At 40.4% G+C, this 49500-nt stretch carries 49 protein-coding genes; 4 read left to right on the top strand and 45 right to left on the bottom strand.

Going from position 1 to position 49500, the window contains the following annotated elements:
• Positions 1 to 40 precede the first annotated feature (40 nt).
• The 22 genes from A7K50_RS04290 to A7K50_RS04180 all read right to left on the bottom strand — a co-directional run bounded on the left by A7K50_RS04290 (position 41) and on the right by A7K50_RS04180 (position 21661).
• A complete protein-coding gene (locus tag A7K50_RS04290; protein WP_119774759.1) occupies positions 41 to 1408 on the bottom strand; it encodes a reductive dehalogenase in 1368 nt (455 codons plus the stop codon).
• Between the two features lie 14 nt (positions 1409 to 1422).
• Positions 1423 to 1731: a dehalogenase gene (locus tag A7K50_RS04285; protein ID WP_119774767.1), complete on the bottom strand. Its 309-nt coding sequence runs from the start codon at positions 1729 to 1731 to the stop codon at positions 1423 to 1425.
• Positions 1732 to 1995: 264 nt separating this feature from the next.
• Positions 1996 to 3417 carry a reductive dehalogenase gene (locus A7K50_RS04280; RefSeq protein ID WP_119774758.1) on the bottom strand — a complete coding sequence of 474 codons (1422 nt, stop codon included), beginning with the start codon at positions 3415 to 3417 and terminating at the stop codon, positions 1996 to 1998.
• Positions 3418 to 3430: 13 nt separating this feature from the next.
• Positions 3431 to 3739 carry a dehalogenase gene (locus tag A7K50_RS04275; protein ID WP_119774757.1) on the bottom strand — a complete coding sequence of 103 codons (309 nt, stop codon included), beginning with the start codon at positions 3737 to 3739 and terminating at the stop codon, positions 3431 to 3433.
• A 190-nt stretch (positions 3740 to 3929) separates the two neighbouring features.
• Positions 3930 to 4631 (bottom strand): Crp/Fnr family transcriptional regulator, encoded by a 702-nt coding sequence (locus A7K50_RS04270; protein ID WP_119774756.1) that lies wholly within the window; start codon positions 4629 to 4631, stop codon positions 3930 to 3932.
• A gap of 157 nt (positions 4632 to 4788) precedes the next feature.
• The gene (locus A7K50_RS04265) at positions 4789 to 5478 is read right to left on the bottom strand and encodes a Crp/Fnr family transcriptional regulator (RefSeq protein ID WP_199698223.1); all 690 of its coding nucleotides are present in this window, start codon (positions 5476 to 5478) and stop codon (positions 4789 to 4791) included.
• A 469-nt stretch (positions 5479 to 5947) separates the two neighbouring features.
• The gene (locus A7K50_RS04260) at positions 5948 to 7330 is read right to left on the bottom strand and encodes a reductive dehalogenase (protein WP_119774754.1); all 1383 of its coding nucleotides are present in this window, start codon (positions 7328 to 7330) and stop codon (positions 5948 to 5950) included.
• Positions 7331 to 7343: 13 nt separating this feature from the next.
• Positions 7344 to 7652, bottom strand: coding sequence for a dehalogenase (locus tag A7K50_RS04255; RefSeq protein WP_119774753.1), 309 nt, complete (start codon positions 7650 to 7652; stop codon positions 7344 to 7346).
• Positions 7653 to 7888: 236 nt separating this feature from the next.
• Positions 7889 to 8581 carry a Crp/Fnr family transcriptional regulator gene (locus A7K50_RS04250; protein ID WP_119774752.1) on the bottom strand — a complete coding sequence of 231 codons (693 nt, stop codon included), beginning with the start codon at positions 8579 to 8581 and terminating at the stop codon, positions 7889 to 7891.
• Positions 8582 to 8926: 345 nt separating this feature from the next.
• Positions 8927 to 10126 carry a 4Fe-4S binding protein gene (locus tag A7K50_RS04245; RefSeq protein ID WP_119774751.1) on the bottom strand — a complete coding sequence of 400 codons (1200 nt, stop codon included), beginning with the start codon at positions 10124 to 10126 and terminating at the stop codon, positions 8927 to 8929.
• A gap of 44 nt (positions 10127 to 10170) precedes the next feature.
• Positions 10171 to 10494: a hypothetical protein gene (locus tag A7K50_RS04240; protein WP_119774750.1), complete on the bottom strand. Its 324-nt coding sequence runs from the start codon at positions 10492 to 10494 to the stop codon at positions 10171 to 10173.
• A gap of 16 nt (positions 10495 to 10510) precedes the next feature.
• Entirely contained in the window at positions 10511 to 12013 is a 1503-nt protein-coding gene (locus A7K50_RS04235; RefSeq protein ID WP_158582039.1) for a reductive dehalogenase domain-containing protein, read from the bottom strand.
• 203 nt (positions 12014 to 12216) lie between these two features.
• The gene (locus tag A7K50_RS04230; RefSeq protein WP_119774766.1) at positions 12217 to 13557 is read right to left on the bottom strand and encodes a reductive dehalogenase; all 1341 of its coding nucleotides are present in this window, start codon (positions 13555 to 13557) and stop codon (positions 12217 to 12219) included.
• 35 nt (positions 13558 to 13592) lie between these two features.
• A complete protein-coding gene (locus A7K50_RS04225; protein ID WP_119774748.1) occupies positions 13593 to 13904 on the bottom strand; it encodes a dehalogenase in 312 nt (103 codons plus the stop codon).
• A gap of 207 nt (positions 13905 to 14111) precedes the next feature.
• The gene (locus A7K50_RS04220) at positions 14112 to 14798 is read right to left on the bottom strand and encodes a Crp/Fnr family transcriptional regulator (protein WP_119774747.1); all 687 of its coding nucleotides are present in this window, start codon (positions 14796 to 14798) and stop codon (positions 14112 to 14114) included.
• Positions 14799 to 15137: 339 nt separating this feature from the next.
• Positions 15138 to 15443, bottom strand: a complete 306-nt coding sequence (locus A7K50_RS04210; RefSeq protein ID WP_119774745.1) for a dehalogenase — start codon at positions 15441 to 15443, stop codon at positions 15138 to 15140.
• A 192-nt stretch (positions 15444 to 15635) separates the two neighbouring features.
• Positions 15636 to 16316, bottom strand: a complete 681-nt coding sequence (locus A7K50_RS04200) for a DUF1638 domain-containing protein (RefSeq protein ID WP_119774743.1) — start codon at positions 16314 to 16316, stop codon at positions 15636 to 15638.
• Positions 16317 to 16617: 301 nt separating this feature from the next.
• A complete protein-coding gene (gene groL / locus A7K50_RS04195; RefSeq protein ID WP_119774742.1) occupies positions 16618 to 18207 on the bottom strand; it encodes a chaperonin GroEL in 1590 nt (529 codons plus the stop codon).
• 29 nt (positions 18208 to 18236) lie between these two features.
• On the bottom strand, positions 18237 to 18386 hold the full coding sequence (locus A7K50_RS14010) for a hypothetical protein (protein ID WP_158582038.1): 150 nt from the start codon (positions 18384 to 18386) through the stop codon (positions 18237 to 18239).
• Positions 18379 to 19578, bottom strand: coding sequence for a 4Fe-4S binding protein (locus A7K50_RS04190; RefSeq protein WP_199698222.1), 1200 nt, complete (start codon positions 19576 to 19578; stop codon positions 18379 to 18381). The genes A7K50_RS14010 and A7K50_RS04190 overlap by 8 nt, the downstream gene beginning before the upstream one ends.
• 59 nt (positions 19579 to 19637) lie before the next feature.
• Positions 19638 to 21251 (bottom strand): molecular chaperone GroEL, encoded by a 1614-nt coding sequence (locus tag A7K50_RS04185; RefSeq protein ID WP_199698221.1) that lies wholly within the window; start codon positions 21249 to 21251, stop codon positions 19638 to 19640.
• Entirely contained in the window at positions 21248 to 21661 is a 414-nt protein-coding gene (locus A7K50_RS04180; protein ID WP_119774741.1) for a YlqD family protein, read from the bottom strand. The genes A7K50_RS04185 and A7K50_RS04180 overlap by 4 nt, the downstream gene beginning before the upstream one ends.
• A gap of 358 nt (positions 21662 to 22019) precedes the next feature.
• Here A7K50_RS04180 and A7K50_RS04175 point away from each other — a divergent pair, with 358 nt between their 5' ends.
• The gene (locus tag A7K50_RS04175; RefSeq protein WP_165904964.1) at positions 22020 to 22997 is read left to right on the top strand and encodes a trigger factor; all 978 of its coding nucleotides are present in this window, start codon (positions 22020 to 22022) and stop codon (positions 22995 to 22997) included.
• Positions 22998 to 23149: 152 nt separating this feature from the next.
• Here the strand turns inward: A7K50_RS04175 and A7K50_RS04170 are convergent, their stop codons facing one another.
• On the bottom strand, positions 23150 to 23863 hold the full coding sequence (locus A7K50_RS04170; RefSeq protein WP_243103636.1) for a Crp/Fnr family transcriptional regulator: 714 nt from the start codon (positions 23861 to 23863) through the stop codon (positions 23150 to 23152).
• 197 nt (positions 23864 to 24060) lie between these two features.
• On the opposite strand from A7K50_RS04170, the gene A7K50_RS04165 reads away from it, so the two are divergent.
• Positions 24061 to 25005, top strand: a complete 945-nt coding sequence (locus A7K50_RS04165) for a trigger factor (RefSeq protein WP_158582037.1) — start codon at positions 24061 to 24063, stop codon at positions 25003 to 25005.
• A gap of 4 nt (positions 25006 to 25009) precedes the next feature.
• Here A7K50_RS04165 and A7K50_RS04160 read toward each other — a convergent pair whose 3' ends face one another.
• From A7K50_RS04160 to A7K50_RS04115, 11 genes are all read right to left on the bottom strand, one after another.
• Entirely contained in the window at positions 25010 to 25708 is a 699-nt protein-coding gene (locus A7K50_RS04160; RefSeq protein ID WP_119774739.1) for a Crp/Fnr family transcriptional regulator, read from the bottom strand.
• Between the two features lie 354 nt (positions 25709 to 26062).
• A complete protein-coding gene (locus tag A7K50_RS04155) occupies positions 26063 to 27427 on the bottom strand; it encodes a reductive dehalogenase (protein WP_119774738.1) in 1365 nt (454 codons plus the stop codon).
• A 14-nt stretch (positions 27428 to 27441) separates the two neighbouring features.
• Entirely contained in the window at positions 27442 to 27753 is a 312-nt protein-coding gene (locus A7K50_RS04150) for a dehalogenase (protein WP_119774737.1), read from the bottom strand.
• Positions 27754 to 28100: 347 nt separating this feature from the next.
• Positions 28101 to 29465: a reductive dehalogenase gene (locus A7K50_RS04145; protein WP_119774736.1), complete on the bottom strand. Its 1365-nt coding sequence runs from the start codon at positions 29463 to 29465 to the stop codon at positions 28101 to 28103.
• 12 nt (positions 29466 to 29477) lie between these two features.
• Positions 29478 to 29789, bottom strand: a complete 312-nt coding sequence (locus A7K50_RS04140; protein WP_119774735.1) for a dehalogenase — start codon at positions 29787 to 29789, stop codon at positions 29478 to 29480.
• Between the two features lie 321 nt (positions 29790 to 30110).
• Complete coding sequence (locus A7K50_RS04130) at positions 30111 to 30800, bottom strand: Crp/Fnr family transcriptional regulator (protein ID WP_119774734.1); 690 nt, start codon at positions 30798 to 30800, stop codon at positions 30111 to 30113.
• Between the two features lie 216 nt (positions 30801 to 31016).
• Positions 31017 to 31664, bottom strand: coding sequence for a cobalamin-dependent protein (locus tag A7K50_RS04125; RefSeq protein ID WP_119774733.1), 648 nt, complete (start codon positions 31662 to 31664; stop codon positions 31017 to 31019).
• Between the two features lie 80 nt (positions 31665 to 31744).
• Entirely contained in the window at positions 31745 to 31915 is a 171-nt protein-coding gene (locus A7K50_RS14005) for a hypothetical protein (protein ID WP_158582036.1), read from the bottom strand.
• A 36-nt stretch (positions 31916 to 31951) separates the two neighbouring features.
• Positions 31952 to 32077, bottom strand: coding sequence for a hypothetical protein (locus A7K50_RS14445; RefSeq protein ID WP_282432344.1), 126 nt, complete (start codon positions 32075 to 32077; stop codon positions 31952 to 31954).
• Between the two features lie 13 nt (positions 32078 to 32090).
• Complete coding sequence (locus A7K50_RS04120; RefSeq protein ID WP_119774732.1) at positions 32091 to 33248, bottom strand: uroporphyrinogen decarboxylase family protein; 1158 nt, start codon at positions 33246 to 33248, stop codon at positions 32091 to 32093.
• Between the two features lie 230 nt (positions 33249 to 33478).
• Positions 33479 to 34807, bottom strand: coding sequence for an MFS transporter (locus A7K50_RS04115; RefSeq protein WP_119774731.1), 1329 nt, complete (start codon positions 34805 to 34807; stop codon positions 33479 to 33481).
• A gap of 787 nt (positions 34808 to 35594) precedes the next feature.
• On the opposite strand from A7K50_RS04115, the gene A7K50_RS04110 reads away from it, so the two are divergent.
• On the top strand, positions 35595 to 36803 hold the full coding sequence (locus tag A7K50_RS04110; protein ID WP_158582035.1) for a helix-turn-helix domain-containing protein: 1209 nt from the start codon (positions 35595 to 35597) through the stop codon (positions 36801 to 36803).
• On the opposite strand, the gene A7K50_RS04105 is transcribed toward A7K50_RS04110, so the two are convergent.
• The 8 genes from A7K50_RS04105 to A7K50_RS04070 form a co-directional block, all read right to left on the bottom strand.
• Positions 36765 to 36986 carry a hypothetical protein gene (locus tag A7K50_RS04105; RefSeq protein WP_119774729.1) on the bottom strand — a complete coding sequence of 74 codons (222 nt, stop codon included), beginning with the start codon at positions 36984 to 36986 and terminating at the stop codon, positions 36765 to 36767. The two genes, A7K50_RS04110 and A7K50_RS04105, sit on opposite strands and share 39 nt — an antisense overlap.
• Complete coding sequence (locus tag A7K50_RS04100) at positions 36946 to 38085, bottom strand: 4Fe-4S dicluster domain-containing protein (RefSeq protein ID WP_119774728.1); 1140 nt, start codon at positions 38083 to 38085, stop codon at positions 36946 to 36948. The genes A7K50_RS04105 and A7K50_RS04100 overlap by 41 nt, the downstream gene beginning before the upstream one ends.
• Positions 38086 to 38135: 50 nt before the next feature.
• Positions 38136 to 39278, bottom strand: a complete 1143-nt coding sequence (locus tag A7K50_RS04095; protein WP_119774727.1) for a reductive dehalogenase domain-containing protein — start codon at positions 39276 to 39278, stop codon at positions 38136 to 38138.
• A 298-nt stretch (positions 39279 to 39576) separates the two neighbouring features.
• Positions 39577 to 40761 carry a cation:proton antiporter gene (locus tag A7K50_RS04090; RefSeq protein ID WP_119774726.1) on the bottom strand — a complete coding sequence of 395 codons (1185 nt, stop codon included), beginning with the start codon at positions 40759 to 40761 and terminating at the stop codon, positions 39577 to 39579.
• A 144-nt stretch (positions 40762 to 40905) separates the two neighbouring features.
• On the bottom strand, positions 40906 to 41583 hold the full coding sequence (locus tag A7K50_RS14290; RefSeq protein ID WP_243103635.1) for a methyl-accepting chemotaxis protein: 678 nt from the start codon (positions 41581 to 41583) through the stop codon (positions 40906 to 40908).
• 689 nt (positions 41584 to 42272) lie between these two features.
• Positions 42273 to 43655 carry a reductive dehalogenase gene (locus A7K50_RS04080; RefSeq protein WP_119774725.1) on the bottom strand — a complete coding sequence of 461 codons (1383 nt, stop codon included), beginning with the start codon at positions 43653 to 43655 and terminating at the stop codon, positions 42273 to 42275.
• 13 nt (positions 43656 to 43668) lie between these two features.
• Positions 43669 to 43974, bottom strand: a complete 306-nt coding sequence (locus tag A7K50_RS04075; protein WP_119774724.1) for a dehalogenase — start codon at positions 43972 to 43974, stop codon at positions 43669 to 43671.
• 227 nt (positions 43975 to 44201) lie between these two features.
• A complete protein-coding gene (locus A7K50_RS04070) occupies positions 44202 to 44888 on the bottom strand; it encodes a Crp/Fnr family transcriptional regulator (protein WP_119774723.1) in 687 nt (228 codons plus the stop codon).
• A 385-nt stretch (positions 44889 to 45273) separates the two neighbouring features.
• Between A7K50_RS04070 and A7K50_RS04065 the strand changes: the two genes are divergently transcribed.
• On the top strand, positions 45274 to 46143 hold the full coding sequence (locus A7K50_RS04065; RefSeq protein WP_119774722.1) for a methyl-accepting chemotaxis protein: 870 nt from the start codon (positions 45274 to 45276) through the stop codon (positions 46141 to 46143).
• A gap of 566 nt (positions 46144 to 46709) precedes the next feature.
• Here the strand turns inward: A7K50_RS04065 and A7K50_RS04055 are convergent.
• The 3 genes from A7K50_RS04055 to A7K50_RS04045 all read right to left on the bottom strand — a co-directional run bounded on the left by A7K50_RS04055 (position 46710) and on the right by A7K50_RS04045 (position 49355).
• Positions 46710 to 48164, bottom strand: coding sequence for a reductive dehalogenase (locus tag A7K50_RS04055; RefSeq protein ID WP_119774721.1), 1455 nt, complete (start codon positions 48162 to 48164; stop codon positions 46710 to 46712).
• Positions 48164 to 48472 (bottom strand): dehalogenase, encoded by a 309-nt coding sequence (locus A7K50_RS04050; protein WP_119774720.1) that lies wholly within the window; start codon positions 48470 to 48472, stop codon positions 48164 to 48166. Before A7K50_RS04050 ends, A7K50_RS04055 begins: the two co-directional genes overlap by 1 nt.
• Positions 48473 to 48575: 103 nt before the next feature.
• Positions 48576 to 49355: a Crp/Fnr family transcriptional regulator gene (locus tag A7K50_RS04045; protein ID WP_020492125.1), complete on the bottom strand. Its 780-nt coding sequence runs from the start codon at positions 49353 to 49355 to the stop codon at positions 48576 to 48578.
• Positions 49356 to 49500: the final 145 nt, after the last annotated feature.

The raw sequence follows: 49500 nt of genomic DNA, 5'->3' as shown, positions 1-49500 counted from the left end.
ACGTGCCTCTTAGTAATACTTAGAAATTAAGTTAATTCAATTAACTGGGAATATTGATTTTATAAAGTTCAGGCCATTCCAGCCACCATTTATACTGGGTAATCTCTTCAGTACCGTAACCGAACATATCATCAATGCTTTTTAACAGTGACGAAGCGGCCTCACCCTTGCTGCCAATCCACAAGCCTGCTTCATGGAACCAAGAGTCTTCTTTAGAATTCCACGGACAGACTTTTACACATCTGCCGCAGTTGACACCTTCGTCATTGCCGGCCCGGAATTGAGCGCATTTCTTCATATCGCTGTTCCAACGCATGTAACCGTTTTGTTCCACAGGATCTTTATCGTAACTGATAGCTTGGCTTGGACAGGTTTCTGCACATTTTTTGCAAACCCGGCAGAAATCCAATAGTCCGAAATCAATAGGTTTATCGGGCAAGAGCGGAAGATCTGTGGTGACTGCACCGCATTTGTTACGGAATCCCATTCTGGGATGAGCAACGCAGTCTCCCGTACGGCTGAGCTCACCCATTCCGGAAGCGATAAGAGCCGGCGGAACGGCGAGATCATAGTTGCCAAAGTGATGCGCCCTGGCATTGTAACCTAAAGTCCGAATATATCGGGCCATAATAACCGCAATATTCGCTACGGCGTGATAACACCGGAATGACTGGGATACGGAAATCCCATCATAACCGGTCGATGCCAGATAGGTTTCCAAATGTTGTTCCACTGCAAACGTAATAACATAAGGCAAATCCGGCTCTGTGTTCGGGATCTGATGGATCGGCGTATCCGGCGGAACGATGCCTGCAGGAAAGAGTCCCTGCGGCGGAACCTGCTTAAAGCCGTAATAAGCATACGACGGCATATTGCCGATACCAACTTCATCTGCCCTGAGATAATACGCAACGTCTTTGATATGTTGGGACATTTGCTCCGGATCGGGAATCGGAAGTTTCTCGGCATTCGGGACCCCAATACAAATCTCATCCAGGCTGATTGGCCCTATGGCCCAGCCTATGCCATCTGTTAAGGGATATCTCTTGGTTTGGGTTAAAAATCCCCATCTTGCCTTCTCACCTAATAATCCTCTGAGAGCCAAAGTGAAACCCGAGTCATATTCACTTGACCTTTGAATAGTTCCCACAATCTTACTTGTTCCCAACCACTGGTCGTTATGCTCGACAAAACTTACTGAAGCACCGCCATAATTATTTACAGGACGAAGTTTTGACCATTTTCCCTTTGCTGGCGTATAGTTTAGGGTACTTACAGTCGCATTTGCTATCTTCGATGGAGCTGCAATCGCTCCCATTACGCCCATGGCTGCGGCAGCCACACCGGTTTTCAAAAAGCCGCGGCGGTTTACCTGCCCAGGCAGCTTTTTGCTTTCGGAATCCGACATCAATTTTCCTCCCCTCAAGCCTTTATAGACTCGTTGACCTTCTTTTTCATACCAATAAATCCTAGAACACGGGCTAATACGATGGCCAGTACTACCGAGATCCCACCAAATAGAAAGATAGCTGTGCTTGTGGCCTTGACGTGTCCTACGCTGGCGTTAATGTAAACAAATGATACCCCTATGCATGTTATAAAAAACCAAATAATAAAGGTCACCCAAACAGCCACGGTTTGCCATGTTTTATTTTGCTTAGCTCTGGGCTTAACAAAAAGAATCCCCGCTAAAAAAAGAATACCAGCCAGGAAAATTAACAAAGTGCTCATTTTTTCACCTCCTTTAATCTTGCGAATTGTATCTCTTACACGCTTCATTGTACTCATTATTAAATGTTGGGCATTATCGGCTGTTAATATTTTCTTCGTTGCTACTAAATATTTTTTATCATTGTTAACAAAATGGTCATATCTTATTTTGACAGATTGTATGCCGAAACAGATTGAGTATTTTACTAGGCCTTGAAATATAAGAAGCTGCTGCCAACAAACCATAAAATTGTTGGCAACAGCTTCTTGTTTAGAAAATAGTATCTATTGTTTATCTGCCGGTATTCTGATCTTATACATTTCCGGCCATTCCAGCCACCACTTATATCGGGTGATTTCTTCCGTTCCATAACCAAACATGTCATCAATATTTTTAAGCAATGATGAAGCTGTCTCTCCCTTGCTGCCGATCCATATTCCGAGATCATGGAACCAGGATTTTTCCTTAGAATTCCACGGACAGGTTTTTACACATCTGCCGCAGTTAACGCCTTCCTCATTACCGGTTCTAAATGCTGCACATTTATATGCATCGGTATTCCAGCGCATATAGCCGTTAAATTCAACAGGATCCACATCATAGGTTATCGCTTGGTTTGGGCAGGTTTCGGCACATTTTTTACATACCCTGCAGAAATCCAACATGCCAAAGTCAATGGGTTTATCTGGTAACAAAGGTAGATCTGTCGTAACTGCCGCTACTTTATTTCTGAAACCCATTCTTGGATGCGCTACACAGTCCCCTGTACGGGTAAGCTCTCCCATACCCGCCGCAATTAATAAAGGCCCCATAACTGCTTCATAATTTCCAAAATGATGAGCCCTGGCATGATAGCCTAAGTTACGAATGTATTGTGCCATGACGACAGAAATATTGGCTGTAGCGTGATAACTGCGGAATGACTGCTCAAGGGAAATTCCGTCATACCCCGTTGAAGCCGCATAAGTCTCCCAATGCTGTTCTACAGCAACACAAATAACGTAAGGCATTGACTCCGTAACAGGTACATCTACATAAGGGGTTTCAAGGGTAACAATGCCGGCAGCATAGGCTCCTTCAGGCGGATCCATAACAGCTTTGTAGTAGCCATAGGATGGCATTTTCCCGATCCCTACTTCATCTGCTCTCAAATAATATGCAAGATCTTTGATATGCATAGACATTTGTTCCGGATCAGGAATCGGAAGTTTTTCCGGTTTCGGAGTACCACCTACAATATTTGGTTTGCTTATTTCCTGCGTTGGAAGCATCAAGGCATCCCCGAGAGGATATCTTATCGCCTGCGAAACAAATCCATATTGGGACTTCGTTCCCAGCAATCCTCGAATTGCATATGGAAATCCACCGTCAGATTCATTCGTTCTTTCTACTTTTCCAATAATCTGAGATGTTCCAAGCCATTGATCATTATGTTCTACAAAACGAACTGAGGCACCGCCGTAATCCATTTTCGGCTTTAATTTTGACCATTGGCCCTTTATTGGTGTATAATCCATTTGTTTATATAATGAGTTTCTATACCCGAGATCAATTACAGCGTTTGCCACTCCGGGCGAGCTTGTAATTGCTCCCACCACGCCAAGGGCCGTTGCAGCGGCCCCTGCACTTGCCTTTAAAAAACCCCGTCGGCTTAAGCGTGTTTGCTGATTGGGTTTTTTATTATTTTTTTCCGGAATCTCTGACATCAGTTCTCCTCCTTTAAGCTTGTGTCGTATGGTCTACTTTTTTCTTCATCGTGATGAATCCCAAGATACGCGCTAAGATGATAGCCAGCACCACGGAAATTCCTCCAAATAAGAAGATTGCGGTGCTTGTCGCTTTAACGTGCCCTACGCTGGCATTAATGTAAACAAACGAAATTCCAATCCATGTGATGAAATACCAAACGACAAATAGGGCCCATACCAGCACTGTCTGCCAAATTTTATTTTTAGCAGCGCGCGGCTTGATAAAAAGGATACCGGCTAAAAAAAGGACACCCGCTAAGAAAATCAAAAAAGTACTCATTGTTTTACACCTCCTTTTACCTTCTCGTTAATAATATCTTAATTAATTAACATTGTATTAGATTTAACAAAACCAGACTTAGTCTAGTATAAGAATTTTTCTTTACAGTTTATTTTTTTATAATGGTATAAATAAAAAGAATGCCGACAATGACTTTGTCGACAGTCTAAAAAGCGTCTTTCGGCTGTGTTTAGGTTTTCATCCACTCTTCAATCAAATTTTGTAACCGTGGCAAATCATAAATGATGATCTTGCCTGAATTCTTCTTCAGAATATTCTCTTTTTTCAGATAGCGAAATAATTTACAGATAGTCACAAAATGAACACCGGTTATTTCAGATATTGCCTTCTGCGATACTCTTTCATCAATCTCATAAACATGGTCAACCTGGTCAACTTCTTTTCCCTTCTGACGGCAGAGTTCATAAAGCAACCTTAAGACCCGGACTGATGGTTTATAAATTGCCATTTCTTTAGATTCACGCATAAAATAAGTGCATTTGGATGCATAACATGTAATAAATTCAATAAGAACTTCTTCATCCTGTTGAAATATACTAAGAAGTTGTTCTTTATCGAAGAAGCAAACCGTACTCCTTTCCTCTGAAACAACATGAACAAAACATTCCTCAATGGCAAATAATCGGTCCGCAAAAGTAAAAGGGTCAGCGTAAAACATAAACTTTTGCCTTCCATCATCATTCATAAAGCTAATACCCAATTTTCCCGAAAGCACAAAGACAACTTTATTAATGATCTCTCCAGGCAAAACAATCGTATCTCCTTTGCGATAATTACGTATGACCCCCAAATGCGTATAATTACATAGTTTCAAAATCGGATAAAAATTACCTGGCAGAATACTATAGTGATTGCTTATTACCCTTTCCATTTTTGTCCCCTCCCCGCAAAAGAGTTCCCAAAGCAAATTCTAATAATTTCTTTAATAACCTTTTTTAGCATAGGCTAAGATCTAGCTAAAGTCATAAAAAAATTAATCTATACTAAGTTCTACGTTTTAATATTGAAAAAAACACCGCTGCCGGTGTTTAGTTTTTACTGTTCTCATTGATTATTTCTTTAAGCCTCTCCAAATCATTAATAATAATTTTACTTGTTGTCTTTTGCAAAATATTTTCTTTTTTCAGCCAACTAAATACTCTGCAAATCGTAACAAAATGAACACCCGTTATTTCTGAAATAGCCCTTTGAGATAATTTGACATCTATTTCATAGACGTTATCATCAACTTCTTTACCTTCAGTAAGGCATAATTCATGAAGCAATCGCAAAACGCGAACGGATGGATTGTAAAGGGCCATCTCCTTTGATCCATTCATAAAATGAAAACATTTTGATGAATAGTTCACAATAAATTCATTAAGCATTTCATCATCCTGTTTAAGGATCATAAAAAGCTGCTCTTTGGTAAAAAAACAAATTTTACTTTTTTCTTCTGAAATAACATGAACAAAGCAATTTTCTGACGGAAATAGCCGATCAACGATAGAATATTTCCCGGCTTTGTACATTAATTTTTGCCTTCCGTCATCATTAAGAAAATTTACAGTAAGTTTGTCGGAAATCACATATATTATTCTATTTATCGTTTCTCCAGGCAATACAACGGTTTCTCCTTTTTGATAATTACGGACTACCCCCATATGGACAAAATTCTGCAATCTTTCTATAGGATGAAAAGAATCTGGGATAAGTTGCTCTTTCAGAGTTTCCTTCATAATTATTCACCCCTTTAAAATATAAATATGGCAAAAAATTTATGTCGTCTATAGGATAATTGTTTACATACGCTAAATTAATAATAGCATATACTAAAAAACAAAACTATATTATTAACGTAGGTTAATAATATTCATAAGAAAATTTTGTACACTATATTATTTGCTTTTCTGCTTATATAATTCAAGCAAATTGGAAGAGGTTATTGACAAAATAATTCTTACGAATATTAACAAACACTAAAATATTCAAATTTAATTTAGGACTATAATCTAAGTGGTTTTATCTCTCTTATAAAATAGGCAATTGAAAAATACGTGGTATTTTATCCCAATAATAAGAATTCTGGTAAGAAACGCGATGCAATTCCAGAGGATTTTCTGAAGGTCCACTGCATAAAAAAGATGCCCTAAAAGTTTTTAGTACTTTCAGGACACCCTCTTAAAATAAATCACAAATTAAGCAATATCACTTAACTGGTATCTGAAATTTATAATTTTCCGGCCACTCCAGCCACCATTGATATTGGGTAAGATCTTCGGTTCCGTAGCCAAACATATCGTCAATTGTTTTAAGAAATGTTGAAGCTGTCTCGCCTTTACTGCCAATCCACAGTCCGGCCTCATGGAACCAGGAGTCTTCCTTGGAATTCCAGGGACATACTTTGATACATCTTCCGCAGTTAACACCCTCATCGTTAGCACAGCGGAATACCGCACACTTCTTAGAATCGCTATTCCAACGGAGGTAACCATTATGCGGTATAGGATCATCATCAAAGGTAATCGCTTGGGCAGGACAGTTATCCGCACACTTTTTACATACTCTGCAGAAATCCAGCATGCCAAAATCAATTGGTTTATCTGCTACCAAAGGCAAATCTGTCGTAACTGCCGAAGATTTATGGCGGAAACCAATACGGGGATGGGCCGCAGAGTCACCTGTTCGGGTAAGTTCGCCCATTCCGGCAGCGATTAGACAAGGCGTTATAACAACCTCGTAATTTACATAATGCTGTGCCCTGGCATTATAACCCAGGCTACGAATATAATTTGCCATGATGACCGCCGCATTGGCAGCAGCATGGTAGGACCGCATGGATTGGACAACTGCAATACCGTCATACCCTGTAGATGCCATACTCGTTTCCAAATGCTGCTCTACTGCCAAACAAATAACGTAAGGTAATTTATCTTTGATAGGAACATCAGTCATTGGCGCCTGAGATGGGACAGCGCCGGTAACATAAGCACCTAAAGGTGGGGCTTGGGTACCTTTATAATAAGCGTAATGAGGCATAACGCCGATACCCACCTCGTCGCATCGAAGATAATACCCGAAATCTTTAATATGTTGGGACATCTGTTCCGGGTCCGGAATCTCGAATTTGTTTGGATTTGGCTTGCCACTGACCATTGCCGCTGAAGCAAGTGGTGACATCGGTACTTGAAAAGAAGCCGCCATAGGATATCTTTTGCCTTGTGAAATTAATCCGTACTTTGCTTTATCGCCTAATAATCCTCTGAAAGCTAAAGCAAATCCAGCGTCTTTCTCGTTTGTTTGAATTACTGGCCCAACAAGTTTGGATGTACCTAACCATTGATCGTTAATTTCAGCATAACGTACAGAAGCACCGCCATAGTTGTTAACAGGACGCAATTTCGACCATTGTCCTTTGGCGGGTTGATAGCTTAAACTTGCTGATGCTGCGTTGGCCATCTTGGATGGCGCTGCAATCGCACCCATCACGCCCAGCGCAGCTGCGGCTACCCCGGTTTTCAGAAAACCGCGGCGGCTCACTGAAGCCTCCTGACGGAGTCCTTTTTCTTTATTACCTGAATTTATGGACATTCATTTTCCTCCTTTAAGCCTGTAATGAATTATTGACCTTTTTCTTTGCACCGATAAATCCTAATACACGGGCTAAGACGACAGCCAGAATCAGCGAAATCCCCCCAAACAGGAATATCGCTGTACTTGTAGCTTTGACATGTCCGACACTGGCATTGATGTAAACAAAGGAAATCCCCATACAAGCAACAGCAAAGAAAATAATATATAAGATCCAAATAATTACCGTTTTCCAGGTTTTATCCTGCTTCGCGCGAGGTTTGATAAAAAGGCCACCGGCTAAGAAAAGAATTCCCGCCAAAAAAATTAAGAATGTACTCATTTCTTTCACCTCCCTCTTGACTTATTCGATTGATGATATAACTTTATCAAGTTCATTTTAATTCTTTTTCAATTTTGGATATTAGCAGTTTTTAAGATTTTTAAAATAATTAGATTCCAAAATTATTTATAAACCTGGCATTTGTGATGTTGATTTTTCTTTTTAGAAAAAAGCAAACCCCATGAATTATTTTGATCATGGGGTTTGTTAGCACCTTTATGCAGTCTTTTGGGGCATTACATATAATATTTCAGATTCATGTCAATGGCATCTTTAAGCCTTTGCAAGTCATAGATAATGATTTTATCCGAAGTCTTCCGCATAATTTTCTCTTTCTTCAGCCATCCAAGAATTTTACAGACTGTCACCGAATGAACACCTGTTATTTCTGAAATCATCTTCTGTGTTAACTTAATATCTATTTTATAGACATCATTAACTAACTTTCCTTTGCTTAAGCAAAGTTCATTGATTAGTCTCAAAACCCTGGCAGATGGACTATAAAAGTCCATCTCCTTGGCAACATACATAAAGAAACTACATTTGCACGTAAGATTTGTAATAAATTCGTCATGTGTTTCATCATCTTTTCTAAATATTTCATATAGTTGTTCTTTTGAGAAAAAACAAACCGTACTGTTTTCTTCTGCGACAATGTTCCCAAGAATTACTTGATACGAAAACAAATTATCAACGACACCATGACGGCAAGCATAAAACATTATTTTTTGTTTTTTATCTTCAAAAAAGTTTAAACTTACCTTTCCTGAAACCACATAAATGACTCTGTCAATTTTTTCTCCAGCCGGGATAATAAACTCTCCTTTTTGATATTTACGTAGTACGCCCATATGGACATATTTTTGAAGACCTTTGACAGGATAAAAATTATCTGGGATTATGCAGTAATCTTTGATAATCTCATTCATACGATAACTTCCCCCTCCAAAATAAATGATACGGAGATAATCATTACGTACGCATTAACAAAGTTAGCGCTGGATAACTTTTCTTAGATAATCGTACCATGCCATCTTCAAAAAATCTACATTAAGTTGAATAGTCTTGGTAAGCAGGACAGTTAACAAACCTGGATTAACTACCTGCTATACTTAGATTAAAAAAATGATGGTTTCAAATAATATGCCGAAAAATAAGAAGATATAAAAAATACCCCCTTCAAGCAGGGGATCATGGAATCTAACCCACCGCCTCAAGAGGTGTATCCTTAAGCCTTAATATCCAAGTAGTGAGACTATAGGAATTAAGCAGCTTCACTTTATCAGAGCAGACTTCTCCTGCTTGTCAAATATATCCTTTTCTTTAAAATTAGAGCATCTCTTTCGAATAGCTTTGACCAGGTCCTCGAGTATATCCAAAAAAGCACCGGCCGGACAGAATCCCACGCACCACAATTTTCGGAACAAAAAAGCAGATATAAGCGCAGCAAACAAAATATACCACAAATAATTTTGCGCTTTTAAATCCAGTCCAAAGGCGACCCCAAACGGCTCATAAGTTATTGCGTTGACCTTGGCGGTTATCACCGCTCCCATCAGGACCGCAAATAATAACAGATTGCGTAACCTGGCGAGCCATATTCGCGCTTTTCGGAGCGGTATGTTTTTACCGCTTATTTTGTGAGCCGCTTCTTGTAGCCCGCAAAATGGACAAACATAGAGGCAATATAAATTTTTGCCGGAAAAAAGAATGGGTGCGATAACGCCTGCCAGAACGATATAAAATAGCAAATTCGTTTTGGGTGAAGGCAAATATCCTAAAAACAACGAAGAGAACTGGGCAACAGACAGCGATCTGTTCAGCCAAAATCCGAGAATAATAGTACTGGCTCCTAAGAATATCAAACGATACTTCTGAAGTTTTTTGACTTTGTAAATAACAAAACTCATAGCAAACAGCAAGATAGCCATCATTTCTTTCATACCAAATTGCCACTGAGCTACAGGCTGTTCCGGATTCTGATGAAACGCTACGCGGGCTATACTGTGCGCACTCTCTCTTACGCTGTCGCTCACAGCACGGCTGGCCAAAGTCGCGCCGGTAATGGCATCTAAGTCCTGATTTAACATCAGGATGCTGTTGGCGGGTAAATCCTTATATTGTTTATAGTACCCGCCAGCAGCCAGACGCATCAAGAAGGAGGGGGTCTCATTGTTCCTTAAAATCACCGGTTCCCTCAATTTACCCGAAGGATCAACGATGGTGCCAACCAACATCGGACCGCCATAGCCATTATGGGAACTGAGACCGACATAAGCGATGAGCTTACCGGTTACATCGAATGCCTGGGCCGAACTGTCGGTCATCGGCTCAAACCTTGCTGCTTCCGGAGTTAATTGTTTGTACAAGCCGGCTATCACTTTCTCATCCATTTTTTGTTGGCTGATTCCATAGATATAGCCCCCAATCAAAAAGATAATAGCCACACCTGTAATGATCCACTTTCTTTGCATTCCCCAAAATACCTCCGTGGGGGTCCGTAAAATTATCAGACTTTCTAATTAACGTCCTGTTCGACTGGTTCATTAATTCTTTGTTTTCTTTTTATACCCACAAAAAAGAGCCGGAAAAATACGACACCGCTGATCGCTAACAAAACCAGGAATGTAATGCCGCCACGTAAGGCCACCTGGGGCGACCCCTCACCGATCGCTGTTCCGATAAAGGCAAAAACAATCAGTACGGTAAGCAGCCATAGAATTGACAGCGTCCATTTCCACCACGCCAATTTTTCGCCCTTTTCTTTTTGATAATTAAACAAGGCGTAGATTGCTATCAGAAGGCTAATTATAACCAAACTGTTAATAATAAGTCCAAACATTTCCTTACCTCCTTTTCTAACTTTCTTTTAAGAAATCTTTAGATTCAAAGAACCACGGTTTCTCACCGACGAGGCCATATTGACGTGAGCCTTCCTTATAATGATAATGTTCTGGCGTATTCTCCCCATAGAAAGCCCTCTCCATCCAGGTAAGGCCCTTGGCTGTTAAACCGGTGCGGTCGCGTATCGCAATATCTCTGGCAGTAGTATGCAGCCAGTTGGATTTTTTAGCAAATGGACATACTGCAAGACAGACACGGCAGCCATTGATGGGAACTTCCAGCCAGAAATTATGGCATTGCGCTGCATTGATCTGCCATCCGTCATAACCACGGCCACCAATCTCCTTGGGTCCGTCGAGGGAAATAGAACCGCTTGGGCACTGCTCAGCACAGATCTTACAGTTCATACAGAAATTCCGCACACCGATGTCGATCGGTTTGTCAGGCTCTAAAGGCAGGTTAGTTACAACCATATTTGGACGGAAGTCCGGCCCGAATTCCGGTGTTATGACAAGTCCATTTCGTCCCTGCTCTCCTACTCCGGCAGCCACCAAATGCGGCGGCATAATGAACTCATACCGAGCGTGAGGGGAGTTTTCCCTGGCGGGATAACCGAGCCTTTTCACAAACTCCGACATTCTTGCAGCATAAATGCTTGAATTACCATAACCCTCTAAAGAATGGGAATAGATAGGAGATCCTTTAATCGTCTCCCACGAAAGAGGTTGGCCCATAATAATCCCGTATTGCCAATGCTCCGGGATATCGATGGGCTCTCCGCGTTTATAACCACGGATACTGTCCGGGGCCCGTTCATAGCTCCATTCAGGATTGATTTTGACAATGCGCACGATCGGTGAGCCAAATAAGGTTCCAATTTTTTTAATGAGTCTGCTCATTTCTTTAGGATCTTTGACCTCGTACCTTTTTTTGGCTACGCCTTGAAAATCGCTATCCTTGGAAGAAACCCTGGAAACATGATAACCCATATGAACGCTCTGTGAGAAAAAGTAAGCGCTGGCTATGGACATATCGAAGGCTGTCTCAGCGTTGATCCGGGCGGATCTAGGCAGGACTTCCAGAATATGCCTTAGATCTTCCGCAAAATAGTTCCAACCGTCCCGATCAAGGACACCCTGATAGAATGCAGCCAAATCCTTATCTTTTAGAATACTTAAGGGCGTATTCGCTAGATTGTTTACATCTACCACCGACTTGAGATAAGCATCGAATTTCATTCCCTCCGGTACGTCAAAAGCCTTGCTTAGGGTTGACCTGCGGAGCATCGTATCTGCGTACATCTCTACGCGTTTTGGCGTTCCTACCTTATTGAAAGGGAGTTGATCCGTTTCAAACGGGGTGCGGTCAAAAAGTTCGCCTGGTTCAACGCTCTCCTTCTCCCAACCAGTGTTGGTAGAAGGATCAGCACCGTTCAGATAGCCGGTAATCCCAGCAGAAGCCGCGCCTGTCGCCACCGCTGCTATCCCCGCGAGCTTAAAGAAATCTCTTCTTTCCATATCTTCTTTCTCCTCGTATAATAAATTCATTAATTAATTGTGCATATATATTGATTGTCAAGGAAGGGTGGAGATTTTCGCCGTCCGAAGAATACTACCCGACCTTGACAACAATTTTTATAGGGACAGCTCAATTTTTAGAATCGTCCAATTATACTTATTCCAATCAGAATTTCGAGAAATATGATCCAACTTGAAAAATATTAGCTTGTCAATGTAGTCTTAACTACCTGCAATTTATCCGGAATTTTGTACATTTCCGGCCATTCCAGCCACCATTTGTATTTCTCGATCTGCTCTGTCCCATATCCGAACATATCATCAATGGATTTTAGCAATTTGGCTGATGATTCATTGATGCTTCCGACCCAGGTTCCCGCCTGATGGAACCACGAGTCCTCTTTGGAATTCCATGGGCAGACTTTCATGCACCGTCCGCAGACATTACCTTCTTCGTTTGTTGTCCGGAATATAGCACACTTTTTATAACTGCTGTTCCAGCGCAAGTATCCGTTATATTCCACAGGATCGTCATCATAGGTGATTGCTTGATTGGGACATTCTACTGCACATTTTTTACATACTCTGCAGAATTCCCGCAAGCCAAAGTCGATTGGCTTATCCGGAGCAAGCGGCAAATCCGTAGTAACGCAAGCAGCTTTATACCGGAATCCCAGCTTGGGATGGATACAGGTGTCGCCTGTGCGGGAATTTTCTCCCATCCCTCCTGCGATAAGAGCAGGGGTAAATACCATAATGTTATTGAAAGCATGAGAGGCCCGTGCTTGATAACCAAGATTTCGGATGTAATTCGCTATGATGATGGCCATACCTGCTGTAGAGTGATAAGAATTAAAGGACATCGAACCGCTGATCCCGTCATAACCTGTAGAACCCAACAACGATTCTAAGTTTTGGTCAATCATAACAGTGATGACATAAGGCAACCGTTCAGTCACAGGTACAATGCATTCCTCTACAGGTTTTTTCGCCAAATCAAATAAGTTTAATGTATGGTGGGAATAGTAGGCATATTCCGGCATTTTGCCAATAGATACATCCGCTGCATGCAGAAAGTAACCAAGATCTTTAATATGCATGGACATTTGCTCGGGATCAGGTATCTCCAATTTCTCCGGAGCAGGCGTTCCTTCCACAGCTGCTGGCGAAGAAATAAAACCAGCGGCAACGGCTATTGCTTTAAACAAAGGATATCTCGCAGTAAGGGTCATGTATCCTCGAAATGCCTTATCTCCGAGTTCACCTCTTAAAGCCAGGGCAAAACCATGATCAGACTCATTGAAGTTCTTGATCTTTCCAACGATCTTAGAAGTGCCTAACCATTGATCATTATTTTCCACATAGTGTAATACAGCACTGCCCATATCGTGCACAGGATGCATTTTGGACCATTGTCCTTTTGATGCAGGAGCATATTGCACACTGCTTGCCGCACTTGCCACCTTTCCGGGGACTTTTAATACACCAACGGCTCCCAAGGCTGTCGCTGTCGCACCGGCTTTTAGAAAATTCCTTCGATTCATCTTTGGTTCATTACTCACTTCTTTTCCACCTCTTTTCAAGCTTGTTTAGCACTAATTTTTTTTGTTTTTCCTACAGTGATGAAACCTAACAAGCGTGCCAAAACAACTGCTAGTACGACGGATATTCCTCCAAACAGGAATATGGCAGTACTTGTTGCTTTAACATGTCCTACGGATGCGTTGATGTAAACAAAGGAAACTCCCATACAAGCAATAGCAAAGAAAATAACATATAAGGTCCAAATAATTACCGTCTTCCAAGCCTTATCCTGCTTCGCGCGAGGTTTGATAAAAAGGACACCGGCTAAAAAAAGAATTCCCGCCAAGAAAATTAAGAACGTACTCATTTTTTCACCTCCTCCTGATTTATTCGAATGATGATATAACTTTTATCAAGTTCATTTTAATCCTTTTTCAGTTTTTGACTTTAGCTATACCTAAAATAATAATAGATTATTAATTTTAAGATTTTAAATTATTAAATTTTAAAGTTTTAAATCTATTTTAAATAATAAGCATTAAATGCAAATGCCGCCTTTCGGCGGCATTTGCATTTAATGCTTATTATTTATATTTATCATATCTTTAAGCCTTGGCAAGTCATAAATAATGATTTTATTTGGAGTCTTATGCACAATTTTTTCTTTTTTCAGCCATCCAAAAATTCTACTGACACTAACAAAATGAACACCTGTTATTTCGGAAATCGTCTTTTGTGTTAATTTAATATCTATCTCATAAACATTATCAACAACCTTACCTTTCGTTAAGCAAAGTTCACAAAGCATTCTTAAAACCCTGGCGGTCGGAGTATAAAGGTCCATCTCTTTGGAGACATACATAAAAAAGCCGCATTTACAAGCAAAATTCAAAAGAAAATCTTGATGAGCTTCATCATCCTGTCTAAAAATTTCAAAAAGCTGTTCTTTCGAGAAAAAACAAACCGTACTGTTTTCTTCTGAAACAACATGCATGAGACTAATTTTAAATCCAAACGCCCCATCAATGGGACAATAACGGCATGCATAATACATTAATTTTTGCTTGTTATCTTCGAGAAAGTAAACGCTAACTTTTCCTGAGACCACATAGATGACCCTGTCAAGTACTTCTCCAGGAAAACTAATGGTATCTCCTTTCCGATATTTGCGTACGACTCCCATATGAACATATTTTTGAAGACTTTTAACAGGGTAAAAATTATCTGGGACAATACAATAATCTCTGTTAATATCTGTCATAGATCATTTCCCTCCCAAATAAAATTATGCGCACGACGTAGATAATCGTTACGTATGCATTAATAATATTAGCGTAGGATAACTTTTCTGACATAATCGTACCATGCAATCTTCAAAAAATCTACATTTAATACATAAAAAAGGTGTCCCAAAAGTTATCTTAATGCTTTTGGGATGCCCTTATAAAAACAACTTATTATCGATTGCTTTAAGAAATTTTAAAGGCTGTCCCGCCTTTGCTGCCGCGGCGGCCACCCCGGTTTTCAGAAAGTCGCAGCAACTTGCTGAAAATTCTTGCTTTGGCCCTTTTTATTATCTACGGACATTAATTTTCCTCCTCTAGACCTGTAATGACTCGACCTTTTTCTTTGCACCGATAAATCCTAACACACGGGCTAAGACGACAGCTAGAATCAGCGAAATCCCTCCAAACAGGAATACAGCTGTACTTGTTGCTTTGACATGTCCGACACTGGCATTGATGTAAACAAAGGAAACTCCCATACAAGCGATCACAAAAAAAATAACATATAAGGTCCAAATAATTACTGTTTTCCAAGTCTTATCCTGCTTCACACGAGGTTTGATAAAAAGGACACCGGCTGAAAAAAGAATTCCCGCCAAAAAAATTAAGAATGTACTCATTTTTTCACCTCCCCTTGACTTGTTTGAATTGATAAATTACTTTTATCAAGTTCATTTTAATCCTATTATAGTTTTGTACTTTAGCTATACCTAAGATCAGAAATAATTTGAATTCGATAACCGAACAAGGGAGCGCCGCAAAACCTAAGTTTTGTTGCACTCCCTTGTTGTCTATTGGAATATCTTCAATTATCAAAAATTCGAAAACTTCTTTTCTTCGGTAAGCGTATGCTCAAGTGTTACCGTGTCACCTGGCTTCACCGTAATAAACTCTTCGTCCCACGGTCCAAGAAACAGTTTCTTCAAAAAACGCGATGAGCCCGTAATTGTTTCATGTTGCAATTCTAAGGATTTAGCAAAATTCTCTGTCCGGGCCATGATTTCCTCGGGCTGGCAAGTCTGCGTATCAATGATCATCAATCTTCTATAATGGTGCAGCATGGTCTTAATGATCCTATCGGCTTTGGCTGATCCGTATTTTTCGACATAATGCTGATATTCCGACAATAGGCTCTTTTCATTATCGAGCCATCCCTTGGTCAAAAAATAAGTTCCCATTTCCCTGGAAAGACTCATTCTAAGCTCGTGAGAGCCCAATAATAAAGAAATGCAATCATCCACTTTCGGGATTATCAGAGCAGCCGTGGGTGATGTAAGCCCAACCAGGCTATTACCGCAGTAACCAAAAGCAAAGAGAATGGTATCGACGTTCTCCAGTTGATTAATGGATTCTTGAAGCCTTTTCCGAAGTAAGTCCGGATAGTTGTGAAGGCCCGATTCAATATATAGCACCGGATAGCCTACCCCGGTCTCTTGCAAAGCTAAACGTATTTCATCTTTTATCGTTTGACAGGCAATGATAATCTTGGACATTTTAATCAATTCCTTTCTCAAGATGGAAAACGCATCAAAAGAGCAATGCTTTATTGTATACACGTGTATAGTTTATATTCAATTTAATCATGTTCATATCAAATGTCAATAACCTTTCTCCACATTTATAATAATTATTTTCAGGTAATTATTTTCAATTATATTTAATTGTTTATCGATCTTAGAACTTATAAAAAGAAAGCAGCCTTTATTGCTGCTTTCAGAGAAAAATTCAATAAGATAATTAATATTAAACGACTTAAGGACTTATACATTACATATGATTTTTAAGCTTAAAAGCCTATAAATTCATGAAGTTTGGAGCATTGTTAATAATCAATCCTTCTGCGCCGATAACTAACGTTGCAATAGAGGCAGCATTTTTCAATGCCGTATAAGTTACCTGGACAGGATCAATGATTCCGTTTTCTATCATATCAACGTAGCTATCTTCGGCAGCATTATAACCAAATCCGGCAGGAAGTTCCTGGACGTTTTCAATGACGGAATCCCCGTTTTCGCCGGCATTCTCAACAATCTGGCGTAAAGGCGCCTCCAAAGCCTTTTGGACAATCCGCAGTCCGACCATAGCTTCAGAATCATCCAGCTTGATCTCTGCCAATGCATCCGTTGCTTCGAGCAAAGCGATACCTCCGCCAGGTACAATCCCTTCTTCAATCGCTACCCTTACTGCATTGACAGCATCATCAATCCGATCCTTTTTTTCCTTCATTTCCAGTCTCGTTGCAGCACCGACTTTAATGATGGCTATTCCCCCTTGCAGCCACCCCAACCTTTCCTGAAGTTTCTCTTTTCTCCAGCCGGGAAGCAAAGGCTCATATTCCGCACGTACTTCAGCGCAACGCGCCTCGATTTCTTCTTTGTTACCTTGTCCGCCAATAATGGTCGTATTCTTCGTATCAACCAGAATCCGCTTTGCTCTTCCTAAGTGGTATCCTTGCACTTCTTCAAGTGGGATTCCGGCCTCTTCTGAAATAACCGTGGCACCCGTAATAACCGCTATATCCTGCAAGTAAGCTTTACGCCGCTCCCCATGACCTGGGGTCTGAATAGCAATGACATTCATGGTCCCTTTTTGCTTATTTGCAAGCAGAAGAGCAAGCAAATCAACAGAAATATCTTCAGTAATAATTACAAGCGGCTTGCCGCTTTTTACGACCTCTTCCATGATGGAGAAAATCTCATAGATATAACTAATCTTGGTATCGGTTACAAGAATATACGGATCTTCCAAAACCTCTTCTTTCTTCTCCCAAGACTTCACGATTTTCGGTGTAAAACATCCCTTGTCAAAACGTATCCCTTCCGTAACCTCTAACCGGGTTTTCAGCGCTTGATCTTCTTCCACCATGATCATCCCATGGAAACCAACTTTTTCTACAGCTTCGCTAATAAGCCTCCCGATCTCCGGATCTCCTGACGATACAGTAGCCACCTGCTTAACCTTCTCCAAACTGGATATTTTGACTGCGCTTTTTTGAATAGCCTCAATAGCGCTTTCAATTCCGTTTTCTATCCCGCTGATAAGAGAAGTGGGATTGCTTCCCGCCGCAATATTTTTCATTCCTTCCCGGATCATGGCCTGGGCCAGAACAATCGATGTCGTTGTCCCGTCACCCACCCTGTCGTTGGTCTTGTCCGATACTTCTTTGATAATTTGGCATCCTAAATTTTGGAACCGGTTAGTTGTGGAAATGATACTGGCAATACTAGCCCCGTCGTTTGTAATTTTTGGAAGACCAACCTCCGGGTCTAAAACAACATTTCTTCCTTTTGGTCCCAGTGTAACCTTAACACAAGAGGCGATAAGGTCTATTCCTGCTGCGAGTGATTGTCTGGCCTTCTCCCCGGCCAACAATGTTGTATCCATGTTGATTACCCCTCATTATTCAGAAATCATCAGGCATTCCAATTACTTATCAAAACCAAAACAATCAGCAAGATGGTAAGGCCATACAAAGCAAAAAGCAAAATTGTAGAAGTTTCTGTCTTTTTCTTCCCCACTTCTTGATCTTCAGGTTTCACTACGGTTTCAGCTTTTTCAGACATTCATATTCTCCACCTTTCTAACCTTTTTCTTGGAAGACAACCCAATGATCTCCCGAATTTTCCGTCCCAGTTGTGCGACCTTGTCCACAAATGTCCCAACCGGACAAAATGCAACACACCAGAATCGACGGTAGAAAAAGCTGGTAAGCAATATGACAAAAAGCAAATACCACTGATTACTGGATCCGTTTAAGCCAAATATCGTTCCAAAGGGTTCAAAACTGGAACATGAAGGGTTTACAAAGAGGAAGGCAAAGAACAAAACTAAAAATAAGATAACTTCTTTTATTGTGTGGAACCATTTCACATATTTTCCGATCGGTATATTGACTTTACTAATCATGTGGGTAGCTTCCTGCAAGCCGTGGAAAGGACAAACATACGCACAGTAGATGTTTTTACCGGTTATTAAAGCAGGTGCCAATGCTCCCAACAAAACAAGATACCATATCAGATTTTCGCTCGGAGATGGGAAGTATCCAAGAAGCAGCGCACTGATGTGTCCCATCGATAATGACCTATTTAACCAAAAACCTAAAATAACGATACTAAGTCCCAGAAATACCAACCTGTACTTCGCCAATTGCTTGAAACGTGGTATGAAAACAGAAAGTATAAAAAGTAAAGCAACTGCGACTTCTTTTATTCCTATATTCCAGGAGATCTCTGCTTTTTTAGGTGTAACATTCAATTCTTGGACGGCCACGGTATGCGCAACATCATTCACAGATTTTGCGATAGCCCGTGTGGAAAGCGTTGCCCCCGATACTCTGTCAATGTCAGCGTCCAAAACCAGCGGATCACCCGCATTTTTTTTGGTGTACTGGCGGAAATAGCCGGCCTGGGCTATCTTGTTGAGATAAGAAGGAGTCTCCTTATGCTGCAGGACCACTACATCCTGAATACCCCCGGTCGGATTGATGATAGTCCCTACCATCACGGGCCCCCCATAGCCAACATTACTGCAGATTCCGACATAAGCCATAAGGTTTCCGTCTGCGCCTATTGCCTTGGCTGTCCGGTCACTTATCGAATCAAAATGGTCTGCTTTCGGAAACAACTGCTGGTAATACCCTTGGACGACATTCTGATCCATTTTATTGGCGTGGTACCCATATACCATTGTTAAAACCAAAATTACAATAGCAAATAATGGAATGAATTTTTTAGCGATTAAGATAAATTTTTTCATAAAACTGGCCTCTCTTTTTTATGGCTTGAAACAAATATAAAAGTAATCTGTTTTTTAACCTAAATCATGGTACTTAGATCAATTGTAAACTGATATTGTTTATCAATGACCCCTTCTGTTGTAAGGAGGATCGAAGCAATACCCATAGCCTTGTTCAACGCGGTAACTGTCACAGCAACCGGATCTACGATCCCTTCAGCCATCATGTCTACAAATTTTCCTGACATTGCGTCGTATCCCATGCCAGGTGCTGCCTTGCTGGTCATCTCTACAATTTTGTCTCCGTTACCACCGGTATTACTTACAATCTGGCGTAACGGTACGGCTAGAGCTTGTCGAATGAGACGGATACCGGATAGCTCATCCTCTGAATCCGCTTTTAAATCATCAAGTACTTTTGCTGCCCTTACATAGGTTGTTCCTCCGCCAGGGACGACTCCACTCTCCACCGCCGCTTTCGAAGCCTGTACAGCATCGATAACACGGTCTTTAAGTTCTTTTAGCGCAATTTTCGTATCAGCGCCGACCCTGATAACGGCTATTCCACCAGAAAGCTTGGCGATCCGTTCTTGCAGCTTCTGGCGCTCCCCAGACTCTGATGTTTGTCTGATTAGTGCTCTCAGCTGGTTTGATTTCTCTTCAATCATTTCACTGCTGCCACCACCACCTATTACAGTCGTTTTTTGACGCGTGACAATAATTTTTTCTGCATTACCAAGCATGGATTTCTCAATATTTTCTAACGATAACCCGAGCATTTCCACCAAAACAGAACCGCCTGTCTTGACTGCCAAGTCCTCCAAAATACCAAGACGGTACTCTCCGGTACCTGGAGCCTGAACTGCGATTGCCTTGGCCTCCCTAGCCTCCGTATTATGCGTAATCAGCATTCCCAGCACATCTTTTGTTACTTGCTTTGCTACGATCAACAGCGGCTTTTTCTCCCAGATACACCAATTAAGAACGCGCTTAATTTGCTGGATATTGTCAATCATCTGGTCCGTCATCAAAATATATGGTTTTTCCAAGTTTAGAATCATACGATCGTTTTCCGATAAGAAATACGATGAGAGATAACCACTCTCCAATTCCATACCTTCCGATGTTTCAATGAAAGTACGCCGTTCAATGGTTTCCTGGACGGTTACAATCCCATTCTGTCCGACTTTTTCTACTGCCTGAGCAATAAGTTCTCCAGTCAAGCGGCTTTTAGCTGATATGGACGCAACCTGGGAAACAGTTTCCGGAGTAGCCGGAATGCCTAGCCTTCCAATTTCTTGGCTGACTGCCTGTACGGCCTTTTCCATCCCTTTTTTAAGACGGATCGGGTCTGCTCCCGCTTCGACCAGAGGCATTCCACCCTTCACAATGGCTTGTGCGAGGACGATCGACGTCGTAGTGCCATCGCCGACCATGTCGTTGGTTTGCCTGGCAACTTCCTTACACAAACGGGCTCCTATATTTTCCCTAGGATCGGGCAAATTAATGTGTTTCGCAACCGTTACGCCGTCTTTTGTAACCAGAGGATAACCCATCATCTGCTCAATGACGATGTTTCTCCCTTTAGGCCCAAGCGTTACTTTCACCAAATCAGCTACCTTGTCAACGCCCCTGGCCAGCGCATACCGGGCTTCTTCATTCAATGTAACCGTTGTTTTTTCCTGTGAGGTCATTGCCTTATCTCCACGACAATTCCGTCTTTAAAGACAATTTCAGCTTTGGTCGCCGTTTCCAATTTATCTCCGACCTTCAGTTCATAAGGTCCTTCCACCGAACCGATCACGATTTCTTCACCAGATTTTAGTTCATCAATCGAAACCATATTCATTCTAATTTCGTCCATCCCGACATGAAATTTTGTAGCCTGTGTATCAAATTGCTGCCGGATTTGATTAAGTTGGGTAGCTTCAGCTCCTTTCAACGAGAATTCTGTAAGCATTTTGTTTTTGTTTTCTTCAAACTCCGTCTTTTCATCGTTCAAAGCTACCATTTGTTCGCGCAATTGCTCACGGGTCCTCTCCTTGGATTCTTCCGTTACAATTTGCTTGAGCGTAATCTCTCTAAAAATTTTGATAGATTCCATATGATTTTCTCCTTGTGTTTTATTATGCATTAAAATTTTAACTTAGTTAAACAAATAAATCTTTAAAACATGCTAATTAAGTATATCATAATTGCATATCATGACAATATTTTATCGTATTTTTTGTAAAATAAGAATTATTTTTTGTTAAATAAGAATTAATGTGTCAGTATTTTGCTTTTTCCCTCTCCTTATTTTTCATCTGCTCCTAAATATCCCCACAAAAGGCCATTTTTAACCCCTCCTATTATAAAAAACATTTTTTTATTTGCGTATATTAAAGTGTGATAGACTATTTTATGATAGACTATTCCATGATAAAATAACAACAAAAAATAATAAAGGAAGTAGATTGGGCATGCATGAAATCAAACTTGGATCATACAAAGGATTAAAGCTTCCTCCAGTATCTATGTTTTCCGAAGATGATTTGAACCTGGGGGCGAGGGAAGCTGTAAAAAAGCTGGCAAACCAATGGGCAAAAAATAATATGCCTGCCGTGTATGGTGATGAAGTTGTTATCGGCCTTCGTGCGGAATGCGACAATATGTTTGTTCCGGAGTTATCGAATTCGAATCTGAAGTTTACCTTGGGGGACCCTTCTGTTCTTGAGGCTTTCAGCCAGATTATCAATCACAAAGCCGGAGATGATTTAGTGCTGTCTGTTACTTTCCCCGAAGGTTTCACCGTTGAACGGATGGGTGGAAAAACAGTTACCTTTCAGATTGCCATCCATGAAGTTAACCACAGACTACCCGTTGAACTCTCGGATGAAATCGCCAGGCAAATTAATCCTGAGGTTTCTGGAATAGATGAGCTGCAGGCCAATTTACGCAAAATAATCTCGGAAAACTGGTTACAAAAGATCAAAGAAGAAAGAATTCGATCCATGATTGACGCCATTGCTTCGGGTTCGGAATATACTTTAGATCAAAAAGAATTCCAGGAAGTTCTGGATATTCTTAATGCCCAATCGCAAAAGGAACTTTTCTCGTCAGGGAATCCTCAAAATCTTGAAGCGCTTATGTCCGGAGATAACAGAATGTTTGAAGCGAAGAACATGGCGTTGGCTGAGAAAACCCTTGTCGAAGAACTTATTCTGACCGAAATTGCACGGCTGGAAAACATCGACATCAGTCCGGAGGAAATCCAGGAAGCAAAATCCTTCTTTTTAAAAACATCCCCCGACAAAACGCAATTCAGTCAGCTCTTTCCAAATGATGAATTTTTAGGAGACTACTTGTTTAGAGAAAAGATTATTCACGCTCTTTGGAAATGGAACGATTGCGATATTTACGGTAAAAGTGATTACGAAAGAATTTTTACATTACAATAGCCGAAAACAATGGCCGAAAATATTTTACTATATTATCTTATCAAATTATTTAGCCCGGGTTAAACTGTACCATGAAAACTTGGGCTAAAAAAGACATGCCGGAAAGTTTCGCCCGGCATGTCTATAAAATCCACAAATGTTGTACCCACAGCTTAGTACTCAACAACTTCATTGATTAAACTTTTTAGTTTTTCAAGATTATAAACATAAATTTTATTTTTGACTTTTTTGAGGACTTCTTGTTTTTCAAGTATGTTAAATAATTTGCAAACCGTCACATAATGTGTGCCCGTAATATCCGCTATTGCTTTCTGCGTAAGCTTTGAAGTTATCACATAACTACCGCCTACAAACTTCCCTTCATGAATGCAAAGATTATAGAGCAAGCGGAACACTCTGCTGGAAGGACGGGAATAGTTTAAATCTCTGGCATGTGCCATAAAATAATATACTTTACTGAGAATATTATGCAAGATATCAAGGACTACTTGTTCGTCGTCATGAAAAATTTTCAGAACTTGCGCAATGGGGAAAAAACAAACTGTACTGGTTTTGATCGCATGAATTTGCAATTCATGATATTCACCGAGAAATGTTGTCATTCCAATACAACCTTCAGTGATATTAAACAGGAATTTATTATGACCATCTTCCATCCCGATACCTACGGATAAACATCCTGATTGTACATATACAATAGAATTAGATTCTGCACCTTGTCCGAGTACAATGCTTCCTTTGGTAAAGGTTCGGGTATTTGCAACATTCGTATACATTCCTAAACGTTCAATTCGATTGAATGTTTCAGGAATTAAAATATCAGGAATTTTTCTCTTTATATTATCATCCATCATCCTATCATCCATTAATTTTCCCCTTCTCCTAAAAAATTCGGATGATCAAAAACATAAAGATACTTGAAGTTTTTAAATAATCGATTGTTTTTTTGCATTTGATTTCAAGGTTGGCATATGCTAAAATCTAGATGCTTAATTTATGATAACATGAAAGTGTTATGACTGCAATTTTCATATTATTTTTATATTAAATGGAGGCACACTCAATGCATCATTTTCAACTTGGTCAGTATAAAGGAATGAAAATCGCCCCTCAGCCCGCGCCTACAGAAACGGAGTTAGAGAATGCGGTAATTCAATCTGTTTTAAAAATGCTCAACGAATGGTCAAAAAACAATATTGTTGTCGAAGAAGGGGATGAGGTTGCAGTCAGCATTTTTGCAACTTGCGACGGTTTGGCTGTTTCGGAACTTTGTTCATCCTATTTAAAATACAAAGTTGGCGATCCTATGATGTTTGGCCAATTCAAAAATGTCATCGGGAAAAAGAAAGCGGATCGTTTCCAAATGATGATTGATATTCCGCACAATAGTCCGCTTCAACATGTTGCAGGCAAGAAAGCTGAGTTTTTAGCTACTGTACTGGAAGTCTGGCCATCAAAGCAATTGGAGGTCACAGACGCAATTGTCCATGAAATGGACCCGGAGGTTCCAGACTTGAAAACGCTGAAAGATAACATTCGCAAGTCCTTGATAGCAGAGAGCCAGCAAACTATCAAAGAAAATAATTTACAAACCATCTTAGATACATTTATCGGGAGTTCAACATATGAGTTGGATGAGGAAATGCTGAAAGCGACAACACAGCAAGTAATTGACAATGCGCTTAAAGACTATGAGATCATAAAGAACCAAAACGCAAATACACCTTTTGGCTCAAGTGAGGCTGATGAATATTTCTATGAGGACTGTGCTGTTTTTGCTAAACAACAGCTTCTCCTCAGTTTGGCTTTTACGGAGTTAGCACGTGTTGAAAATATTTGTATTTCCGATGAAGAAGCAGCGTTAGGAAGGAAGCAGATTCTTGAAGGAATCCAGGGGGATCAACAAATGTTTGACAAGCTTTTCCCTACCCCCGAACTCTTAAAAGAAAGTCTGCTGCATGAGAAGATCGTCAATTACCTATTTGAATGGAATATGGTTGAAAATTGATTTTTTAATATTCAAAAACTTCATTAATCATATTTTTTAGTTTTTCTAGGTTATAAACATAAATTGCATCCTTGGTTTTTCTCAATACTTTCTGCTTTTCAAGGATCGTCAATAATTTGCTAACCGTAACATAATGGGTACCGGTGATTTCGCCAATCGCTTTTTGCGTCAGATTTGAGTGAATGATGTAATAGTCTTCAATTTGCTTTCCATCATGAAGACATAGGTTATACAAGAAGCGAAACACCCTACTCGCGGGACGGGAAAAATTCAAATCTCTTGATTGTGTCATAAAGTAATATACTTTTGAACTAAGATTTTGAATGATATCGACAATCAGTTGTTCATCTTCGTGACATATTTTCAAAACCTCTTCAATGGTAAAAAAACAAACAACACTGTCCTTGACCGCAACGATCTGTAGTTCATGATTCTCACTTAAAAAGGTTGTCATCCCAATGGATTGCTCGCCAATTTGGAACAAAAATTTATTATGACCATCATCTGCTCCCATGCTTACGGCAAGACATCCCGACTGCACATACATTACATTATTGGTTTCACTACCCTGAGAAAGTACGACGCTTCCTTTGCAAAATGGACGCGTACTTCCCAGATGTACATATTTTTCCAATCTTTCAACACGATTAAACGATTCAGGAATGATTGTTCCTGGAATCTGTCTTTTTGTGCTATCATCCATGGATTTTCCCTCCTCTAACAGCAGATGAGTCAGACCGTCGTCAAGAATATTTATCTTATGAACCAACTTGGATAACTATTTAAAAAAATTTGCAAATGCTAAAAGTATCTTTACATGACCTATGATAACATTAAATCACTAATATATGCACTATAACAGGTGGGTAGATTATTTGCAGAAAACAAAAAAGTCATTGGCAGAAAGATGGAGGATCTTTTTCAAATGACAATTAATTTCTGCAATATTTCCGATGGAAGTCATCAAAAGAGTAAGTATCCGTTTTTTGTACGCCTTTAAGCGGCAAGAGAAAAACTCCGCCGCTTAAAGATATATTTCGTAAGAAAGCTGAACTGCTTATAGCTTGGATAAATCATATCTTTCGGGCCATTCCAGCCACCATTTATATTTTTCGATTTGCTCCGTACCATAGCCGAACATATCATCAATTTTTTTCAACAGACTGGAAGAAGCTTCTCCATGACTGCCGATCCAAGTACCTGCTTCGTGGAACCAGGATTGTTCCTTGGAATCCCAAGGACACACTTTCATACACCTGCCGCAGGAAGAGCCTTCTTTGTTTGTTGCCCGGAATATCGTGCATTTTTTAGAATCACTGTTCCAACGCAAGTAGCCATTGTATTCAACTGGTTCCTTATCCTTCGTAATGGCGCCGGAAGGGCAGTTATCTGCGCATTTGCCGCATACCCGACAAAAATCAAGCATGCCGAAATCAATCGGTTTGTCGGGAGCAAGAGGCAAATCAGTGGTTACGGCCGCCACTTTGTGACGGAATCCAAGACGCGGATGTGCAGTGCAGTCACCCGTTCTGGTTAATTCACCCAGTCCCGCAGCTATAATACAGGGACCCATAACCGCTTCATAATTGGTGAAATGTTGTGCTCTGGCGTTATAGCCCAGGTTACGGATATAACTGGCTAGGATACAGGAGATAACACCGGTTGAATGATATGAACGCATAGACTGGGCAGCGCTGATACCATCATATCCGGTCGAAGCCAACATTGTTTCCAAATGCTGGTCAACCATGACTACAATAACATAGGGAAGTCTTTCCGTAACCGGTGTCGACTTAGATAAATCATCCTTAAGCAAATCTTCCAGACTAGGAGTTTTATAGGTATAATAAGCATACGGGGGCATCTTGCCGATTCCGACTTCATCCGCCCGCAAAAAATAAGCGCAATCCTTAATGTGCTGGGACATTTGTTCTGGATCAGGAATCGGTAGCTTTTCAGGGGCCGGTTGTCCGCTTACCATCGGTTCCGGAGCAAGGTTCACGGCGAATCCGGCAATGGCAGCGTTAAACGGGTGCTTAAAAACGAATTGATAGTAGTACGATGCCTTTTGAGCTTCGGGTGTAAGTTTACCACGCATTGCATAAAAGAATCCTGAGTCTGCTTCATGGCTATTTTTAACAGTGCCAACTAGCTTTGAAGTTCCAAGCCATTGATCGTTATGCTCGACAAATCGGACACTGGCACCACCATAATCTACATTGGGATGTAGCTTGGATTTGGCTCCGTTTTGGGGGCCTGTCTGGCTTGCCATAGCTTCAGCTGCTTCTGCCGGCAAAACTCCGATTGCGCCAACAATCCCTGCTGCCAGAGCAGAAGCAGCCCCTGCTTTTAGAAATTTACGGCGATCCATCTTAAACCGCTGATTTTGTTGACTTCCTTCTTTTTCTGAAGATCTAAACATCTTTTTTCACCTCTTTACGCCTTTGCGCCTGGATTGATATTTTCACGTTTTTTTCCTAAGAATCCTAAAAGTCTGGCTAATACGATGGCTAGAACGATTGATAATCCGATAAACATAAAGATAGCTGTACTTGTTGCCTTCACGTGTCCTACGATAGAGTTAATATAGATGAATGAAACCCCTATTACTGTGATCGAATACCACAAGACGTATAATACCCAGTTAAGAACAGTTTTCCATCTCAAATCCTGCTTAGCTCGCGGCTTTATAAAAATGATTCCGGCTAAAAACAGAATTCCGGCTAGAAATACCAAGAATGTTCCCATTTTCTCACCTCCCCCTACGCAAAATACTTTTTGAAAACGCGGTTCAGTCTATCGTAACCTTACCGATTTCCAAGGTGCTATTTGAGTCAATCATACCAGGTTGGTGAAAAATATTAATTTAGTATGTATTAACAGCGGCTAATATTTCGTCAGATTAACGAATATTAACCGCTGTTTTGATAGAAGCCATTCACACTGTAGATAAAATTTTTCTAGAAAGTACATTTTAACGGTATAATAAAAATCTATTGCGGCGTACCCCCGGGTAAGCCGCAATAGATTTTAAAAGCGATGAGTATAAAATCTCACCGCTTTTAAAATTACTTATAATATTGATCGTTAACGTCTTAGTGCTTGAGTGCCGTTATGTCATACCGTTCCGGCCACTCCAGCCACCATTTATATCTTTCAATCTGTTCGGTACCATAACCGAACATATCATCAATTTTCTTAAGGAGACTAGCAGAAGCTTCTCCTTTGCTGCCAATCCAGGTGCCTGCAGTATGGAACCAGGATTTTTCCTTGGAATTCCAGGGGCATACCTTCATACAGCTGCCGCAGGAAGAACCCTCTTTATTCGTTACACGGAATTCCGTGCATTTTTTGAAGTCACTGTTCCAACGCAAATATCCGTTGTATTCAACCAAATCCCGGTCATGGGTAATAGCGCCTGACGGACAATTATCTGCGCATTTAGCACAGACGCGACAGAAATCAAGTAACCCAAAGTCAATCGGTTTATCCGGAACTAAAGGTAGGTCTGTGGTCACAGCCGCAACTTTGTGGCGGAATCCTAACCGGGGATGAACCGTACAGTCACCTGTCCTGGATAGTTCACCCATCCCTGCAGCCATGATAAGAGGCGGCATGACTGAAGCATAGTTGGTGAAGTGATGAGCCCTGGCGTTATAGCCCAGGCCACGAATATAATTGGCCAGAATAACCGCAACTACGCCGGTCGAATGGTAAGAACGCATGGACTGGGAAGCACTGATGCCGTCATAGCCCGTAGAAGCCAGCATGGTCTCTAAATGCTGGTCAATCATAACCACAATAACATAAGGAAGCCGTTCCGTCACAGGAATTGACTTTGACAGGTCGTCTTTCATCAAATCGTCCTGACTGGGAGCCTTATGGGTATAATAAGCATACTCCGGCATTTTGCCGATTCCCACTTCGTCAGCGCGCAAAAAATAGGCAGCATCTTTAATATGCTGTGACATTTGTTCCGGGTCGGGAATCGGAAGTTTCTGCGGAGACGGCTGTCCGCTCACCATTTGAGGGGCCATAAGCGACATTGCAAACTGGGCAATGGCAGCACCAAATGGATGTTTCATGACAAACTTATAATGATAAAATCCTTGCTGTGCCTCCGGAGAATATTTTCCACGATTGGCCATATAAAAGCCCTGTTCCGCTTCGTGGTACGGTTTAATCGTTCCTACAATTTTGGTTGTCCCCAGCCACTGGTCATTATGCTCAACAAAACTGACACTCGAGCCGCCATAATCCACAACAGGATGAAGTTTGGATTTGGCTCCAGTTTGGGGAACTGCTGTGTTCTTCACAGCTTCGGCGGCTTCAGCCGGCAAAACGTTCATCGCACCGACCATTCCCGCTGTAAGAGCTGAAGCAACCCCGGCTTTCAGAAACTTGCGGCGGTCCATCTGGAACCCCTTTTGACTATTTTCGTGATCCGAAGATCTAAACATTGCATTTCACCTCTATGTTTCTAAATTTGTATTTTGCTGATTGCGTTTTTTTCCAATGAAACCTAAAAATCTTGCCAGCACAATTGCCAGAACGATCGATAAACCTAAGAAAAGGAATATGGCAGTACTCGTTGCTTTTACATGTCCTACACTTGAATTAATATAGATAAAAGAAATCCCGGTGCCAGTAATCACAAACCATAAAACGTACAAAACCCAATTGAGAATTGTTTTCCATTTTAAATCCTGCTTAGCCCGCGGTTTGATAAATATAATGCCGCCTAAAAATAAAATACCTGCCAGAAATACCAAAAATGTTCCCATGTTCTTTTCACCTCCTCTGTTTCCAAAACACTTCTCCTGAAATCCGGTACAACCTGTGTTATAGTGTTTTCAAAATGAAGCTTTATGGAACAATCTTAGCATGATATAAAAAAAACGATGTTATCATTGCTAATAAAATTTTATTTTTAATTTTTTCTTTTATTTCTGAATCAAAATACAATTTAGGACATTAAAAATACGACGCACCTAGACGGTGCGCCGCATGAGATTGTACACGCCTTCTTCATTGCTGGCCCTAAAAGTGGTGCAGATTTTTGCATCCGTATTCCAACGCAGATAGCCGTTATGTTCCACGGGATTTTATTTTTTCATCCATTCATTAATTAAATCCTTAAGTCTTTCCAAGTCAATAACTACGATTTTATTCGTGGTTTTATATAAAATGTTTTCCTTTTTAAGGAATCCGAATATTCTGCTTATTGTTACAAAGTGAACGCCTATTATTTCAGAAATTGCCTTCTGAGATAGCTTAATGTCTATTTGATATACATTGTTTACTAACTTTCCCTGTGTAAGGCAAAGATCATAAAGTAGACGTAATACCCTAACCGAAGGATTATAAAGGATCATCTCTTTGGCTTCCCGCATAAAATAACCGCATTTAGATGAATAGCATGAAATAAAATCGAAAAGCACTTCTTTGTCCTGCTGAAAAATTTCAAAAAGCTGTTCTTGCGTAAAAAACCATACTGTGCTGCTTTCTTCTGCAACTACATGGACAAAACAATCATCAAAAGGAAATAACCTATCAGCAAAAGTAAGTGGGTCAGCATAGAACATCACTTTATGCCTTCCATCTTCGTTCAGAAAGTTGATGCTTAATCTTCCGGAAATCACATAGATGATTTTGTGGATTAATTCCCCCGGCAAAACGATAGATTCACCCTTACCATAATTACGGATTGTTCCCAGATGACCATAATTCTGCAACTTTTTCATCGGATAAAAATTATTCGGCAAAATGTAATAATTGTTTGTTATTTTTTCCATACTCACATTCTCCCCTCCAGGGAACCGGGGTGCACCTTAACGCCGGAACCGGCGGCCGCCAACGGCGAGGTTGCCTTATCTGAGCGGGCCTTCAAAAGTTGAGTAGTAACGAGACTGCTTTCAAAATATTTTATTGATTACTATTATTCTAAGAATGAAGTCACCATCGGATATCTGATGACCAGATCCAGCAGGCCTTACTAGGGGCCTACTGGCTTAATAAGCCTTTTGAAGCCATTTTTCACATATTGATACACCTTCAGCAGCGTTCGTGGTAAATGCATCTGCACCAATGTTCTTGCAAGCTTCCGCAGTGACAGGGTTTCCGCCAATAATCAGTTTCACTTGCTCACGCAATCCGGCATCCTTAATAGCTTCCGCTGTACTTTTCATAGAGTCCAACGCAATAGTTAAAACGCCACTCATACCTACTATTTGAGGCTTTGTTTCTTTTATTTTTTCGACAACGGTGTCAGCAGGTACATCAATCCCAATGTCAATCACTTCAAAGCCGGCCGCCTCTGCCATACTCTTGAAAATATTCTTTCCGATATCGTGCAAGTCACCTCGAACAGTGGCAAGAAGGATTCTTCCAACTTTTTTCGTATTTTGTTCGCCTACAAAGGGTTTAAGCGTTTCCATTGCAGATGTAAGCAATTCCCCAGCGAAAATCAGATCGCCAACAAAATAATCACCCTTTTCGAAAAGATCCCCAATTATTGCCATTCCCTGTTGACAAGCATTTACGACCTCTTCAGCTTCATTCTTACTAGGATTTTTTGCCACAAATTCATTTAAAATCCCCACTACCTGTTCTTCATTAAGATTTCCCATGGCCTGGGTCAATACCTGTAAATCTACCATTGTAAAACATCTCCTTTTATTGATTAAGACCAACTTTTCAACAAGATCCCTAAACCATTTCGTGCTAATTTTATACAATTTTAATGTTCAGGTTTGTCCTCTTCCGGAAAATTAACATCAATATCGTACCCCTCATTTGCAAGCATATATGAAAGGCTGGCGTAACTCGACCTATATTGTATTAATTGCTCTTCCTGTATTACAAGTTGATTATTCGCATAAACAAGGATTGATAAATCCTTATCTTTCAACTAATTAGTTAAGCTAATGCTACAATTAATCCGCCCTTAATCTTCAATCATCGACAAGATTAACTTGTTAACAAGAGCTTCCCTGGTTTTTTCATCCGTTTGCCAATCTGTTTGGTTTTTTAATTCATCCAACAAATCCATTACTGTCTTTTCATTCTCCATATTAGGTCCCCCTTTACTTATATGCGCCATATGCGTGGACAAACTCATTGACGGCTTTCAAATTTTCGACATTTACATCTGCTGGTGATATTAGCGCTCTTTCAGTGGTAAATAGGAATCCACCGCCCGGAGCACATGCATCAATAATCCGCTTCGCTTCATCGATACATTCTTGCTTATTGCCATACTTAAGCATGCTGGTAGGTACACCGCCAAGAACTGCGAATTTATCTCCCAGTTTCTTTTTAGCCTCAATAATATCATCCGCTTCCAAATAGCAGAGTATTGAAGCTTTCGGAAGTTCCCTTAGGAAATCATAGTATGGTTCCCACTTGCCTTCCAAAAACATTAATGTTTTTGTACCAAGTTCATTCACCCTTAACAACATTTTTTTATAAGTGGGCCAGAAAAATTTCTCAAAGCTTTTTGGACCCAAAAATGCCGGACAATGCAACATTGTGACCGCATAAGGATATTCTCCTGTTAAGCCTTTTTCACATACCTGCATATAGATCGGGTACAAAGCTTCACAAGCCGCAATCACTTGTTCTGGAACTCTTCTCAAGTCTCCAAAAAGCCCCTGGAATCCTCTCAACCTGTCAAAGATCAAATCAAGAGGAGGGTAAAGCTTGCTACCGACAATCGGAGCCACGCCATATATATTTTTGCCCCTCTCGATTATTTTTCCGGTATCCCTGGCAAATTCGGCCATTTCCAGTACAGCTTTTTTTAACGCCTCAACATTTTCAGGATATGGCCTGCTAAGCGCAGGAAATTTTCTGGGAAAAATTTTGTTTGCCATAAATGTTATTGGATCATTGATTAGCTCCGGATACTCTTCAGAAAGCATCGGCGTGTTTTCCGAATGTTGAATGGTTACTTCATCCTCAGAAATAAAATAAGTTTTACTCTGCAGCGTTTCAACCATTTTCATTCGAACCATTGTGCCCCAGCTCAAGCTGCAGTCAAAATAAATATCATCGAAAATACTCGTCCACTTTTCTGCCAACTTATCTCCGTCGTTAATAAGTTCTCTTGTTTTAGAACCCGAGTAAGCAATCGGGAAAGCCGTCATAGCCGCCATGATGGGCACACGTTTCGGTTCCTTAATATTAGCTGTTGTTTTAATGTCTTCAATCCGCTGCTCGTATCTAGCTTGAATATCATCCATATTAATTCCTCCTACCAATTGCAATTTTTATCTATCCACATTACTCAATTACAGTCCATGCCTAGATTTGTTAACTCTTTGGGATATACTATATATAATTACATTGCAACTATGCATTATAATTTAAAGTTTGTTTCATAGTGAACAATGAATTTGCCCTATAGACAAATTCATTGTTCACTTAACGACCTTTGAAACTCAAATTCGAGGAGTAGTATACGGACTATTTTTTAACTGTTAATGGAGGGCGCGGTGGCTTTCTTGGCGGTTAGTTGGGAAACCACAACACAGATCATTATCAAAAGAAATGGTGCGGTTGCAAATATCAAAAAGTTTGTCATTAAAGATGCCTTTTGTGCTATTAACATCCCTCCAATAATTGGTGCGAAGGATCCGCCGAAACGCCCCATAGCACTGGACCATCCTAACCCTGTTCCACGGAAGGCAAGCGGGTAGCCGACCGATACAAATACATAGATCAATCCCATTAAGCCATACATACCGGCTCCAAGGATAAACAGAACAACTGATACCAGAGTAATATTTAGTTTCAACATCAAAAGCAGAACAACAAGGGCAGGGATCACTGAATATACAATAAGCGTATTTTTAAGTCCAATTTTATTGGATATCGGGCCTGATATAAGTATACCTGGTATTGCCCCGAGGGTGAAAGTAATCATGAGCGTAAGACTGGATCCCAAGTTATATCCTGCACCCATCAAAATTTTCGGCAGCCAGGTTATTAAGCCGTAAACAATAAACATACATAGCGCCATGATTACCCAATATAAAATCGTATTCACAGCCATGCCGTCCTTCCACAAGCTAAGAAAAGATCCTCTTTCAGAAGGTTTGATATCTACTTCGTATTGTTCATCAGCGCCGGGAGTGTGTTCAGGGGCAGATTTTTTTAACAACTTTTGAATTTGATCTCTTTTGCCGTCTTTTATCAATTTCTGCATGGATTCAGGTAAATAAGCAGCACAGATAAATATTAAAACAATGGGAATAAAGCCAAGCAAAAACATAGGTCTCCAGCCATATTCCGGTATAATAGCCTTACCTACCAAAGCACTGAACATTGTTCCGAGCGGCACTCCAAGAGTCGTTGCGCTAATCAGGTTAACACGATTTTTTAAAGGACTATATTCAGCAACCAAAGCGAACGTGACAGGGGCAATTCCGGCAATACCCATTCCGGTTAAAACCCGGTATAAAGAAAGCTGCCATACCTCGGTCGCAGTTCCCATCATGCCTGTGAAAACCGCGTAAAAGCCTATAGCCAACATGAATACTTTTTTATTACCTATCCTGTCAGCTAACATTCCAAATATGATTCCGCCTGCCATCATTCCATATAGAGTATAGCTACCAATCAGTCCGAAAACTGTTGGCGCAATACCTGTATCTTTCATCAACGCAGGAAGGGAATTACCGTAAACCCCCTGATCATATCCATCAAATAACAGCCCTAAGAAAGCTAATATTGCCACCAAGGCAAAAAAACTATTCATTTTACTCGATCCGATTAATTTTGAAACATTTACTTTACTCAAACAACTCATCTCCTTTAATTAATCCTCGATAGTATACGTCCGAAGCCAGAACCCTTTCATTCCTTTTCTGTAAATACAACTACTCATTGAACATACTTTCTTGAGCTTCTTCCTCCTTTCCTTACCTTCAATAAACTTTCTGATAATATTCTTCCAAAATGAGAGTTATCGTATTAAATATTGTAAGCAACAAACCTCTTATCAGGTTGCTCCATAAACATTGGATAGATAATTATTTAGACTTTAGCACAAATCTCATATGCAAGTAAACAAACAGCTTATTGTTATCAGAAATTTCCTTTATATTTATAATTTGTTTACTTTTCTGACCTTATTATATATAATCACTATTAACCGGACAATGTATTAGAGTTTAAAGTTTGTAAATCAACGGATGAATAATTTGTACTATAATACAAATAGACCATCCGTAATAGGAGGGTATATGAAATTAGCGGATATAGTAAACCATCTAAATACGCTCGTTCCATGTTCTTTGACTTTTAAGGATGACACGGTAAGTATTCACTCTTACGCCTTGATACAGAAAGAACTTCAACATTATATTCCCGGGTGCCTTTATATCGGATTCGCATCTGCTCTGCCGCCAATACCGTCTAATATAAACTTGACTCTGCTTTGCATAGAAGACACAGCACTCCCAGAATTATATCTTCGGGCAACGAACCTTAATCTTTGCTGCGTTGCTAATTCAGAAATAACCCCATTTGAAATTTTAAATCATGTCGCCGTCATAATTAATGAAGAAGTTAACCTATCTTGGTACATGCAAAAATTATTCGACACCATTTATTCAAATCAAGGGTTGCAACCCCTTATTGATACCGCGACAGAAATCTTTGGACATCCAATGCTTCTGCACGATAGTAATTTTAAAGTTCTTGCTTTATCGCAGGATGCTGTTAATATTGTCGAACTAACCGAAGATAAAAATGGCGATAAATATGTCAACGCCAATACCATCTCCTTCATCCGTGATAATCACATTTATTCAAAGACACGCAGCCAGGGATATTCCCAGTACGTGAGAAAATCGGAACGTTTCAATGGAACCCTCTCGACTATCATCCAGATCCAAGGTATAGAAGTTGCTCAACTAGCAATTTATGAGGCCGGCAAACAGTTTCAGGAAATCGATTTTAAGCTTATCGAGCCTCTTCGGAAATTATTATCCATAGAATTGCAAAAAAATGACTTCTTTAGCATCAGCAAAAATTTACTACCCAACTATTTTCTAACGGACTTGCTGGATAAGAAAATTCATGATGAAGATTCTATCAGAAAACGGCTTAATTATTTGCAGTGGCCGAGTACAGAAACATATCAAATCATGATAATAAGTAATAAGCTAAGTAACACTTTTGAAAGCAAAATTCCATTTATCATCCAATCTTTGCAATCTTTTATTCCCAGTGATAAATGTATTGTCTATAAAAATGAACTCGTAGTATTCATCGATAATTCAATCAGCCTCAGTTTATTCCAAGAGTCCGGTTCGGAATTTACCGAATATTTAAGCGCCAATGCTCTTTTTGCCGGTGTCAGCATCCCATTTACCAGGCTGTCGGAAAGCAGAAAATATTACAACCAGGCTTTAAAGGCTAGTGAATTCGCCCAACGCAATAATCAGCCTTTCTGCCTTTATGAAAAAAACATGCTGTATTTTCTTACAGAACTAATCTCTTCCCATAGCGAGATTATTGATTTCTGCCATCCCGCGGTTATCTACCTGGCCAAAGAGGAAGGATCCAACGGAACACCTTTTTTAGAAACATTAAAGTATTATTTATACTATACGAATTCGCCTAATGAGGCGGCCAGCACCTTATGCGTCCATCGGAACACTTTATTTTACAGGATTAATAAAATAAAAGAGCTCACCGGCGTAAACCTGGATAATGCCGAAGAACGGCTGCAGATTTATCTTTCTATCAAATTACTGGAATTCAGTAACATCAATATTGCCAATTTGTAATTCTATCTGCTTGAGTCGCCCGTTGGACAGGACTTTTAATTTTACACCAGCCAGATAATGCGTGCTTAGCTGGGCACGCTGCACATAAACAGACACCTCCCGGCCCGATTGAGCCGAGAGGTCTTTTTTTGCCTGAACAGCGCTATTCTTTTCTCCGATTGAAGCGGAATTCTTTCCAAACATCGGGTGACTTTTCCATCCATTCAGGATCAGGATATTTTCCCGGATCATGCGGACCATAGACTTGCCGTTCCAATTTGGTCAGGAAAATGCCCGGAAGACTTCCACCCTTAGCTGCCAACCAAAGCCCGATAGAGTGCTCCAAGGAAGGCGGTTTACTATAAGGGCAAGAACTTAAGCATACGCCACAATCGGTCCCTGTTTTGTTCCATATTCTAAAGCAGTTCTCTGCTTTGAAACGATATCTCTCCACTCCCCTTATGATTTCTTTCTCATCATCCATGCTGATGGCCGCTCCCGGACAATTCTCAGCACAAATTTTACAATTCTTACAGAAATCATCGACTCCCAGATTAGACTTTTTATCATAGACCAATGGCAAATCTGTTGTAATGACCGTCATTTTAAAAGCCATACCGAATTCTTTGGAAATCAGAATCCCGCTTCGGCCTAATTCCCCGATGCCGGCGTCAATGCCAACCGGCGGAAAGATAACCTGATTATTGGTCAGGATATGCGCCCGGGCCGGATACCCCATATTGCGGATCGCTCTTGCTAAACGTACCGATATATAACCGAGCTTTGAATACAGCTTAAAAATATACATCATAATCTGTTTTTTTGGGGCACCCTTTAAGATATCGTAATCCATCCCCTCGGCGATGACGATAGCATTCTTATGCGGTAAATTAATCGGTGTCCCGATCGGAATATCATTTTTCCGGGTAAAATTTCTTCCCCTATGGCTATAAACATACTCCTGATTCAGCGGCCCGATCTTAACAACGGATGCCTCTAAAATATTTTTGGCAAAACCTTTGACTTTTTCAGTAGCACGTTCCGGCGTCATTTCAATCTTCACAGGATCGACTGGTCCATCCACCATATCCTCTTGGCCCAATTGCCTAAGAAGCGATATCAAAGATAACCACGCCATATTATCTACACGTGCTCCCACGCCTAGCGTTCCAGGCAATTCTTTCTGACTTAAATCCGTCTTCTCCAGATCGGGATGCTTTTTATAGTACGCTTCCCATTCTGGTGTACCCGGATGCAGCTCATCATATCGGCTTAAAACATTATCACGTTCATCATATCTCATAATTTCCAGCTCCTCGCTTCACAGAATAACAAATTAGACAAACTACCGACCTATTCTTTTCTCCGGTCAAAACGGAATTCTTTCCAGACATCCGGCGGTTCTTCCATCCATTGAGGGTGAGGATGTTTTCCCGGAGAATGAGGACCATATATTAGCCGTTCTAACCTGGTCAAAAAAATACCTGGGAAACTTCCGCCTTTAGCTGCTAACCAAAGTCCGAAAGAGTGCTCCAAAGAAGGTGGTTTACTATAGGGGCAGGCACTCATGCACACACCACAATCAGTCCCTGTTTTATTCCATATCTTAAAACAGTTCTCTGCTTTGAAACGGTATCTCTCCACTCCTCTGATGATTTGTTTCTCATCATCCATGCTGATGGCCGCTCCCGGACAATTCTCAGCACAAATCTTGCAATTTTTACAGAAATCATCGACTCCCAGCTTCGATTTCCGATCATAGACCAATGGCAAGTCTGTTGTAATGACCGACATTTTCATTGCAGTACCAAACTCTTTGGAAATCAGAATTCCGCTTCTCCCTAATTCTCCGACACCAGCATCAATCGCAGCCGGAGGAAATATAACCTGATTGTTAGTCACGATATGAGCCCGGGCAGGATAACCTATATTGCGTATAAACCTTGCCATGAGCACCGCCATGTGACCAAGTTTAGAGTATGCCCTAAAAATCTCAAGCATAATCTCTTTTTTAGGGGCTCCTTTTAAAATATCGTAATTAATCCCTTCAACCAAAAAGATAGCATTTTTATGCGGTAAATTAATGGGCAACCCCACAGGTATCTCTACTCCACCATGCCGATGATAGCTTCGTCCTTTAACGCTATAAACATACTCCTGATTCAGAGGCCCGATCTTAACAACGGATGCCCCTAAAATATGTTTCGCAAAACCTTTAACTTTTTCCGCAGCACGTTCCGGCGTCATTTCAATCTTCACAGGATCCACCGGTCCATCCACCATATCCTCTTGTCCCAATTGCCCAAGAATGGACATCAGCGACTGCCACGCCATATTATCTACACGCGCCCCTACGCCAAGCGTTCCTGGTAAATCAAACTGACTTAAATCCGTCTTCTCAAGGTCCGGATGCTTCTCATAGTACTCGATCCACTCGCGGCTACCCGGCTTAAGCTCATACCGGGCTAAAGCATTATCATGTTCATCATATTTCATAATCTTGTACTCCTCACTTGATAAATAACAAATTGTTTTATTGAAATTTGTTACCTATACAGAAAATATGTTTTGCTTGATATTTGTTATTACAAGTCTCAGAAACCAATATTTTTGATTAAAGAAAATAGTGCTATACATATCCTGAAGATTAAGTCCTACCTAAAATGAAATAAAAATAAAATTATTTTAACTTCTTCCCTCCTTGCCAAAAAGATATTGTTCCTATTGAATATAGATAGTTCATTGCTCCTTTCTTTTTATCATTAAAAATTTACCAATGTCTCTTTCTAGAAAGTCATTTTTTTGTCAAATGGTTGAAAATGAGCGGCGAAAGTGTGCAAGTTATTATCGCCACTAAAATGATTGCTCCGAACAAGCTACCGTTAATAATTCCTAGTTTTAAGGCAATAGTGCCTGTAGCAATTATTAGGCTTAATCTGGAAGACAATAATGTGGTTGCCGCTATCGACTTACTCCATGAATAGTTGATTTTTAAGAATACCGTCGGTGCCAGAGTCACAGCATATACTGCAAGTACCAGAACCGGTAACAGATAAAACGAGCTAGGATTATTCAGAATATCTCTGACGTTAAAATTGACTCCCACCATAATAAAGAAAACAGGAATGAATATTCCGTAGGCTATGGCGTCAAACTTATGAAAAATCTGCGACGTTTTACGATCACTAATTAGAGAAATGATTAGTCCTACTAAAAATGCACCAAGGATTATTTCAGTATTTAAGAATTGAGCAATTACCATAAACAATATAAGACAAGCAAACGCACCCCGGACCTTTATTTGTGAATTTTTATGCGCCAATTGTTCCATCATTGGTAATTTAAACACGACGTCCAAAAGCTTCCAGATTAGAACAAAAATCGGTATGAATAGTAAGATGTAGCAAAGCTTAATCAACGAATTTGTGGCTATAAACGTGATGTATGAAGACAACAGGATCATTGTGAAAAAGTCGGAAAACAGAGAACTTAACAATATAATTTGTCCATATTTACTGGACAACATTTCTCGTTCTTTAAGTATGGGTACTACTATTCCGACAGAGGTGCTGGACAAAATAATTGTAAAAATTACAACATCAGGGATAAGCCCAATCCATTTGAGACCGAAAGCTACTAATAGAGATAGGACAAGCGTTGTGGAAAATAGAATCAATGACATAATTAACGGGTGCTGATGCCATTTGACCTTTTGTGTCTTTGCAAGCGAAATGATTAAGTTGAAATCTATTTCTATTCCCGCCATAAACATGAGAAAGGCGAATCCTAAATTATAGAGAAAACTCAGCCATTCACTCCCTTGAATTAAGTCAAATCCGCTTTTTCCAATGATGATTCCAGCAATAATCTCACCAACAACTATAGGAATGGAAACACGCTTAATCTTGTTAACTACTAAGGGAATAGCAAATGCGATGATACCAATGATTAATAATGAAACATACGACATATAAGACATTCTGACTTTCTCCCGCTCGGTGTTATTTCCATGTTATTGCGTACAATACAGTCGTAACGGTATTTTGCAGGTTGATTTAGCCGTTTTGCTTAAATTAAGTTCCTTTGTATTTAGGTTCAATAATCATCCTTATTGCTTAAGAATTCAATTTTCTATCTGACCCAATTCAACCATTTTTTCGGCCATTTCTGCGATTTGACCGACTGTCTGAGTTACTTCCTGTGTGCCAATGGCTTGATCTTCAATTGCATTACTGAACTGTTCAACATTATCGAGTAAATCGGACACGGACTTTTTGACATTGCTTAAAATCTGGACTATTTCTGTCGTTAATAATTTAGTGTCATCAGCAAGCTTACGTACTTCATCTGCAACTACTGCAAATCCCCTTCCTAGTTCACCTACCCGCGCAGACTCGATAGCGGCATTTAATCCGAGAATATTGGTCTGCATCGAGATGCTCTTAATCTTATGAACAAAATCATCAATGTTCTCAATTTCTGAATCGACCTGCCTGGTTTCTCTAACCATAGATCTTGTAGTAGCAAGTATATTTTGAAATTCATTTGATAAACCTTCAGTGGATGCTAAGATTTCCTGCACAGCAGCCAACACTTCTTGTCCAGCATTCACAATGTTTTCATAACGCTCTTCAGAAAGGGCCACCGCTACACAACCAACAATCTTTCCTTCATCAATGATCGGATATCCCACACCAATGTGAGGAACACCAATAACTTCTTTGGGAACTTTCTTTACGACTCTTTTTCCAATACGGATTGCCTCATAACCAGGCGAGCCGGCACGTAACTCATCGCCCACTGATGCAGGTAAAGAAAATTTTTTGCCGTTGCAGCGGGCTAAAATTTTCTGTGTGTCACATATTGAAATACAAACATCATCGTAAAATAATTGTTGAAGTTCACTTGATATCTCTAGATATGATTCTAGTTTCAGTTCATATCCCCCCCTTTATTTGAATTAACTATTATTTTTCATCCTGTCGCCTTCCTAAGTGCGGACACAGTAAATAACATAGATACCGATACTAGCTCCGAGGAAAGACAGAACAAATGATACCAGAGCTAAATTCAGTTTCATCTCCAAAACAAAACAGCGAGGGCGGAAACTAAAAATACGGAAATGGCATTTTTGAGTCCGACTTTATTCGCTAATAATAATTTTGTACTTCAGCACAATTGTATTGCACGCGCGACAAAATAGCTTACTATCATCAGAAAATTTTACTTATGTGTAAATTGTGTTTACTTCTTAGCCTTATTATATATAACCACTCTTAGTCAAACAATGTATTGTAGTTTAAAGTTCGCAAATCAAAGGGCCTCTAACTTGTACTATAGTACAAGTTAGAGGCCCTTTATAAGAGGGTAAATGCAAAAATACCATAAGGATACGTTGAGGGGGCATAACGAAGCTAAGTTTCGTTATGCCCCCATGAAATTATCCGTTATACTTTTTGACTACATGATGCTTGATGACTGACTGTACCTTTAGCTTGGCATCTTGATTTTATAGAGTTCAGGCCACTCGAGCCACCACTTATAATCTTCAATGATTTCCGTTCCGTAGCCAAACATATCATCGATGCCTTTAAGTAGTTTTGCAGCGCCTTGGCCTTTGCTGCCAATCCAAATGCCTGCTTCGTGGAACCAGGAATCCTCTTTGGAATTCCAGGGACACACTTTAATACATCTGCCGCAGTTGACGCCTTCTTCATTGCTGGCCCTAAAAGTCGTGCAAATTTTGGCATCCGTATTCCAACGCAGATAGCCGTTATGTTCTACTGGGTCGACGTCGAAGGTGATTGCTTTAGAAGGACATTCATCTGCACATTTTTTGCAAACTCTGCAGAAGTCCAACATCCCGAAATCAATCGGTTTATCCGGGGCTAACGGCAAATCGGTGGTGACAGCTGCGACTTTCGTCCGGAATCCAAATCTGGGATGCGCAACACAGTCCCCCGTTCGGGTAAGTTCGCCCATTCCGGCAGCGATCAGACACGGACCCATTACGGCTTCATAGTTGCCAAAATGCTGGGCTCTCGCATTATAGCCTAGATTCCGAATGTATTGCGCCATAATGACAGAAATATTGGCTGTAGCATGATAGCAACGGAACGATTGCGATACGGAGATTCCGTCATATCCGGTCGTTGCCAAGTAGGTTTCCAAATGCTGCTCTACCGCGACAACAATAACATTTGGCAGGCTGCCTGTCACAGGGGCTTTTGAGATCGGGGCATCAGGGGGAACTGCGCCTGATGCATACGCTCCTTGCGGCGGCGCCATTGTACTTGCGTAATAAGCATAGGAAGGCATTTTGCCAATTCCTACTTCGTCAGCTCTCAGATAATAAGCAAGGTCTTTGATATGCTGTGACATTTGTTCAGGATCCGGAATCGGCAGTTTTTCAGGGTTAACGGGTCCATCCACCATATTATCCCCGCTGATTGCCCCAAGGGGAATTAAGAATCCGGTTCCCAGCGGATATCTTGGAGCTTGCTGGAAGTACCCGTATCTTGCTTTTTCACCCAAAATGCCTCTGATGGCCAAGCAGAATCCCCCGTCCTGTTCGTCGGTTCTTTGAACCGGCCCAAGGAGCTTGCTTGTCCCAAGCCACTGGTCGTTATGCTCCACAAAACTAACCGAGGCTCCTCCGTAACTCATCTGCGGCTTCAGTTTTGACCATTTGCCCTTGCCTGCTGCCTCATAACCCAACGTGCTAACCGTTGCGTTCGCCATCTTTGATGGAGCTGCAATTGCACCCATAACACCCATAGCGGCAACTGCTGCCCCGGTTCTCAGAAAACCGCGGCGGCTTACCGAAAATTGCTGCTTGGATTCTTTCTCTTTATTTCCTGAAATTTCGGACATTCACTTTCCTCCTCTAAGCCTTTAGTGACTCGGCCTTTTTCTTCGTACCAATGAAGCCTAATACGCGGGCCAGGACTACAGCAAGAACCAGCGAAATCCCCCCAAACAGGAATATTGCTGTGCTTGTAGCCTTGACATGTCCTACACTGGCATTGATGTAAACAAAGGAAACTCCTATACAAGCGACCACAAAGAAAATTACATATAAGGTCCAAATAACCACGCTCTTCCAAGTCTTGTCCTGCTTTGCACGAGGTCTGATAAAAAGGACACCAGCCAAGAAAAGAATCCCTGCCAAAAAGATTAAAAATGTGCTCATTATTCTTTTCACCTCCTTACCCAAATTTCTTTTGGAATTTGCAACTCCATATTTATTTTAAGCATAATTTTAATTTAGAGTTTTAGTCTCACATAAATGTATTATTTATTAGGCCAAAAAATTTTATATTTTTTACTTTAACTGGTTTCAAATTAACATCCATTAACTTTTTTACGTGTGTTTTGTCTTATACTCATTGATGAAAAGAATTAAACGGTAAATTTGTGTCAAAGTTCCATCCACTTATTAATCAATTCTTTAAGCCGTTCCAAGTCAATAACCGTGATCTTGCTTGTTGTTTTATACAAAATATTTTCTTTTTTTAGAAGTCCAAATATTTTGCTTATCGTCACAAAATGTACACCTGTTATTTCAGAAATAGCCTTTTGAGATAGTTTAATGTCTATTTGATAGACATTATCAACCGACTTCCCTTGGGTGAGGCAAAGCTCGTAAAGTAAGCGTAAGACCCGAACCGTTGGGTTATAAAGAACCATCTCCTTGGCCTCCCGCATAAAATAGCCACATTTTGATGAGTAGTTTGTGATGAAATCGAAGAGCACTTCTTTGTCCTGCTGGAAAATTTCAAGAAGTTCTTCTTTGGAGAAAAAACAGACTGTGCTATTTTCTTCTGCAATAACATGAACATAACAATCGTCAAATGGAAATAATCTATCGGCATAGGTATGAGGATCAGCATAGTACATTAATTTTTGCCTTCCGTCTTCATTTAGAAAGCTTATACTTAATCTTCCAGAGAGCACATAAACGATCTTATATATCAACTCTCCGGGCAAGACAATGGATTGTCCTTTAGAATAATTTCGGACAACTCCCATGTGAATGTAATTTTGCAGCTTTTTAATGGGATAAAAATTATTCGGTAAGATGTAATAACTATTTGTTTTTTCCATACTTACATTCTCCCCTTTAATTTTTTACTGATAACTTTCTCACAGGCAAAAATACTTGGTTTACAAAAAGACTACTTATCTGCTTATACTTTTTATTTCCTACATCACTTCCTTCCCTTGCAAGAGATGGTGAGAAAAGACAGAAGATCCTTTTGGTTTTGCTTTGCAATTCAAACAATTGCAAACCTTAGTATGATATTATATTTTTTTCTATATATTTTTTTTAGTAGAAACTAAATGGCCTGGATTTATTTAGCATAAGCTAAATTGCCCAATATTATAACATGATAGACTTTCTATGTGATAACCACTCGATAAGAGTGGTTATTTATTATTTCCGTTCATTATTTCTCATATTTTTATTTTTCCAAAGGAAGGATTTATTATGGAAAATGCAAATCAGGAAAACCCTTATAGCCCTGAGGTCGGTAATGGAGCTGATATTCTGGAATGTCTCAATAGAGCACTCCCTTACTTTCACAAAATGATACCTCTGGATAACATGATTGCCCTCTCTGATACCGAAAAGTATCTTAACAGTGTCGAAAGTGAAAAAACAAGACTGCCTTTCAACGTCATAGGAAAACCACTGCCTCCGGGTGATGCACTTACTGAAGCGGTACGGACCGGCCAGCAAATCGTTATGACAGTCCCTACAGAAGTGTTTGGTTTTTCCTTTAAAGCCTTTTCCTTTCCGGTTAAAGATGATACCGGTAAAATAATCGGAGGCATTGGCCTGGCCTTAAATCTGAAAACCCAGAATTTACTTACCGACACAGCACAATCTTTGTCCGCCTCTTCGCAGGAGGTCACAGCAACAACCGAGGAATTGTCCGCCGCTGCCATGAAACTGGCTCAGGAATTGGAAGGAATAAAATCCAGGGGCGAAAAAGTTTTGGAAGAAATCAAAAAAACCGATGAAATTCTCAAATTTATTAATGATCTAGCAGCCAACTCTAACCTCCTAGGCATTAATGCCGCTATTGAAGCCGCCCGGGCAGGCGAACAAGGACGCGGATTTGCCGTTGTCGCGGAAGAAATAAGGAAGATGGCTACCAACAGTACTTCCTCAATCAAAGATATAAAAGAAATCGTTTCTTCTATTAAAGACGAATCCACGAAGTTAATTAGTCAAGTCATCCAAGCCTCCGGATTAGGCGAAAGCCAAGCTGCTGCTTCTGAGCAAATCACAGCTTCCATGTCCGAATTGGCATTATCCGCTGAAAATATTATGAAAGTGGCTCAAATACTTTAGCTATACTCAGATACTTAAATTTGACACCAAAAGCATCTTAATCTAAATAAAAATACAATACAGCTTTAACTAAATTGAAATATCCCAATCATATTATTCTATCCAGTGATGCATACGAAACTAAGTAGTCGGGACTACATAAATAAATAGTGAACCCTACTATTTTGCGTATTTACATCAAATATTTTAATTTAATTAATTCCTGCTAAACTTTTTTTGAATTAATCGTACTATAATATCTTATAGTTGCAATTGGCCATTTTTGATGGCGTTGCAATTGTACCCATAACACCCATAGCAGCAACTGCTGCCCCGGTTCTCAGAAAATCGTGGCGGTTTACCAAAAAATTGCTGCTTGGGTTCTTTTTCTTTAGCCCCTTACCCTATTCTATTTAAAATTGCAATTTCGTGAATTATTTTACGCTTAATATGTAAAGGCGCTTTTTGCGTTGCAAATAAAATACGGCGTACTTAAAGGCACACCGTATCTTACCGAATATTATTTCATAATAATTATTCAAATCATATGATCTGATTCTCCATCAATGATGAATGAAGACAAATCATTATTTAGACGACTGAGTTGTTTGAGTTGTTTGAGTTGTTTGAGTTGGCTGAGTCGTTTGAGTCGGCGGATATCCGGCCGGCATAGGAAATAGCTCAGGCCACTCCAGCCACCATTTGTATTTCGTGATTTCTTCAGTGCCGTATCCAAACATATCGTCGATTTGTTTGAGAAGAGATGCTGATTGTTTTCCATGGCTGCCGATCCAAACGCCGGCCTCATGGAACCAGGAATCTTCTTTGGAGCTCCAAGGACAGACCTTGATGCAGCGTCCGCAACTGAAGCCCTCCTGATTACCCGTACGGAAGGCTGCGCATTTCTTAAAATCGCTGTTCCAACGCAGGTAGCCGTTGTATGCTACGGGTTCATCATCAAACGAGATCGCTTTACCCGGACAATTATCTGAGCACTTCTTACACACTCGACAAAAATCAAGCATTCCAAAATCGATCGGCTTATCAGGGACAAGCGGGAGATCCGTCGTAACAGCCGCAACCTTATTGCGGAAACCCATACGCGGATGCGCAACGCAGTCACCGGTTCGTGTCAGTTCTCCCATACCGCACGCGATCAGTATCGGCCCCATCACTGAAGCATAATTGGCAAAGTGGTGGGCCCGGGCGTGATAGCCAAGCGAGCGAATATACTGAGCCAGCATAATGGAAATATTGGCTGATGCGTGATAGCAACGGTAAGATTGGCTTTTAGCAATGCCGTCATAACCGGTAGAGGCCATATACGTTTCCAGATGCTGCTCCACAGCGACACAGATAACATAAGGAAGCCGCTCCGTAACAGGTATTTCCTTCATGAGAAGCAGAGGGTCAACTTTGCCGGTGGCATAGTCCCCATGTGTCGGCGAGATTCTATTAGAATAATATGCGTAAGGAGGCATTTTGCCGATGCCGACTTCGTCAGCCCGCATATAATAACACGTGTCTTTGATATGCTTGGACATAATTTCAGGATCAGGTACTGGCAGTTTTTCCTTCCTCGGCGGCGGACCGACAACAGCTTGGTCTGTACTTATAAAACCAATGGCATAACCAAATCCTGCAGCCATTGGGTCACGTTTGCCCTGTGTCACATAGTTCCAACGCGGTACTTCGCCCAGTTCTCCACGGATCGCCATGGTAAAACCGTTATCGTACTCACTTATATTTTTTACTTCGCCTACGATCTTTGATGTACCCAACCATTCGTCGTTGTGCTCCGCATAACGTACGGCAGCTCCACCGTAATTCGGTTTAGGCACAAGTTTGCACCAGTTGCCATTCGCGGGCGATGCATAATCCAACGAAACCAACGAAGCATTTTCAGCTTTCAGAGCATCCGGATTAATTGCACCGATGACTCCTGCCGCTGCCGCCGCCACGCCAGCTTTAAGGAATCCACGTCGACTTAAGCTTGGCTTTTTATCCTCCATCTTTACACCTTCTTTACTGAATTTGACCATTAAGCCTGCAACGATTCATTGCTCTTCTTTTTGACGCCGATATAACCTAATAGACGGGCCAGAATAACAGCTAATACAACAGAGATTCCTCCAAACAAGAAGATTGCTGTACTTGTTGCCTTAACATGTCCGACCGAGGCATTGATGTAGATAAAAGAAATCCCCATCCAGGTTATTGCATACCACACAACGTATAAAGTCCAGTTTAAAATTGTCCTCCAATTTTGTTCATATTTGGCACGGGTCTTTAAAAAGAGTCCGCCGGCTAAAAATAAAACGCCCGCCAGAAAAACTAAAAATGTACCCATAACTTTCTCACCTCCTTTCCGGTGAAATAACCTGTTATGGGTACATTATATTTAAATTTTTATGCCCAAAGTTTTATCACGACTTTAACATTTCTATTATTTTTTACAAAGGGAACAAATCGTTATCCAAGCTTCTGCCTTGATTACTAAAAATGTGCGTTTCCTGCGTCAGGCGTTTTAATCCTTTCAGATCATGAATGATGATTGTATTCTTATTCTTTTCGATGATATTCTTTTTTTTCAGCCCGCCCAACACCTTCGAGACTGTAACATAGTGTGCACCTGTGATTTCCGAGATCCTTTTCAGGGAAAGGTCGATTTGTATTTCAAACGAATCTCCTACGGCAACACCTTTCGTCATACACAGTTTATATAATAACCTTACCACCCTGATCGTGGGATTGTATAAATCCATTTCAGCCATTTGCCGCATGTAATAAGAAATTTTAGCATGATAGTTTTTTATAATATCAAAAAAAACTTCCTGATCTTTTTGAAAAATTTGTTCCAACTGCTGTTTTGTAAAATAACAAATCTCTGTTTTCTCGAGCGCAACAATATAATACTGGTTATAAGCTTCAAATAATCTGCCCATCATATTGTATTTACCGGCAGTATAAATAAACCTTTCCCTTCCATCATCAACTACCAAATTAACTCTTATTCTACCCGATAGAATATAAATGAGAGCCTTGGGTTCTTCTCCCGGTATAAGGACGGCACTGCCTTTCTTAAAAGTTTTTATAGTTCCTAACTCAATATACTTATACAGTCTTTCGACAGGATATAAAGAATCGGGAATAATCATCTCAAATTTTATTTGTTCTATACTGCTCCCGCTATTTTGCCTTTGCATTTTCTTACGTGGCGTTGAAGGATTCATTTTTTACACCCCATTTTAGGATTGATTTAATATACTTTCTAAAAAGAGGTCAAACCATAATAAATTTATAAGTTCTTACGATAATCAATGATTAACTTCCCAATTATCATTACGTCCCTGGTATAGTCAAGTCCTTATTAGTGTG

This window comes from Dehalobacter sp. MCB1 (genome assembly GCF_003590275.1).
GTDB lineage: Bacteria > Bacillota > Desulfitobacteriia > Desulfitobacteriales > Syntrophobotulaceae > Dehalobacter.
The sequence above is the reverse complement of the archived record's forward strand: the minus strand, read 5'-3'. Positions and strand labels throughout refer to the sequence as shown.

Coding starts and splice junctions, on each gene's coding strand:
- A7K50_RS04275 (WP_119774757.1), bottom strand. CDS start 3,739: ATGAGTACTTTTTTGATTTTCTTAGCGGGTGTCCTTTTTTTAGCCGGT.
- A7K50_RS04160 (WP_119774739.1), bottom strand. CDS start 25,708: ATGGATGATAGCACAAAAAGACAGATTCCAGGAACAATCATTCCTGAA.
- A7K50_RS04165 (WP_158582037.1), top strand. CDS start 24,061: ATGCATCATTTTCAACTTGGTCAGTATAAAGGAATGAAAATCGCCCCT.
- A7K50_RS04090 (WP_119774726.1), bottom strand. CDS start 40,761: ATGTCTTATATGTCGTATGTTTCATTATTAATCATTGGTATCATCGCA.
- A7K50_RS04230 (WP_119774766.1), bottom strand. CDS start 13,557: ATGAATCGAAGGAATTTTCTAAAAGCCGGTGCGACAGCGACAGCCTTG.
- A7K50_RS04170 (WP_243103636.1), bottom strand. CDS start 23,863: ATGGATGATAGGATGATGGATGATAATATAAAGAGAAAAATTCCTGAT.
- A7K50_RS04100 (WP_119774728.1), bottom strand. CDS start 38,085: ATGAGATATGATGAACGTGATAATGTTTTAAGCCGATATGATGAGCTG.
- A7K50_RS04140 (WP_119774735.1), bottom strand. CDS start 29,789: ATGGGAACATTTTTGGTATTTCTGGCAGGTATTTTATTTTTAGGCGGC.
- A7K50_RS04270 (WP_119774756.1), bottom strand. CDS start 4,631: ATGGAAAGGGTAATAAGCAATCACTATAGTATTCTGCCAGGTAATTTT.
- groL (WP_119774742.1), bottom strand. CDS start 18,207: ATGGATACAACATTGTTGGCCGGGGAGAAGGCCAGACAATCACTCGCA.
- A7K50_RS04235 (WP_158582039.1), bottom strand. CDS start 12,013: ATGGAAAGAAGAGATTTCTTTAAGCTCGCGGGGATAGCAGCGGTGGCG.
- A7K50_RS04055 (WP_119774721.1), bottom strand. CDS start 48,164: ATGGTCAAATTCAGTAAAGAAGGTGTAAAGATGGAGGATAAAAAGCCA.
- A7K50_RS04240 (WP_119774750.1), bottom strand. CDS start 10,494: ATGTTTGGACTTATTATTAACAGTTTGGTTATAATTAGCCTTCTGATA.
- A7K50_RS04180 (WP_119774741.1), bottom strand. CDS start 21,661: ATGGAATCTATCAAAATTTTTAGAGAGATTACGCTCAAGCAAATTGTA.
- A7K50_RS04245 (WP_119774751.1), bottom strand. CDS start 10,126: ATGCAAAGAAAGTGGATCATTACAGGTGTGGCTATTATCTTTTTGATT.
- A7K50_RS04185 (WP_199698221.1), bottom strand. CDS start 21,251: ATGACCTCACAGGAAAAAACAACGGTTACATTGAATGAAGAAGCCCGG.
- A7K50_RS04125 (WP_119774733.1), bottom strand. CDS start 31,664: ATGGTAGATTTACAGGTATTGACCCAGGCCATGGGAAATCTTAATGAA.
- A7K50_RS04260 (WP_119774754.1), bottom strand. CDS start 7,330: ATGTCCATAAATTCAGGTAATAAAGAAAAAGGACTCCGTCAGGAGGCT.
- A7K50_RS04075 (WP_119774724.1), bottom strand. CDS start 43,974: ATGAGCACATTTTTAATCTTTTTGGCAGGGATTCTTTTCTTGGCTGGT.
- A7K50_RS04210 (WP_119774745.1), bottom strand. CDS start 15,443: ATGAGTACATTCTTAATTTTTTTGGCGGGAATTCTTTTTTCAGCCGGT.
- A7K50_RS14445 (WP_282432344.1), bottom strand. CDS start 32,077: ATGGAGAATGAAAAGACAGTAATGGATTTGTTGGATGAATTAAAAAAC.
- A7K50_RS04105 (WP_119774729.1), bottom strand. CDS start 36,986: ATGTTTGGAAAGAATTCCGCTTCAATCGGAGAAAAGAATAGCGCTGTT.
- A7K50_RS04190 (WP_199698222.1), bottom strand. CDS start 19,578: ATGAAAAAATTTATCTTAATCGCTAAAAAATTCATTCCATTATTTGCT.
- A7K50_RS04110 (WP_158582035.1), top strand. CDS start 35,595: ATGCAAAAATTATTCGACACCATTTATTCAAATCAAGGGTTGCAACCC.
- A7K50_RS04145 (WP_119774736.1), bottom strand. CDS start 29,465: ATGTTTAGATCTTCGGATCACGAAAATAGTCAAAAGGGGTTCCAGATG.
- A7K50_RS04095 (WP_119774727.1), bottom strand. CDS start 39,278: ATGAAATATGATGAACATGATAATGCTTTAGCCCGGTATGAGCTTAAG.
- A7K50_RS04265 (WP_199698223.1), bottom strand. CDS start 5,478: ATGAAGGAAACTCTGAAAGAGCAACTTATCCCAGATTCTTTTCATCCT.
- A7K50_RS04175 (WP_165904964.1), top strand. CDS start 22,020: ATGCATGAAATCAAACTTGGATCATACAAAGGATTAAAGCTTCCTCCA.
- A7K50_RS04200 (WP_119774743.1), bottom strand. CDS start 16,316: ATGTCCAAGATTATCATTGCCTGTCAAACGATAAAAGATGAAATACGT.
- A7K50_RS04220 (WP_119774747.1), bottom strand. CDS start 14,798: ATGACAGATATTAACAGAGATTATTGTATTGTCCCAGATAATTTTTAC.
- A7K50_RS04120 (WP_119774732.1), bottom strand. CDS start 33,248: ATGGATGATATTCAAGCTAGATACGAGCAGCGGATTGAAGACATTAAA.
- A7K50_RS04290 (WP_119774759.1), bottom strand. CDS start 1,408: ATGTCGGATTCCGAAAGCAAAAAGCTGCCTGGGCAGGTAAACCGCCGC.
- A7K50_RS14010 (WP_158582038.1), bottom strand. CDS start 18,386: ATGTCTGAAAAAGCTGAAACCGTAGTGAAACCTGAAGATCAAGAAGTG.
- A7K50_RS04155 (WP_119774738.1), bottom strand. CDS start 27,427: ATGTTTAGATCTTCAGAAAAAGAAGGAAGTCAACAAAATCAGCGGTTT.
- A7K50_RS04080 (WP_119774725.1), bottom strand. CDS start 43,655: ATGTCCGAAATTTCAGGAAATAAAGAGAAAGAATCCAAGCAGCAATTT.
- A7K50_RS04280 (WP_119774758.1), bottom strand. CDS start 3,417: ATGTCAGAGATTCCGGAAAAAAATAATAAAAAACCCAATCAGCAAACA.
- A7K50_RS04225 (WP_119774748.1), bottom strand. CDS start 13,904: ATGAGTACGTTCTTAATTTTCTTGGCGGGAATTCTTTTTTTAGCCGGT.
- A7K50_RS04070 (WP_119774723.1), bottom strand. CDS start 44,888: ATGGAAAAAACAAATAGTTATTACATCTTACCGAATAATTTTTATCCC.
- A7K50_RS04130 (WP_119774734.1), bottom strand. CDS start 30,800: ATGGAAAAAATAACAAACAATTATTACATTTTGCCGAATAATTTTTAT.
- A7K50_RS04285 (WP_119774767.1), bottom strand. CDS start 1,731: ATGAGCACTTTGTTAATTTTCCTGGCTGGTATTCTTTTTTTAGCGGGG.
- A7K50_RS04250 (WP_119774752.1), bottom strand. CDS start 8,581: ATGAATGAGATTATCAAAGATTACTGCATAATCCCAGATAATTTTTAT.
- A7K50_RS04050 (WP_119774720.1), bottom strand. CDS start 48,472: ATGGGTACATTTTTAGTTTTTCTGGCGGGCGTTTTATTTTTAGCCGGC.
- A7K50_RS04255 (WP_119774753.1), bottom strand. CDS start 7,652: ATGAGTACATTCTTAATTTTTTTGGCGGGAATTCTTTTCTTAGCCGGT.
- A7K50_RS04045 (WP_020492125.1), bottom strand. CDS start 49,355: ATGAATCCTTCAACGCCACGTAAGAAAATGCAAAGGCAAAATAGCGGG.
- A7K50_RS04065 (WP_119774722.1), top strand. CDS start 45,274: ATGGAAAATGCAAATCAGGAAAACCCTTATAGCCCTGAGGTCGGTAAT.
- A7K50_RS04150 (WP_119774737.1), bottom strand. CDS start 27,753: ATGGGAACATTCTTGGTATTTCTAGCCGGAATTCTGTTTTTAGCCGGA.